The sequence below is a fragment of the Hymenobacter miniatus genome, assembly GCF_016427455.1.
GTDB classification, from domain to species: Bacteria; Bacteroidota; Bacteroidia; order Cytophagales; family Hymenobacteraceae; genus Hymenobacter; species Hymenobacter armeniacus.
On sequence record NZ_JAELXR010000006.1, the window covers coordinates 1 to 57,398 of the forward strand.

General features: G+C 61.5%; 49 protein-coding genes and 1 pseudogene. 30 read left to right on the forward strand and 20 right to left on the reverse strand.

Annotation, left to right across the window (positions count from 1 at the left end):
- Both JAO73_RS10770 and JAO73_RS10775 read left to right on the forward strand, forming a co-directional pair.
- Positions 1 to 1,321, forward strand: a 1,321-nt coding sequence (locus tag JAO73_RS10770; RefSeq protein WP_198977064.1) for an outer membrane beta-barrel family protein, incomplete at its 5' end; no start/stop codon positions are given.
- Positions 1,322 to 1,381: 60 nt separating this feature from the next.
- On the forward strand, positions 1,382 to 2,638 hold the full coding sequence (locus tag JAO73_RS10775; RefSeq protein ID WP_233169146.1) for a pyridoxal phosphate-dependent aminotransferase: 1,257 nt from the start codon (positions 1,382 to 1,384) through the stop codon (positions 2,636 to 2,638).
- Between the two features lie 76 nt (positions 2,639 to 2,714).
- Here JAO73_RS10775 and porX read toward each other — a convergent pair whose 3' ends face one another.
- Complete coding sequence (gene porX, locus JAO73_RS10780; protein ID WP_198977065.1) at positions 2,715 to 4,283, reverse strand: T9SS response regulator signal transducer PorX; 1,569 nt, start codon at positions 4,281 to 4,283, stop codon at positions 2,715 to 2,717.
- A gap of 278 nt (positions 4,284 to 4,561) precedes the next feature.
- Between porX and JAO73_RS10785 the strand changes: the two genes are divergently transcribed.
- The 5 genes and pseudogenes from JAO73_RS10785 to JAO73_RS10805 all read left to right on the forward strand — a co-directional run.
- Entirely contained in the window at positions 4,562 to 5,791 is a 1,230-nt protein-coding gene (locus JAO73_RS10785) for an HD domain-containing protein (RefSeq protein WP_198977066.1), read from the forward strand.
- A 110-nt stretch (positions 5,792 to 5,901) separates the two neighbouring features.
- Positions 5,902 to 6,942 (forward strand): UDP-3-O-(3-hydroxymyristoyl)glucosamine N-acyltransferase, encoded by a 1,041-nt coding sequence (gene lpxD / locus JAO73_RS10790; RefSeq protein WP_198977067.1) that lies wholly within the window; start codon positions 5,902 to 5,904, stop codon positions 6,940 to 6,942.
- A 99-nt stretch (positions 6,943 to 7,041) separates the two neighbouring features.
- The gene (locus JAO73_RS10795) at positions 7,042 to 8,436 is read left to right on the forward strand and encodes a bifunctional UDP-3-O-[3-hydroxymyristoyl] N-acetylglucosamine deacetylase/3-hydroxyacyl-ACP dehydratase (protein ID WP_190922589.1); all 1,395 of its coding nucleotides are present in this window, start codon (positions 7,042 to 7,044) and stop codon (positions 8,434 to 8,436) included.
- A 96-nt stretch (positions 8,437 to 8,532) separates the two neighbouring features.
- Positions 8,533 to 9,339, forward strand: coding sequence for an acyl-ACP--UDP-N-acetylglucosamine O-acyltransferase (lpxA, locus tag JAO73_RS10800; RefSeq protein WP_190922590.1), 807 nt, complete (start codon positions 8,533 to 8,535; stop codon positions 9,337 to 9,339).
- 83 nt (positions 9,340 to 9,422) lie between these two features.
- Positions 9,423 to 9,977: pseudogene (locus JAO73_RS10805) on the forward strand (ABC transporter ATP-binding protein); the annotation flags it as partial.
- Here the strand turns inward: JAO73_RS10805 and JAO73_RS10810 are convergent.
- The 5 genes from JAO73_RS10810 to JAO73_RS10830 form a co-directional block, all read right to left on the reverse strand.
- A complete protein-coding gene (locus JAO73_RS10810; protein ID WP_198977069.1) occupies positions 9,974 to 10,975 on the reverse strand; it encodes an ADP-ribosylglycohydrolase family protein in 1,002 nt (333 codons plus the stop codon). The pseudogene JAO73_RS10805 and the gene JAO73_RS10810 overlap by 4 nt on opposite strands.
- A gap of 36 nt (positions 10,976 to 11,011) precedes the next feature.
- Positions 11,012 to 11,788, reverse strand: coding sequence for a class I SAM-dependent methyltransferase (locus JAO73_RS10815; protein WP_198977070.1), 777 nt, complete (start codon positions 11,786 to 11,788; stop codon positions 11,012 to 11,014).
- Complete coding sequence (locus JAO73_RS10820; protein ID WP_198977071.1) at positions 11,781 to 12,920, reverse strand: SRPBCC family protein; 1,140 nt, start codon at positions 12,918 to 12,920, stop codon at positions 11,781 to 11,783. Before JAO73_RS10820 ends, JAO73_RS10815 begins: the two co-directional genes overlap by 8 nt.
- Positions 12,921 to 13,496: 576 nt before the next feature.
- Positions 13,497 to 14,030 carry a GbsR/MarR family transcriptional regulator gene (locus tag JAO73_RS10825; RefSeq protein WP_233169147.1) on the reverse strand — a complete coding sequence of 178 codons (534 nt, stop codon included), beginning with the start codon at positions 14,028 to 14,030 and terminating at the stop codon, positions 13,497 to 13,499.
- 17 nt (positions 14,031 to 14,047) lie between these two features.
- Positions 14,048 to 14,968, reverse strand: coding sequence for a TIGR01777 family oxidoreductase (locus tag JAO73_RS10830; RefSeq protein ID WP_198977072.1), 921 nt, complete (start codon positions 14,966 to 14,968; stop codon positions 14,048 to 14,050).
- Between the two features lie 218 nt (positions 14,969 to 15,186).
- On the opposite strand from JAO73_RS10830, the gene JAO73_RS10835 reads away from it, so the two are divergent.
- Both JAO73_RS10835 and JAO73_RS10840 read left to right on the forward strand, forming a co-directional pair.
- Complete coding sequence (locus tag JAO73_RS10835) at positions 15,187 to 15,786, forward strand: TMEM175 family protein (protein WP_198977073.1); 600 nt, start codon at positions 15,187 to 15,189, stop codon at positions 15,784 to 15,786.
- Between the two features lie 82 nt (positions 15,787 to 15,868).
- Positions 15,869 to 17,473, forward strand: a complete 1,605-nt coding sequence (locus JAO73_RS10840; RefSeq protein WP_198977074.1) for an RNA-directed DNA polymerase — start codon at positions 15,869 to 15,871, stop codon at positions 17,471 to 17,473.
- Positions 17,474 to 17,481: 8 nt separating this feature from the next.
- On the opposite strand, the gene JAO73_RS10845 is transcribed toward JAO73_RS10840, so the two are convergent.
- Entirely contained in the window at positions 17,482 to 20,262 is a 2,781-nt protein-coding gene (locus tag JAO73_RS10845; protein ID WP_198977075.1) for a polynucleotide kinase-phosphatase, read from the reverse strand.
- A gap of 76 nt (positions 20,263 to 20,338) precedes the next feature.
- Between JAO73_RS10845 and JAO73_RS10850 the strand changes: the two genes are divergently transcribed.
- Entirely contained in the window at positions 20,339 to 21,013 is a 675-nt protein-coding gene (locus JAO73_RS10850) for a tetratricopeptide repeat protein (protein ID WP_198977076.1), read from the forward strand.
- 11 nt (positions 21,014 to 21,024) lie between these two features.
- Here the strand turns inward: JAO73_RS10850 and JAO73_RS10855 are convergent, their stop codons facing one another.
- A complete protein-coding gene (locus JAO73_RS10855) occupies positions 21,025 to 22,536 on the reverse strand; it encodes a 3' terminal RNA ribose 2'-O-methyltransferase Hen1 (RefSeq protein WP_198977077.1) in 1,512 nt (503 codons plus the stop codon).
- Between the two features lie 137 nt (positions 22,537 to 22,673).
- Between JAO73_RS10855 and JAO73_RS10860 the strand changes: the two genes are divergently transcribed.
- Complete coding sequence (locus tag JAO73_RS10860) at positions 22,674 to 23,312, forward strand: hypothetical protein (protein WP_198977078.1); 639 nt, start codon at positions 22,674 to 22,676, stop codon at positions 23,310 to 23,312.
- Between the two features lie 33 nt (positions 23,313 to 23,345).
- On the opposite strand, the gene JAO73_RS10865 is transcribed toward JAO73_RS10860, so the two are convergent.
- From JAO73_RS10865 to JAO73_RS10880, 4 genes are all read right to left on the reverse strand, one after another.
- Entirely contained in the window at positions 23,346 to 24,806 is a 1,461-nt protein-coding gene (locus JAO73_RS10865) for a GH1 family beta-glucosidase (protein WP_233169148.1), read from the reverse strand.
- Between the two features lie 34 nt (positions 24,807 to 24,840).
- Positions 24,841 to 25,884, reverse strand: coding sequence for a glycosyltransferase family protein (locus JAO73_RS10870; RefSeq protein WP_198977079.1), 1,044 nt, complete (start codon positions 25,882 to 25,884; stop codon positions 24,841 to 24,843).
- A 135-nt stretch (positions 25,885 to 26,019) separates the two neighbouring features.
- Positions 26,020 to 26,925 (reverse strand): UDP-2,3-diacylglucosamine diphosphatase, encoded by a 906-nt coding sequence (locus JAO73_RS10875; protein WP_317191218.1) that lies wholly within the window; start codon positions 26,923 to 26,925, stop codon positions 26,020 to 26,022.
- Positions 26,926 to 26,948: 23 nt separating this feature from the next.
- The gene (locus JAO73_RS10880; protein WP_198977081.1) at positions 26,949 to 27,185 is read right to left on the reverse strand and encodes a hypothetical protein; all 237 of its coding nucleotides are present in this window, start codon (positions 27,183 to 27,185) and stop codon (positions 26,949 to 26,951) included.
- A gap of 237 nt (positions 27,186 to 27,422) precedes the next feature.
- Here JAO73_RS10880 and JAO73_RS10885 point away from each other — a divergent pair, with 237 nt between their 5' ends.
- On the forward strand, positions 27,423 to 28,016 hold the full coding sequence (locus tag JAO73_RS10885; protein ID WP_198977082.1) for a hypothetical protein: 594 nt from the start codon (positions 27,423 to 27,425) through the stop codon (positions 28,014 to 28,016).
- Between the two features lie 109 nt (positions 28,017 to 28,125).
- Here JAO73_RS10885 and JAO73_RS10890 read toward each other — a convergent pair whose 3' ends face one another.
- On the reverse strand, positions 28,126 to 28,644 hold the full coding sequence (locus JAO73_RS10890) for an NUDIX domain-containing protein (RefSeq protein WP_198977083.1): 519 nt from the start codon (positions 28,642 to 28,644) through the stop codon (positions 28,126 to 28,128).
- 320 nt (positions 28,645 to 28,964) lie between these two features.
- Between JAO73_RS10890 and JAO73_RS10895 the strand changes: the two genes are divergently transcribed.
- Positions 28,965 to 30,473 (forward strand): DEAD/DEAH box helicase, encoded by a 1,509-nt coding sequence (locus tag JAO73_RS10895; protein WP_198977084.1) that lies wholly within the window; start codon positions 28,965 to 28,967, stop codon positions 30,471 to 30,473.
- A 154-nt stretch (positions 30,474 to 30,627) separates the two neighbouring features.
- A complete protein-coding gene (locus JAO73_RS10900) occupies positions 30,628 to 31,116 on the forward strand; it encodes a hypothetical protein (RefSeq protein ID WP_198977085.1) in 489 nt (162 codons plus the stop codon).
- A 127-nt stretch (positions 31,117 to 31,243) separates the two neighbouring features.
- Here JAO73_RS10900 and JAO73_RS10905 read toward each other — a convergent pair whose 3' ends face one another.
- The 3 genes from JAO73_RS10905 to JAO73_RS10915 form a co-directional block, all read right to left on the reverse strand.
- Positions 31,244 to 31,420: a hypothetical protein gene (locus JAO73_RS10905; protein WP_190924648.1), complete on the reverse strand. Its 177-nt coding sequence runs from the start codon at positions 31,418 to 31,420 to the stop codon at positions 31,244 to 31,246.
- A gap of 962 nt (positions 31,421 to 32,382) precedes the next feature.
- Complete coding sequence (locus JAO73_RS23495; protein WP_198977086.1) at positions 32,383 to 33,018, reverse strand: helix-turn-helix domain-containing protein; 636 nt, start codon at positions 33,016 to 33,018, stop codon at positions 32,383 to 32,385.
- Between the two features lie 301 nt (positions 33,019 to 33,319).
- The gene (locus JAO73_RS10915) at positions 33,320 to 35,053 is read right to left on the reverse strand and encodes a L,D-transpeptidase family protein (protein ID WP_198977087.1); all 1,734 of its coding nucleotides are present in this window, start codon (positions 35,051 to 35,053) and stop codon (positions 33,320 to 33,322) included.
- A gap of 401 nt (positions 35,054 to 35,454) precedes the next feature.
- On the opposite strand from JAO73_RS10915, the gene JAO73_RS10920 reads away from it, so the two are divergent.
- From JAO73_RS10920 to JAO73_RS10930, 3 genes are all read left to right on the forward strand, one after another.
- Complete coding sequence (locus tag JAO73_RS10920) at positions 35,455 to 37,272, forward strand: M1 family metallopeptidase (RefSeq protein ID WP_198977088.1); 1,818 nt, start codon at positions 35,455 to 35,457, stop codon at positions 37,270 to 37,272.
- A gap of 98 nt (positions 37,273 to 37,370) precedes the next feature.
- Entirely contained in the window at positions 37,371 to 38,294 is a 924-nt protein-coding gene (locus tag JAO73_RS10925; RefSeq protein ID WP_198977089.1) for a cyanophycinase, read from the forward strand.
- Positions 38,295 to 38,457: 163 nt separating this feature from the next.
- A complete protein-coding gene (locus tag JAO73_RS10930; RefSeq protein ID WP_198977090.1) occupies positions 38,458 to 39,441 on the forward strand; it encodes an aldo/keto reductase in 984 nt (327 codons plus the stop codon).
- 86 nt (positions 39,442 to 39,527) lie between these two features.
- Here JAO73_RS10930 and JAO73_RS10935 read toward each other — a convergent pair whose 3' ends face one another.
- Positions 39,528 to 40,508: an isoaspartyl peptidase/L-asparaginase family protein gene (locus tag JAO73_RS10935; RefSeq protein ID WP_198977091.1), complete on the reverse strand. Its 981-nt coding sequence runs from the start codon at positions 40,506 to 40,508 to the stop codon at positions 39,528 to 39,530.
- A gap of 128 nt (positions 40,509 to 40,636) precedes the next feature.
- Here JAO73_RS10935 and JAO73_RS10940 point away from each other — a divergent pair, with 128 nt between their 5' ends.
- Together JAO73_RS10940 and JAO73_RS10945 are read left to right on the forward strand one after the other, a co-directional pair.
- Positions 40,637 to 41,056: a DUF3127 domain-containing protein gene (locus JAO73_RS10940; RefSeq protein WP_190924634.1), complete on the forward strand. Its 420-nt coding sequence runs from the start codon at positions 40,637 to 40,639 to the stop codon at positions 41,054 to 41,056.
- Positions 41,057 to 41,170: 114 nt separating this feature from the next.
- On the forward strand, positions 41,171 to 41,797 hold the full coding sequence (locus JAO73_RS10945; protein WP_198977092.1) for an AlbA family DNA-binding domain-containing protein: 627 nt from the start codon (positions 41,171 to 41,173) through the stop codon (positions 41,795 to 41,797).
- A 331-nt stretch (positions 41,798 to 42,128) separates the two neighbouring features.
- On the opposite strand, the gene JAO73_RS23010 is transcribed toward JAO73_RS10945, so the two are convergent.
- The gene (locus JAO73_RS23010) at positions 42,129 to 43,628 is read right to left on the reverse strand and encodes an alpha/beta hydrolase-fold protein (protein ID WP_317191219.1); all 1,500 of its coding nucleotides are present in this window, start codon (positions 43,626 to 43,628) and stop codon (positions 42,129 to 42,131) included.
- Between the two features lie 204 nt (positions 43,629 to 43,832).
- Between JAO73_RS23010 and JAO73_RS10960 the strand changes: the two genes are divergently transcribed.
- From JAO73_RS10960 to JAO73_RS10995, 8 genes are all read left to right on the forward strand, one after another.
- On the forward strand, positions 43,833 to 44,540 hold the full coding sequence (locus JAO73_RS10960; RefSeq protein WP_198977093.1) for an alpha/beta fold hydrolase: 708 nt from the start codon (positions 43,833 to 43,835) through the stop codon (positions 44,538 to 44,540).
- Between the two features lie 72 nt (positions 44,541 to 44,612).
- Positions 44,613 to 45,833: an ATP-grasp domain-containing protein gene (locus JAO73_RS10965; protein ID WP_233169149.1), complete on the forward strand. Its 1,221-nt coding sequence runs from the start codon at positions 44,613 to 44,615 to the stop codon at positions 45,831 to 45,833.
- Between the two features lie 99 nt (positions 45,834 to 45,932).
- Positions 45,933 to 47,033 carry a carboxylate-amine ligase gene (locus JAO73_RS10970; RefSeq protein WP_190924628.1) on the forward strand — a complete coding sequence of 367 codons (1,101 nt, stop codon included), beginning with the start codon at positions 45,933 to 45,935 and terminating at the stop codon, positions 47,031 to 47,033.
- 112 nt (positions 47,034 to 47,145) lie between these two features.
- Positions 47,146 to 47,970, forward strand: a complete 825-nt coding sequence (locus JAO73_RS10975) for a type 1 glutamine amidotransferase (RefSeq protein ID WP_198977094.1) — start codon at positions 47,146 to 47,148, stop codon at positions 47,968 to 47,970.
- Between the two features lie 27 nt (positions 47,971 to 47,997).
- Positions 47,998 to 49,188: an ATP-grasp domain-containing protein gene (locus tag JAO73_RS10980; protein WP_198977095.1), complete on the forward strand. Its 1,191-nt coding sequence runs from the start codon at positions 47,998 to 48,000 to the stop codon at positions 49,186 to 49,188.
- 91 nt (positions 49,189 to 49,279) lie between these two features.
- Positions 49,280 to 49,807: a YkvA family protein gene (locus JAO73_RS23500; RefSeq protein WP_190924622.1), complete on the forward strand. Its 528-nt coding sequence runs from the start codon at positions 49,280 to 49,282 to the stop codon at positions 49,805 to 49,807.
- A 113-nt stretch (positions 49,808 to 49,920) separates the two neighbouring features.
- A complete protein-coding gene (locus JAO73_RS10990) occupies positions 49,921 to 50,220 on the forward strand; it encodes a hypothetical protein (protein WP_190924620.1) in 300 nt (99 codons plus the stop codon).
- A gap of 45 nt (positions 50,221 to 50,265) precedes the next feature.
- The gene (locus JAO73_RS10995) at positions 50,266 to 51,138 is read left to right on the forward strand and encodes a DUF1571 domain-containing protein (RefSeq protein WP_198977096.1); all 873 of its coding nucleotides are present in this window, start codon (positions 50,266 to 50,268) and stop codon (positions 51,136 to 51,138) included.
- 155 nt (positions 51,139 to 51,293) lie between these two features.
- Here the strand turns inward: JAO73_RS10995 and JAO73_RS11000 are convergent, their stop codons facing one another.
- Positions 51,294 to 52,166, reverse strand: a complete 873-nt coding sequence (locus tag JAO73_RS11000) for an SDR family oxidoreductase (RefSeq protein ID WP_233169150.1) — start codon at positions 52,164 to 52,166, stop codon at positions 51,294 to 51,296.
- A 174-nt stretch (positions 52,167 to 52,340) separates the two neighbouring features.
- Here JAO73_RS11000 and JAO73_RS11005 point away from each other — a divergent pair, with 174 nt between their 5' ends.
- From JAO73_RS11005 to JAO73_RS11015, 3 genes are all read left to right on the forward strand, one after another.
- Entirely contained in the window at positions 52,341 to 53,219 is an 879-nt protein-coding gene (locus tag JAO73_RS11005) for a Rossmann-fold NAD(P)-binding domain-containing protein (protein ID WP_198977097.1), read from the forward strand.
- 63 nt (positions 53,220 to 53,282) lie between these two features.
- Positions 53,283 to 54,554, forward strand: a complete 1,272-nt coding sequence (locus JAO73_RS11010; RefSeq protein WP_198977307.1) for a BaiN/RdsA family NAD(P)/FAD-dependent oxidoreductase — start codon at positions 53,283 to 53,285, stop codon at positions 54,552 to 54,554.
- Between the two features lie 98 nt (positions 54,555 to 54,652).
- Positions 54,653 to 55,099, forward strand: coding sequence for a PA2169 family four-helix-bundle protein (locus JAO73_RS11015; RefSeq protein WP_198977098.1), 447 nt, complete (start codon positions 54,653 to 54,655; stop codon positions 55,097 to 55,099).
- 136 nt (positions 55,100 to 55,235) lie between these two features.
- Here the strand turns inward: JAO73_RS11015 and JAO73_RS11020 are convergent, their stop codons facing one another.
- A complete protein-coding gene (locus JAO73_RS11020; protein WP_198977099.1) occupies positions 55,236 to 57,239 on the reverse strand; it encodes a DEAD/DEAH box helicase in 2,004 nt (667 codons plus the stop codon).
- Between the last annotated feature and the right edge of the window lie 159 nt (positions 57,240 to 57,398).

The following is a 57,398-nucleotide window of genomic DNA, read 5'->3' on the forward strand; positions in this document are numbered from 1 at the left end:
GGAAATAAAGCGGCCCAACGGCAGCGCCAACCTGAACCTGCGGCACGCTTTTGCCGACTCGGCATCGGCCGCCAGCCTGACGGCCGATGCCGACTACGCGCAGTACCGCACCACCCGCGCCCTCGACCTGCGCACCAGCTTTCTGGAGCCAACGCTTGCGCCGGCCCTGCTCACGGGCGAACAGCGCAGCGACCTGACCATTGCGGCCCTGAAGCTGGATTACAGCCGCCCCCTGCCCCGCCGCAGCCGGCTCGACCTGGGCGGCAAGAGCACGCGGGTGACCTCCGCCAGCGCGGTGGCCTTTCTCGAAAACGGCGTCTTTGCGCCCTCGATATCGAGCGCCTTCGACTACTATGAAAACGTGAACGCTGCCTACGCCAGCGTGCGCGGCGGCCGCGGCAAGGCCGGCCTGCAGGCCGGCCTGCGCGCCGAGCAAACCACCATTCGCACCACCCTCGCGGGCGAGGGCATGCACGAGCGCCGGTACCTGCAGTTGTTTCCCACGGCCTCGTTGCAGGTGCAGCTGGCCGCGCAGCACGCGCTGGCCCTGGCCGCCGGCCGGCGCATCGACCGACCCAACTACGCCCAGCTAAACCCGTTACGGGCCTACGTCGACGCGGTTTCGTACCGGTCGGGCAACCCCTACCTGGTGGCCCAGACCAGCTATAACGTGGACCTGACGCACACCTACCGCCAGAAATTCAGCACGGCCCTCACCTACGCCCACACCCGCCAGCCCATCGTGACGGTGGTACAGCCCGCCCCCGACGGCGGCCGCCAGGTGGTGAGCCGCGAAGTGAACCTGACCAGCCAGGACTACCTCGCCCTGACCCTGACCGCGCCCGTGGAGCCCACCAAATGGTGGACGCTCTACGCCAACGGCATTTTCTACGTGTCGCGCTTTCGCGGCGAGCTGGCCGGCACCCTGCTCGACCGCCAACAGCCGGCCTGCCAGCTCACCGCCAACAATACGTTCAGCCTGCCGCACGGCTGGTCGGGGGAGCTGAACGGGTCCTTTCAATCGGGCGAAATCTGGGGCTTTGAGCGCGCCCGGTCCCGCGGGCAGCTGCTGCTGGGCCTGCAGCGCAGCTTCTGGGGCAAGCAAGCCACCCTGCGGCTGAACGTTTCGGACGTGCTCTACACGTCCGTTTTGCGCTCTACGTCGGTATACACATCTTTTTCCGAAAGCTTTGTGACGCGGCAGGACACCCGCGTGGCCACGGCCGCCTTCACCTACCGCTTCGGCAACGGCAAAGTGGCCGCCGCCCGCAAGCGCGCCGCCGGCGCCGAAGACGAGCTGCGGCGGGCGGCCGGGCAATGATGCCGCAGGCGTCATTTACCTTCGCGGCCAATGTAGCTTGTATCCGGCTGCTTCCCTTCTATGCAAGTATCCAAGATGGCCGCCGGCCTGAGCGGCTCCGAAATCATTCGCATTGGCAACCAGGTAAGCGAGCAGGTGCGCCAGGGCGCCAACATCTGCAACCTGACCATCGGCGACTTCGACCCGAAGATTTTCCCCATTCCAACTGCGCTTAACGAGGGCATCACCCGGGCCTACCAGGCCGGGCTGACCAACTACCCGCCCGCCGCCGGCATCAACGAGCTGCGCCAGTCGGTGTCGGATTTTCTGAAAACCCGCCAGGGCCTGGAGTACGGCCCCAACGACATTCTGATTGCCGGGGGCTCGCGCCCGCTCATCTACGCTACTTACCGCTCCCTCGTCGACCCCGGCGACCGGGTCATTTTCCCGCTGCCCAGCTGGAACAACAACCACTACTGCCACCTCACCGGCGCCACGCCCGTGGCCGTGCCCACCCGCGCCGAAAACAACTTCATGCCCACGGCCGCCGACCTGGCTCCGCACCTGCCCGGCGCCACGCTGCTGGCCCTGTGCTCGCCGCTGAACCCCACCGGCACGGTGTTCACCAAAGCCGGCTTGGAAGAAATCTGCGACCTGGTGATTGCCGAAAACAAGCTCCGCGGCGCCGATGAAAAGCCGCTCTACATTCTCTACGACCAGATTTACTGGCTGCTCACCTTCGGCAGCACCGAGCACCACGACCCGGTGAGCCTGCGCCCCGAGCTGCGCGACTACGTCATCTACATCGATGGTATTTCCAAGTGCTTTGCCGCCACCGGCGTGCGCGTGGGCTACAGCTTCGGCCCCCCGGCCATCATCGAGAAAATGAAGTCCATTCTGGGCCACGTCGGGGCCTGGGCTCCCAAAGCCGAGCAGGTCGCCACGGCCCATTTCATGCCTGAAACCGAAGCCGTAGATGCCTTTCTGGGTGAGATGAAAACCAACCTGCAAGGTTCGCTGCAAGCCTTATTTGACGGCTTGAAGGAGTTGCAGGCCGCCGGCTACCCCGTCGACGCCGTAGCCCCGGCCGGCGCCATCTACCTCACCATCAAAATCGACGTGCTGGGCAAAACCGCGCCCGATGGCACCGTGCTGGCCACCACCGCCGAACTCACGTCCTATTTGATTTCGGAAGCCAAGCTGGCGCTGGTGCCCTTCTCCGCGTTTGGTTCGCCGGCGTCGGAGCCGTGGTTCCGCGCTTCGGTGGGCGCCGAAACGGTGGTATCCATTCAGTCGGCGCTGCCGCGGCTGCGGGCAGCGCTGGACAAACTCAAATAGTTAACTCAACCACGCCAAAGCAAAGAAGGCCGCCTGGTAAAAGGCGGCCTTCTTTGTTCTTGAAAACTATTTCAAATTAGCCTTTCGGCGTGAGCGTGATATACGGAATGATGCACTCTTCGAGCGAGATGCCGCCGTGCTGGAACGTGTCCTTGTAGTAGTTCACGTAGTAGTTGTAGTTGTTCGGGTAGGCGAAGAAGTAGTCGCCGATGGTGAACACATACGCGGTGCTCACGTTTTCACGCGGCAGGAAAATGCTTTCCGGCTTGCGCACCACATACACGTCGCGCGAGTCGTCGAAGCCCAGGTTTTTGCCGTGCTTGTAGCGCAGGTTGGTGTTGGTGTTGCGGTCGCCCACAATCTTGTAGGGACGCTTGCAGCGAATGGTGCCGTGGTCGGTGGTGATGATGAGCTTGCCTTTTTTCTCGGCAATCTGCTGCATCATCTCATACAGCGGCGAGTGCAGGAACCACGAGCGAGTGATGCTGCGGTAGGCCGACTCGTCGGCGGCCAGCTCCCGAATCATGGCCATGTCGGTGCGGGCGTGCGAGAGCATGTCCACGAAGTTGTACACGATGACGTTGCACTTGTAGTTGTTGTGCAGGTTGCTCATCTTGCCCAGCAAGTCCTTGCCGGCCTGCAGGTTGGTCACCTTGTTGTAGCTGTACTTGGCCTTCTGGTTGTTCTTCTGGAAATTGATTTCCATGAACTCGGCCTCGTGCAGGTTCTTGCCCTCGTCGTCGTCGTCAGTCACCCACAGGTTGGGGTACTTCTTCTGAATCTCGCCCGGCATCATGCCCGAGAAAATGGCGTTGCGTGCATAGGCCGTGGTAGTCGGCAGAATGGCGTAGTACATCTCCTCGCTGTCCACCGTAAAAAACTCGGTGATGATGGGTTCCAGCACTTTCCACTGGTCGTAGCGCAGGTTGTCGATGAGCACGAAGTACACGGGCGTGTCGCCGGTAGCCTTCAGCGTGGGGAACACCCGCTCCTTGAACAGCTGGTGCGACATGAGCGGGGCGTCCTTGTCGTCGCCGTTCACCCAGTCCTCGTAGCTCTCCGTGATGAAGCGGCCGAAGTAGGTGTTGGCCTCGTCCTTCTGCATGTTGAAGACTTCGGCCATGCTCTTGCCTTCGGTCTCGTTGATTTCGAGCTCCCAGTACACCAGCTTCTTGTACACTTCGGCCCACTCCGAGGGCGAAAGCCGGTCGGAGAGTTGCATGCCGAGCTGGCGGAAGTCGCGCTGGTAGCCCGAGTTGGTGGCTTCGCTGATGAGGCGCTTGTTGTCGAGCACCTTTTTCACCGACAGCAGAATCTGGCTGGGGTTCACCGGCTTAATCAGATAATCGGCGATTTTGGCGCCGATGGCCGACTCCATGATGTGCTCTTCCTCGCTCTTGGTAATCATCACCACGGGCACGGTGGGCCGAATGGCCTTGATTTCGCTCAGCGTTTCGAGACCGGTGAGGCCGGGCATGTTCTCGTCGAGAAACACGAGGTCGTAGCTCTTTTCCTGAATTTCCTCGATGGCGTCGGCGCCGCTGTTGACGGGCGTCACGTCGTAGCCTTTTTCCTTGAGAAACAGCAAGTGCGGCTTGAGCAAGTCGATTTCATCGTCGGCCCAGAGAATGGTGGTTTGTTGCATAGTAGGGACTTGGGGTCTTGGGGACTTGGCTTACGCTGACCTTCGGTGGGGGTGTTGATTTCAGTAGGTAACGTAAGCCGGCCCGAATAGATATAGCGAAACGACGCTACGGGTTGCAACCGCGTTTGGGGCGGAGTGTTGAGCTTGCCCAAACGACGGGGCGTAGTTTCGCGTTCAGTCATGGACGGACCGCGGCTGCAAATGTTGCCGGTTTATCGGCAGCAGCGCCGCAACTTCGCTTTCCGGTTTCGGCCCGTCATCCTGCCCCCGCCCCCACTGTGAACAAAAAGAAAATCTTCAACGACCCCGTCTACGGCTTCGTCACCATCCCCACGGAGTTCCTGTTCGACCTGATTGAGCACCGCTACTTTCAACGGCTGCGGCGCATTCAGCAGCTCGGGCTCACGGGGTTTGTGTACCCCGGGGCGCTGCACACGCGCTTTCACCACGCGCTGGGCGCCATGCACCTGATGAGCCTGGCCCTGCGCACGCTCAAGGACAAGGGCGTGAAGATTTCGGCGGCCGAGGGCGAGGCGGCCATGGCCGCCATTCTGCTGCACGACGTGGGCCACGGCCCCCTTTCCCACGCTCTGGAAACGGCCATTTTCCAAAATGTGCCGCACGAGCAGGTGTCGGTTTTCCTCATGCAACGGCTGAACGCGGAGTTTCACGGCAAGCTGGGGCTAGCCATTTCGATGTTTGACGGCACGTACGGCCGGCCGTTTTTTCACCAGTTGGTGAGCAGCCAGCTCGACATGGACCGCCTCGACTACCTCAACCGCGACTCTTTCTACACCGGCGTGGAAGAAGGCCGCCCCGGCGCCGACCGCCTCATCAAGATGCTGCGCGTGCACGACGAGCGCCTGGTGCTGGAAGAAAAAGCCGTGTACTCGGTCGAGAACTTTCTGGTGAGCCGCCGCCTGATGTACTGGCAGGTGTACCTGCACAAAACCGTGACCTCGGCCGAGCAGATGGTCATTCGGGTGGTGCAGCGGGCCCGCGACCTGGCCCGCCAGGGCGTGGAGGTGCCCGCCAACAGCTGCCTGGGCTACTTCCTGGGCCGCGCCGTGAGCCTGGCCGAGTTTGAGAAGGACGACAAAATCCTCAACCACTTCGTGGAGCTCGACGATTACGACATCTGGTCGGCCATCAAGACCTGGGCCGGCCACCCCGACACCGTGCTCAGCTACCTCGCCAAGAGCATCCTGCACCGCAACCTGCTCAAAATCGTGCTGGCCCCCGAGCCCTTCGACGAGGAGTTTCGGCTCGGCATCCGGGAGCTGATTGAGGAAAAATTCAACCTCTCGCCCGAGGAAGCGGCCCTGCTGATGATATCGGGCCGCCTCAGCAACAGCGCCTACAACGCCGAAAGCCAGGAGCCCATCGAAATACTGACCAAAAAAGGCGACGTGGTGAACGTGATGGAAGCCTCCGACCTGCCCAACATCCGCGCGCTCAGCCAACGAGTCGAGAAGTTCTACATCTGCTACCCGAAGGAAATAGTTTAGTTGTCAGTTGTTGGGTGTCAGTTGTCAGGCATCTAGGCCGGGCACTCCCCCGTGCATTAACCGGAACCTGACAACTGACAACCAACAACTGACACCTAATTTTGCCGCCTATGGAATTTACCGTTCAGCAAATCGCCGAAGTGCTCGGCGGCACCGTGGAAGGCGACGCCTCCCAGCGCATTTCCAGCCTGGCCAAGATTGAAGAAGCCCAAGCCGGCTCCCTTACTTTCCTCTCCAACGCCAAATACGAGCCCTTTTTATACGAAACCGGGGCCTCGGCCGTCATCGTCGGCCAGAACCAGGAATTGCGGCAAGCCGTGAAACCCACGCTGATACGGGTTGAAAACCCCTACACGGCCTTCAGCCAGCTGCTGGAATTCTACGCCCAGGCCACCCGCACCGGCAAGCGCGGCGTGGAAGAGCCAGCTTTTATCGGCAAGTCGTCGGAAATTGGCGCCGGGCACTACCGAGGGGCGTTTTCCTACATCGGCGAGCAGTGCAAGCTGGGCGACAACGTGCTGGTATTCCCGCACGCCTACATCGGCGACCGGGTGACTATTGGCGAAGGCAGCGTCATCCACGCGGGGGCCAAAATCTACCCCGATACCGTCATTGGCAAGTTCTGCGTCATCAAAGCCGGCGCCGTGGTGGGCTCCGATGGTTTTGGCTTCGCGCCGCAGCCCGACGGCTCTTACAAGGCCATTCCGCAAATCGGCAACGTGGTGCTGGAAGACTACGTGAGCATCGGCGCCAACGCCACCGTCGACTGCGCCACGCTGGGCTCGACGCGGGTGGGCCGGGGCAGCAAAATCGACAACCTCGTGCAGCTGGCCCACAACGTGGAAATTGGCCGCAACACCGTCATTGCGGCCCAAACCGGCATCGCCGGTTCGGCCAAAATCGGCGACCAGTGCGTGCTGGCGGGGCAGGTGGGCATGGCCGGCCACGTCACGCTGGCCAACAAAACCACCGTCACGGCCCAATCCGGCATCGGCAAAAACGTGAAGCAGGAAGGCACCATCCTGCAGGGCTCCACGGCCTTCGACTTCAAGCAAAACCAGCGCGCCCAAATCGTATTCCGCCGCCTGCCCGAGCTCGAGCAGCGCGTGACCGAGCTGGAGAAGGCGAAAAACGCGACGGAAAAGCCCTAGCTTTGCAGCTTCTTAGTTGTTCGTTGCTAGTTGTCAGTTGTTAGGCCACCAGGCTTTAAACGACTAACAACTAATAACAAACAACTGACAACCAATGAAATGAACGACAAGCAACACACCATTCAGGCGCCCGTGACGGTGCGCGGCATCGGACTGCACACCGGCGTGGAAGCCACCATGACGTTTTGCCCCGCGCCGGTGGGCCACGGCTACAAATTTCAGCGGGTCGACATGCCCGGGCAGCCCATCGTGGACGCCGACGTGGACAACGTGGTGGACCTGAGCCGCGGCACCACCATTGAACAAAACGGCGCCCGCGTGAACACCGTGGAACACACGCTGGCCGCGCTGGTGGGCCTGCAACTGGACAACGTGCTCATTCAGCTTTCCGGCCCCGAGCCGCCCATCATGGACGGGTCGTCGGCCGAGTTCATCAAGGCCATTGAAACCGTGGGCCTGCAGGAGCAGAACGCCCTGCGCAACTACTACGAAATTCCGGAAAGCATCCGCTACGTCGACAATGCCCGCGGCGTGGAAATTGCGGCCCTGCCGCTGTCCGACTACCGCCTCACGGTGATGGTGGACTACAACTCGCCGGTGCTGGGCTCGCAACACGCCACGCTGGCCGACATCAACCAATTTGGCGACGAAATTGCCTCGTCGCGCACGTTCTGCTTTTTGCACGAGCTGGAAATGCTCTACAAAAACAACCTCATTCGCGGCGGCGACCTCTCGAACGCCATCGTGGTGGTCGACCGCGTGGTGAGCGACGACGAGTTGACCGACCTGGCCAAAATGCTGGGCAAGCCCCGCGTGTCGGTGAAGAAAGAAGGCATTCTGAACAACGTGGACCTGCGCCACAAAAACGAGCCCGCCCGCCACAAGCTGCTCGACCTCGTGGGCGACCTCGCCCTGGTGGGCCGCCCGCTGAAAGGCCAGATTCTGGCCGCTCGCCCCGGCCACGCGGCCAACGTGGCCTTTGCCAAACGCATCAAAAAGAAGATGCTGGAGGCCCGCAGCAACCCCGTGCCGGTGTACGACCTGAACCGCGAGCCGGTGATGGACATCAACCGCATCATGCAGGTGCTGCCCCACCGCTACCCGTTCATGATGATTGACAAGGTCATTCACCTTGACGACCAGGTGGTAACGGCCGTGAAAAACGTGTCCATCAACGAGCCTTTTTTCCAGGGGCACTTCCCCGGCAACCCGGTGATGCCCGGCGTGCTGCAGATTGAGGGCCTGGCCCAAACCGGCGGCATTCTGGTGATGAACACCGTGCCCGACCCCGAAAACTACTGGCAATACTTCCTGGGCATTGAAAATGCCCGCTTCCGGAAGAAGGTGCTGCCCGGCGATACCATCATTTACCACTGCCAGTTGCTGGCGCCCATCAAGCGCGGCATTGCCAAAATGCGCGGCCAGGCTTTCGTGAATGGCAAAGTGGTGTGCGAAGCCGAAATGAGCGCCGCCATCGTCCGCAAAGACGCCTAGTTTCAGTGAACAGTTATCCGTGAACAGTGCACAGCTTTTTGCTTCGCCTTCATTCTTTAACTGTCTGCTGTTAACTGTTAACTGTTAACTGTTTATATGCTTTCTCCCCTCGCTCACATTCACCCCGATGCTCGCCTCGCGCCCGGCGTAACCGTTGAACCGTTTACGACCATTGCGGCCGATGTGGAGATTGGCGAGGGCACCTGGATTGGGCCCAATGTGACCATCATGAGCGGGGCCCGCATCGGGGCGCACTGCCAGGTGTTTCCGGGCGCCGTGATTGGGGCCGTGCCGCAGGACTTGAAGTTTGCGGGCGAGCAAACCACCGCCGTGATTGGCGACCACACCGTTATTCGGGAGTGCGTGACCGTGAACCGCGGCACTGTGGACCGCGGCGAAACCCGCGTGGGCAGCCACTGCCTGCTGATGGCCTACGTGCACATTGCCCACGACTGCGTCATCGGCCACCACTGCATCCTGGCCAACACCGTGCAGGTGGCCGGCCACGTCGAAATCGGCGACTACGCCATTGTGGGCGGCTCGTCGGCCGTGCACCAATTCGTGAAAATCGGCGCCCACGCCATGATTTCGGGCGGCTCGCTGGTGCGCAAAGACGTGCCGCCGTACGTGAAGGCTGGCCGCGAGCCTTTGTCCTACGCCGGCGCCAACTCGGTGGGCCTGCGCCGCCGCGGGTTTTCGGAAGAGGCCATCAACCAGGTGCAGCAGCTGTACCGCACGCTGTTTTTGGGCGGCCTGAACAACCACGACGCGCTGGCCCAGATTGAGCGCGAGCTGCCCGCCACGCCGGAGCGCGAAACGGCGGTAGGCTTTGTGCGGGCGGCCACGCGCGGTATCATCAAAGGCCCCAAGCGCGGCCGAACCGACGGCAGCGAGGCCGAATAATCTTTCTTGTTCAGTTGCTACTCACTGCCACCGGCCTGGGCAAGCGCTTTCAGCGCGACTGGATATTCCGGGGCCTGACGCGCACGTTTCGGCCGGGCAGTGCCACGGCCGTGCTCGGGCCTAACGGCGCTGGCAAAAGCACGCTGCTGAACACCCTTTCGGGCCAGCTGCTGCCCACCCAGGGCGAGCTGACCTATGAGCTGGCCGGCCGGGCGGTGCCCGTGGAAGACGTGCCCCAGCACCTCGCCTACGCCGCCCCCTATCTGGAGCTGCTGGAAGAGCTGACGCTGCTGGAGCTGCTGCAGTTTCACACAAGTTTCAAGCCTCTGCGGCCGGGCATCACGCTGGACAAGCTCATCGACGTGATGTACCTCGAAAACGCGCGCCAGCAGTTGGTGCGCGAGTTTTCATCGGGCATGAAGCAGCGCCTGAAACTGGGCCTGGCGCTCTATGCCGCCGCCCCCCTGCTCCTGCTCGACGAGCCCACAACCAATCTGGACGCAACGGGGGTGGCCTGGTACCAGGAGCACGTGCAGGCCACGCGCGCCGGTCGTACGCTCCTGCTCAGCTCCAACGTGCCGGCCGAATACGCTTTCTGCGACGAGCAATTGCTGGTGACAGATTTCCAGAAGCGCTAAGGCCGGGTGTCTGATGCTATGCTAGCTCCAGCCAGCCGCACGGCTAGTTGCTCAATGTCAGCCCGCCGAGCCAACACGGCCAGCCACTCGTCTGGAATCGCAGCTTCACCGTAGGCCAGGCCCGCGAGGCCACCAGCTACAGCGCCGGTGGTGTCGGTGTCGTCGCCGAGGTTCACGGCGGCCAGCACCGTGGCGGCGTAGGTATCGTGCCGCAACAGGCACCAAAGGGCTGCTTCGAGGGTGTGGACGACGTAGCCGGAAGAAGCAATTTTGCTTTCCGGTTGGTCAGGCAATGCCCCTGAAAGCACCCAGCGGTAATACTTGTCCTCCACCACGGCCGGTATACTGCCGTGTTCGAGCCACGGGTTCGCTAGCTCGCGCATGGCGGCATAAGCATCGGCGGGAGCTAAACCGGCCAGCAGCCCCCGCGCCACCAGCAGATAGATGAAGCAGCCCAACGTAGAGCGCGGGTGCCCGTGTGTGACGCTGGCCGCGTTTTCGGTCAGAACCCAAGCGGCATCTAAATCGAGGGTTTCGGCCCGCCAAGTTTCATGGAAGGCCAGCGGAAGAATGCGCATGAGTGCGCCGTTGCCGTTGTCCTCCTCGGAGCGGGGGCCGGCGGCCGTGGGGGTAGTGCCGCGCCGCAGCCGGTTGATGGCCGTGCGGGAGGTATTGCCCACGTCGAAAGTCTTGCCGTGAGCAGTCCAGTAGGCGCTATCGAGCCAGTTGATGCTGCGCCGGGCGAAGTCGGCCAGGTCGGGCGCGGCCGTGCGGCCAGCGGGCAAGGCCAAGGTTTCGGCCAGGCAGAAGGTGAGCGAGGAGTCGTCGGACCAGGTACCGGCGGGCTGGTGGTGGGTTCCAAAAGCGCGCATCCCGGTCACGGGGTCTTTCTGACGGGCGGCGCGGGACAAAAACTCCACCGGAACGCCAAGGGCGTCGCCCACGGCCAGGCCCAGCAAGGCGGCACGGGCTTGGGTGGAAAGGGTTGCAGTTGACATGGTCGGCATGGAAGGGACGAAGAATGCGCGAAGCTACTACTGCGCCCTGGTCAGCTCAGCCGTGAGCAGCACCGCGCAGCCGGGCCACAGGCGCCGCTGCCGCAGCCCGCCAAAACCGGCCTGCCGCAGGGCGTGGCGCAGCTGCCCCAGGTCGGAGCCGCGCCGGAGGTAGCCGGCCAGCGCGGCGTGCACCGCGGCGGCCGGGCACAGCCACCGCACCACCGGCATCAGCGCGGCCAGATACGCGGGCAACAGCCGCCGCAGCCAGCCCCGCGCGGGCAGCACCACTTCGAGCAGGGCCAACTGGCCGCCCGGCCGCAGCAGCCGGGCCGCCTCGCGGGCCAGCGCGGGGTAGGCGGCCGGGTCCAGGGTTTTCAGCCCGAAAGTGCTGGTAACAACGTGTGCCCGGCCCGCGGGCAAGCCGGTGGCCAGCGCATCGGCCGGGTGCAGCGTCAGCCCGGGGCCGGCCGCGTGCCGGCTGGCCCGGGCGAGCATGGCGGCCGAAAAATCGACGGCCGTGAGGTGCAGGCTGGGCCCAAGGTGGCGGCTGAGGGCCGGCCACAGGTCGGCGCCCCCGGCCATCAGGTCGACCACCCGCACCCGATGGCCGGGGGCCGGCGCGTGCAGGCCGTGCACCAGTTGCTGACGCCAGCGGCCCAGCATCCCTCCCGACAGCCAGGGCGCAAAACCGTAGGTGGGCGCCATGGCATCGAACAGAGCCCGCACCCGGGCGGGGGCATAGGCCGAGCTGCCGGTTGTGCGCGGCGCGACGCGGATGCCGGGAGAGCAAGGCTTTTCCAACGTCTTATTCATGAGTGCGGCTAGCTTCAGCCTGTTCTTTCAGGGTAGCCAGCACCTGGCCGTGCATGGTATCGAGCAGGTAGTCGCTCCAAAGCTGCCAGTAAAACTGCGGGCCAATGGAGTGGCGGTACACCGTGCGGGCTTCGAGCAGCGTGCGCCCGCCCGGCAGGGGCTGCAGCCGGAACGTGCCGCTGTCGACCCGAAAAAACCCGTGTAGGTGCGGCGCGTGCACGCTGGGGTACGGGCTAAGCTCGCGCATGGGCGCGGGCATGCTGGGCGGCGGCACGGCAAACGTGAGGCTGCGGCCGGGCTCCCACCCCACCACCGGCAAGTGGGCCAGGCCCTGCGAATACCGGCACACCAGCGTGCGGCGGCCGGTGGCCGAATCGAGCGCGAAAGCCGTGCGCGTGGGGTACACCACGCCCGCCCGAAACCAGGAGTTGGCGGCCGGGTACGTCACGGGGCGCATCAGCACGGCCCACACGGCGGCCGGCGGCGCGTTCACCACCCGGTGCGTCGTCACGCGCCGGGGCAGCACCGGGGCTGGGCGGCGCACTTCGTACTCCTGCGCGGCCGGGTACAGCAGCACCACGGCGGCCAGCACGGGCAGGGGCCGGCGCGGGCCGCGCATTTCCACCACCGCCTGCCCCAGCAGCCCGCCAACCAGTGCCAGCACCAGGGCAAAAGGCAGCGCCATCAATACGCAAATGATGCCTTCGCCCCCCGAAGAGATGAGCAGCAGCATCGAAGCCAGCACCGCCATAATGGCCACCACCGCCCACGAAACCGACCACACGCCACCCGCTTGCTCGGGCTGCTTCCGCCGGTACAGCAGCACCGCCACGAAGCTGCAGATAGTGGGCGACAGGCAAAACAGCGTGGCCCCATACGACTCGTACCGCCGCAGCGACAGCCACATCAACAGCGTGCCCACCACGCCGGCCACCAGCGCCGTGCCCACAATGGCCAGCAACGCCGAGCCCCAGGCACTGCCAGGCATTTCCTCTTCGGCCTGATGCGCGAAGTCGGCACCGGCCGGCAGTTCCGGCGGGGTTTGGAACGGCGCAAAGGCCGGGGCCGCAGCCGGGTCATTCTCGGTGCGGTTAGGTTCGGTCGGCTCGGATTGATTCTCGGACGGCAGCATATGATTAACCTGAAAGAGTGAACAAAACGGCCAAGCCGACCGCCGGGCGGGTACTAATGACTTCTATTCTGCGACCAGATGTAGCGGGCTATACAGGCGCCCAACATAGCCAAGCTCAATACCAGCAATTGCAGTAAGAGACCATAGGTAAAAAGCACGACTACAGTAATTAATGGTGTCATCCCATTGCCAAAGCAGTAAACCAGTGCTGCAAACAGTAGCCAACCCCACACTGCAAACCCAGCCTGCATCAAATTTGGCTTCGGGGAGATTTTGCTTCGCTGAATCAACTTTTCTAGTGCAATTCCACTTAAAAATGGGGCTACCAAAACTGCGCAAAGCGCTACTACCCAATGCGAGATAGTGGAGGATAAATGCATAAACTGGTCACACAACACTCCGCCAGTAGTGCTCACAGAAACTGCCCCTACCACTGCAATAGCACTTGCTTTAAAAAGAGAAAATGTAGGTATTGTGCCTACCACATGCTGTTGTATCGGCCTCCGTAGCACAAACATTGTTCTAGCCAGTCTATCACGCTCATGCATAAACAGGATTCTGGTTAGGCGCTTTTCGCTACATAAACAGCTTCAGAAACGTGTTCCAGAACCAGCTTTTTTCGGCCTGCATCAGGCGTGTGAGCAGCTTATCCGACACGGTGGCCAGTTGCTGGATTTCGGTGAGCGTGGCGTGGAAGGCTCTGTATTCAGCATCGGCAGGGTCGCCGGGCAGGGCCGCGAGCTGGTCGAGGCTGCGCTTCATCTGGTCGAGTTCGCGGCGCTTGCGGGCTCGGATGATGCAGCGCGTCACCTGCAGCATGTCCTTTTCGGCCACGAAGTATTCGCGGCGCTCGCCGGGGCGCAGTTCCTTGTATATCAGGCCCCAGTCGAGCAGGTCGCGCACCGTCATGCTGGCGTTGCCGCGCGAGATGGTGAGCTGCTCCATAATGTCTTCGGTGCTAAGAGCTACCGGGCTCACGAGTAGCAGGGCGTGTACCTGGGCCAGGGTTTTGCTCACGCCCCAGCTGCTGCCTGACACGCCCCAAAGGTGAATAAACTGGGCTTTGGCATCGGCCAGCGAAAGCGGCGGCTGGTCATTCAATGGTTCCATGGTGGATGGTTGGGAAGCTAAGCAGGTCGCAGCAGGTCGTGCAGCGCGGCATCGCAGGTGGAAAAATCAAACTGGAAGCCCAACTCCAGCAGTCGCTGCGGGTACACTTTGCGGCTTTTCAGAATCAGCTCGGTTTCGGTGCGCAGCATGAAGGCCCCGATTTCGAGCAGCCAGCGCGGCTGGGGCAGGCGCAGCCAGGGCCGCAGCTCCCGGCACAGCAGGGCCATAAAGTCGCGGTTGGGCAGCGGCTGCGGGGCGCACAGGTTGAAGGCTCCGGCCGCCGTTGGCGCGTTGATGAGAAACTCCACGGCCCGGCAGAAGTCGACGATGTGCAGCCAGCTCATCCACTGCCGGCCATCGCCCTGCGGCGAACCCAGCCCGCGCCGGGCCAGCCGCGCCATCACCGGGAAGGCGCCGCCCTCGCGGCCCAACACAATGGCCGTGCGCAGCGCCACCTTGCGGGTGGCCGGCGCCGGGCAGGCGGCAAAAGCCGCCTCCCAGGCCCGCGCCACTCCCACCGAAAATCCCTCGCCGATGACGCCAGCTGCTTCGGTATTGGCCGGCTCCCCGCCTGCTGTGTCGGCGTAAATGGTGGCGGTGGAGGAGTTGAGCCACACCCGCGGCGGCACGGCACAGGCGGCCACGGCTGCGCCCAGCACACGGGTGCTCTCAACGCGGCTGGCAATGATTTCACGTTGGTTGGCCGCCGTGTAGCGGCAGTCGACAGTGCGGCCCGCGAGGTTTATCAGCGCGTCGGCCCCCTCCAGCTCGGCAGCCCAGGGGCCCAGGGTGCGACCATCCCAGCGCACGTAGTCGGGGCCGGAGGCCGCTCCCCTGCCCAGCAATACCACCCGGCAGCCCCGCTCCCGGAAATAGCCGGCCAGATGATGGCCCAAAAACCCGTTTCCTCCGGCAATTACCATTTTCAGCTGTGGCATACACGGGGGCCCGGCAAATGGCGCAGTCCCGGGACATTCCGGCCGCGCTTGCATCGGACTAGCAAATGTATCACAAGTTTCAATAATTATTGAAACTTGTGATACAATATTTTTATGCATCCACTTTTTCTCAAGCGTTGCTGTATGGCACTCCTGAAACACTCTGTGCGCTAATGCTACTTTAGCTACCGCGTTTATATAGCCTTATTTCCTAACTAATGCACAAAGGACGACTCGAAGCGTTCAGCGACGGCGTGCTCGCCATTATCCTCACCATCATGGTGCTGGAAATCAAGGTGCCGCATGGCGCCGATTTCGCCGCCCTGCGCCCGCTGCTGCCTGTGGCCCTTAGCTACTTGTTGAGCTTCGTTTACATCGGCATCTACTGGAACAATCACCACATGATGCTGGCCTGCACGAGTAGAATTTCCGGTGGCATCCTGTGGGCCAATCTGCACCTGTTGTTCTGGCTGTCGCTGGTGCCCTTCGCCACAGGCTGGATGGGCGAAAACCACTTCGCCAAGCCCGCCATGGTGCTCTACGGGGTGATACTGCTAATGGCCGGCGTGGCCTACTGGATTTTGCAGAGCCGCATTATTGCCCTCGAAGGCCCAAATTCGACGCTGGCCCGCGCCATCGGGCGCGACTTCAAGGGCCTGTCGTCGCCCCCGCTCTACTGCGCGGGCATCGCGGCCAGCTTCTGGAACCCGTGGGTGGCGGGCGGCATCTACGTGGCCGTGGCGCTGATGTGGCTCATCCCCGACCGTCGCATTGAGCGCACGCTGGTGGAGAAAGGTGATGGGAGACACGTTGGGTAACGGCGGCAGCTTCGCGGACTTTACGGGAGATAAGAGGGTTTAATAGCTTACATTCGCTCATCACAAACGTTTGCTTTCAAGCATGACTACTAAAGACGCTATCAACTACTCTATCAACAACGTCATTTCAGAAGGACTTACTGATATTTTCGATAAGCCATTTGAAATAGGCTTACTGGAAAAAGAGGCCTTTAGAGACAAGGTTTATCGCGAAGCAAAGTCAACTATTGATTCCTCAACATCTGATGATTCCGTCAGCGCTAATACCTCGTTACAGGAATTAAAGGTCCACCCTATTAATTACGTCCTATACCCCAAAAAGGAAGCGTTTGATTTTCGCAAATGTGCCCTCATTGACCCGCTAGACACAATTAAATACTCAGCACTTGTATTAATACTTGCATCAGAAATTGAAAAGGCACGAATCAACAAAACAGCAAAGCGTGTCTTCTCATATAGATTCAAAGTAGAAGAGGAAGGAAAGTACGTGTTCGACAAATCTTACACGTTTACTTCTTTCAACGATTATGTTGCTGAAAATATAAAGAAGCCCGAAATATCTGTACTGGCAAAGTGCGATGTATCCAACTTTTATGACCGACTTAACATACACAGATTAGAATCAATTCTACTATCCATAACTAAGAAAAATCAAAACACGGTTAAAGCAATAAATGAGCTATTGCTATTCTGGGCAAATAGAGACTCTTACGGCTTACCGGTCGGTTCAAATCCAAGCAGGATACTTGCAGAAGCAGCTTTAATAGACGTAGACAAGTTTCTATTGTCTCACAACATAGACTATTGTCGCTATGTCGATGATTTCAGGATTTTTGCTCCAAACGCCAAAACTGCCCACTATTGGCTATCTCTACTAGTTGAGAGACTTTCAATTGAGGGACTATTTATCAATCAAAGCAAGACGCTCATAGAGGATGTCTCTGATAAAGAAAAGTTTGTAATAACGCTTGCGGAGAGAACTGTTCAAAAAGCTGAAAAGAAAAAGGAAAGGCGAATTATTAGAAGCGGATACTCAGGAACCATTCCTACCAAATTCAGGAATCCATCCGAACATGAAATCCAGAGAATCAAAGAATCCACTATTGATATCACTAACGAAATTGAGAATGCAAAAATAATTAAGCCCGATGATTTCAAAGAATATTGCAAGCAAATCCTATACAAAGAGATGTTTGAAAAATTTAGAAATTTATCAAACATATTAGAAAAGTTTCCGCAATTCACTCCATATGTAGTTGATTTACTTATCAAACACAGCGATGCAATTCCTAAAGAAATAAAAACGTACTTAAAGAATCAGCTGTGCAAATGGCTAACAGATGACAAGTATCTTCCCGAATACATAGGAACTCATCTGGTTAAATTGTTAGCAGTTGATGGTTATAAAGACACGGAAGTTCTTTTCAATTACTTTAGGTCCCTAAGAAGAAATGCTGGCTCATATATAGGCAGAGCTACTTTGGAGTCTTTAGAGAAATCAATTCAACGAAATCAAGCATTGGAAATACGTCAGTATTATAACAGAGCAGACGTATGGGAAAAACGGCAAATAGCTAGAATCATTGACATACATTTACATAAGGAAGAAAAAAATGCGTGGTTTAAGAATCTAAAGATGAACGAAAGCAGCGATATTTTCCTAATGGGAATAATCGGAAATAAGTAGCTCAATGTCTATAACCGCGGGTCAACCGCCTCGCTTTCCAGCGCTAGCACACCGAAGACGCACTGATGCACCCGGCGCAGGGGCTGCTGGGCCACGAAGCGCTCCAGGCCCTCCACGCCGAGGGCGAACTCGCGCAGGGCGAGGTTGCGCTTGGCTTTCACATTGCGCTGGCGGAGGCGGTCAAGGTGGCCGGGCAGCAGGTAGTCGGGGCCGTAGATGATGCGCAGGTACTCGCGGCCCCGGCACTTGAGGGCGGGCTGGAGCAGGCCGCCTTTACCCTGGGAGATGAATTCGTAGGGCTTCATCACCATGCCTTCGCCCCCGGCGGCGGTGAGGTCGGTCCACCACTGGATGGCGGCTTCGACTTCGGCGGGGTCGTGTAGGGGGACGACGCGGTAGGGCGTGGCGCGGAGCAGACCGGGGTCGGCCTGGGCTAGGGTGCGCAGGGTTTCCATGTGCCAGGCGTGGTCGCGGTCGAAGTAGGTCTTGCCTTCGGTGGCCAATAGATGGAAGGGGGCCAGCTTGAGGTCGTCGAGGGAGTGCACGGGCCAGCAGTAGCGGCGGTAGGCGTCGGCATAGTGGGCGGCGGCCTGATGGCGGGCGGTGGTGCGGGCCAGCAGGGCTTCGGCGCCGTCGAGCTGGCGGGCGGCGGCTGCGGTAAGGGCGGCTTCGACCTGGGGCAGGGCGGCGAGGGCGGCGGCGGCCACGGCGGCGTACTGGGTTTTGACCAGTTCCTGGGCTTTGGCCGACCAGGGCAACAGCTCGGCATCGAGGCAGACCCAGTCGGTGTCGAATTTCTCCCAGAAGCCAGCGGTGCTCAGGGCGTCGCGCAGGCGGGCGAGGAAAACGGTTTCGAGGGCGGCGTCGGTGAAAAAGTTGCGGCCGGTGCGGGTGTAGACCTTGCCGATGCCTTCGCCCACGAGGCCGAGGCGGCGCTGGATGGCGGCTTCGTCGCGGCCCAGCACCACCACCACGCGGCTGCCCATGTGCTTTTCTTCGCACACCACGCGCTCCACGCCGAGGCGCTTGTAGTAGTCGAAGGCTTCGGCGGGGTGTTCGAGCAGGTCGGGCAGGGCCGACGTTTCGGTGGGCGACATGGTGGGCGGCAGGTACAGCAGCCACTTGGGGTGCAGGGCGAAGCGCGACATCACCTCCAGGGCGGCCACGGAGTTTTCCTCGCGGATGGTGACGCCGCGCATCAGCCGGGTTTCAATGAACTGCTTGCCGGTAACGTCGCGGATATCGAGCAGGTCGTCGTTTTCGTGCTGCGCATTGGTTGTCAGTTGTTCGTTGTCAGTTGTTAGGCTGTTCTGATTTTGAGCCTGCGCTTGGATGGCGCGGTAGTTGAGCGGACGTACAGGCTCGGAGTAAACCTGCGCGGCGGGCACATCCACAATTTCGCGCTCGGGGTAGCGCAGGGCGGTGAGGCGGCCACCGAACACGCAGCCGGTGTCGAGGTCGATGGTGTTGTTGAGCCATTCGGCATCGGGCACGGGCGTGTGACCGAAGGCGACCATGGCGCGGCCCCGGTATTCGCGGGCCCATTCGTAGCGCACGGGCAGGCCGAATTCGTCAATCTCGCCGGTGCTTTCGCCAAACAGCGCGAAGGCCCGCACGGCGCCCGAGCCGCGCCCCTGCATCTCCTCGGTGAGGCCGGCGTGGGCGACGACCAGCTTGCCGCCGTCGAGCACGTAGTGGCTCACCAGGCCGTCGAGGAAGCGCCGGACCTCGCTTTTGAAGGCTTCGGGCTCGGGTTCGAGCTGGGCCAGGGTTTCGGCCAAGCCGTGGTTGACGGTGACTTTCTTGCCGTTGAGGTGGCGCAGGAGCTTGATGTCGTGGTTGCCGGGCACGCAGAGGGCGCTGCCGTCGCGCACCATGCTCATCACGAGGCGCAGGACCTGCGGGGAGGCGGGGCCGCGGTCCACGAGGTCGCCGAGGAAGACGGCTTTGCGGGTCGTTCGGGCGGGCGCCTCACCCCCCGGCCCCCTCTCCGATAGAGGAGAGGGGGTGCGTTCAACGGGTGCATAACTGTGCATGTCCGGTGTCCCCTCTCCTTTTTCGGAGAGGGGGTCAGGGGGTGAGGCGCCCGCCTGAACAGCCAACGGTGCCACCACCCGCACGCCCAAATCCCGCACGTCATTGATTGGCTCTTCCAACACCTGATACCCCAGCTGCTCCAGCAGCGCGCGCAGTTCCTCGTAGCAGCCGTGCACGTCGCCGATGATGTCGAAGGGGCCGGTTTCCTCCTGGCGGTTGTTGTAGAGGCGGTCGCGGGTGATGGACTGGATGGCGTCGATTTCGCCTACGTTGCGCAGGTGGTGGATGTGCCGGAAGCCCTCCTGCTTGAGGTTGCGCAGGCTGCGGCGCAACTGCTGGCGGTGGCTGGCAATGACGTGCCGGCCCAGGTGGCGGCGGTCGGGGCGCTGGGCGTTGCGCTCCTGGGCCACGGCGTCGGGCACGTCGAGCACTATCGCCACGGGCAGTACGTGGTATTGCCGGGCCAGGGCCACCAGGGGCTTGCGGCCTTCCTCCTGCACGTTGGTGGCATCGACCACGGTGAGCAGCCCGCGCTTCAGGCGCTTGGCCACCAGGTAGTGTAGCAGCTCAAAGGCGTCTTTGCTGGCCGATTGGTCGTTTTCATCGTCGGCCACCAGGCCCCGGCAGGCATCCGACGACACGATTTCCGTGGGCTTGAACAAGCGCCGCGCAAACGTGGACTTGCCCGCGCCCGTGCTGCCAATGAGGATGATAAGGGAAAGTTCGGGGAGCTTGAGGGTATCTTGGGGCATTGGAATTTACAAGGCAGTAAGGGACGGCTTTTAAGCACTGTTCCTTTCTGCATATTGCTACTGTTTTACTAATCTGATGAAAACTTCTTTCACAACTTTCTTCACCACTTTCACTCTACTGTTCAGTATGCTTGGTTGCCAGAAAAAGAAAGAGGACAAAGCATTTTTAGTCTTTAACGAAGGGGTTTCCTTATCCTTAGATGCCCTAAGATTCTATGAGCGTGGAGACTACAAAAATTCAGAGGATGCCAATAAAAAGGCTATCTTGAAATTCGAGCAGACTTTGCAAATAGACTCAACTCATAAGGGAGCAAGAAGCGCTTTAGGACATAGCTTCTATCTTATAGGAGAATTCAGAAAGGCAATAATCTGGTTTGAGAAAGCAAACCAGATTGATGAACAAACGGCGCCTAACTTGAGAGAGCTTGGCCTTAGTAAGATTAATCTAGGGCAAGTGCCAGAAGGTCGTCAAGACTTGGAGAAGGCTTTCAAGCTCGATACTTCTCAGGAAATACGCAAGATTACCGCTGACGACCTGTATGACATTGGCAAGTTGGCCTTTGAATATGGCGAAGACTATATTGGGCAAGGGGAATCCGAGAAAGGAAAAACCTATAAGCTGTTTTCAATCGACGTTTTGAGATTAGGCTTTGAAATTGACAACGACCGAAAAGACATAGCCCGCACTATTGTAGTCTTGGCTAACAAAATCGGGGATAAAACCACGGCCGCCAAGTACAATGCCTACTAGGTCGCAGCTACCTATACCTTCAACTGTTCAAATACTGCCATCTGCGAAGGCGCGCCCACGCCTTCCACCTCCTCCCCCATGCTCTCCAGCCGCAGCTGATACCCGTGCCGCTCGGCCACGCCGGCGGCCCAGGCGGCAAACTCGGCGCGAGACCATTCGAAGCGGTGGTCGTCGTGGCGGAATTCCCCGGCGTTTAGCTTTTCGAAGAGATGATTGTAATCGGCGTTGGGGGTGGTGACGAAGACGTGCGCCGGGCGGGCCTGGCCAAACACCACGGCTTCAAGGGCGGCGAGGCGGTTGGGGTCAAGGTGCTCGATGACTTCGACCAGGGCCGCCGCGTCGAAGCCGGCGAGGCGGTCGTCGCGGTAGAGCAGCGAGCCCTGGATGAGGTCGATACGGGTGCGCTGGCGCGGGGGCATCTCGTCGAGGTGCAGGCGCTGGGCGGCGCGGGCCAGCGCCTGATGCGACACGTCCATACCGAGGATGTACTCGATTTTGGGCTGGCGCAGGAGCAGGCGCAGCAACTTGCCTTCGCCGCAACCCAGGTCGAGCACGCGCTTGGGGGCCAGCTGGTAGATTTCGTGGGCGACTTGCTGCAGGCGCTGGTCGTGGAGAGAGAGCTTGGGCTCCGTGCTAACGGGCGCCTCACCCCCCGGCCCCCTCTCCGAAGAGAGAGGGGAAGCTAGACGATTTTCATCCGTAGAATGACTAGCATCATCCAAGGCAGAACCGGTGTCCCCTCTCCCTTCGGAGAGGGGGTCAGGGGGTGAGGCGACCTCCTGAACTTCCCCTTCCATCAACCGCTCCAGCGTCGGATTCACATACGCCGCCAGGTACCGCAGGTAGCGCCGCGTGATAAAGCCGCGCTCCGGGTGCTGGGGCAGCCAGTCGCCGCCGCGGTGCAGCAGTTTCTCGGCCTCGTGCTCGCCGATATAGTAGTGCTTGTCGTTGTCGAGTACCGGGAGCAGCACGTAGAGGTGCGTGAGCACGTCTTGCAGGCGCAGGCCGGCGTGGCGCAGGTGCAGGGTGTAGTAGCGGCTATCGCCCCACTCGGGCATGGTGGGGTCGAGTGGCGTGGTTTCGATTTCCACTTCGTAGCCCAGCGGCTCGAAGAGACGGCGCGGCCAGTCGGGTCCGGGCGCCGATACTACGGCCACTTTGATGGCTAGCGGCAGGGCTTGGGCAGGTAGGTCGGGCTTGTCTTTGCAGGTGCCGTTCATGGCCGTGCCGAAAGCTTTGCTCAGGGCCGCGCTCAGGAAGGACGAGGCCACATAGGGCCGGTCGTTCACGTATTGCTCCAGGGCGAAGCCTTCGCCGGATGCGCCGGCCCGGCCGCGTACCAGGCCGATGGGGTCGAGGTCGAGGAGCAGGGCGGCGGTACAGCGCTCGGCGGTGGCTTCGGAGTAGAAGACGTGGGCCTGGCCGCCGGCTACTTCGATGCTCTGCAGGCGCGCCGGGTTCTTGTGCAGCAGGTAGCCTAGGTCGGTGGCGGGCTGGTAGGTGGTGGAGATGGTGAGCAGCATGGCGGTGCAGGAAGTGCGAAGAGTCGAAAGTAGCACCGAGGCGCACGAAGCAAGGATTTTTCAGCCATCCCGAAATAGGTTTGCGTACTCAATAGCCGTTTCCCTGTTGATGTCCTCTGTCTTTTAAGCAGCCGCACGTGTCCGATTCCGTTTCTCCTGCCGGCCCCACCGGGCCCACCCTCAACGATTTTGCCAGCTTCTATCTCTACGGCCTCACCAACAACCCGTACCAGCAATCCACTGATTTTGATAAGTTTGGGGAGCTGTACAACCTCGTCATCGGGGCGCATGGGGGCTTTAGTATCGCCAGCTCATTTCATCCCTACCAGCTGGTGAGCCCGGCCGGCGTGTCGGTATGGTACGCGGCCTACGCGCAGTTCTACTCGCAGCCCAACCGCGTCGAGATGTTTGGGGAAATGACGCTGGAACAGGCCAAGTTTGTGGTGACGCCCCCGGATTCTTTTGCGGCCTACCACGTGTGGCCCGACAGCCGGCTCATTCACGCCGAAAACCCCATTTTCAGCCAATACATCCCCTTTGTGCTGCCCTTTCTGGTGCGAAAAGACCCCGCCGCGCTGCGGTGGGACGCCGAAATATCGGCCGCGCAAGGCGACAAGGAGCGCCTCGGCTGGTACCACGACGCGGTGAACGAGGCCATCAAATTCATACAGCCCTCCCCTTCTTTTGTGCTCGGCTTCGAGGAATTCGACGAGCAGCACCCCGAGCGAGTGATTGAGAAATTCATGGGCTGCCGCGACATGCTGCGGGCGCTTTAAGCAGCTGAGCCGGACGCGCGCCTTGCGCTGGCCTTACTGCTGGCGCAAGGCGGCGCTCTGGCCCAGTTTCGCGCCAACCGGTGCGCCGCTCAGAAAATCCCGGTACCAGCGCCCGGAGTCTTTCACGATGCGCTCCTGGGTTTCATAGTCGACGTGGATTAGGCCGAACCGGGGCCCGTAGCCTTCGGCCCATTCAAAGTTATCGGTCAGGCTCCAGGCAAAATACCCGCCCACGTTCACGCCTTCCCGTTGGGCCCGCAGCACCTGGCCGATGGCGGCCTGGAGGTAGGCGCGGCGGGCTTCGTCGTGCACCCGCCCGCCCGTTGCCACATCCGGGAAGGCTGAGCCGCTTTCCGTGACGAGCAGTTTTGGGGCATTGGGGTAGGCGCTGAACTGTTTCAACATGTGGTAAACCGACTCTGGGTAAACTTCCCAGCCCATGTCGGTGTGGGGCACGCCGCGCTGCTTGGCGGGCACCAGGGCGGCCCATTGCAGCGGGAGCCAGGGCGAGAATTTCACCACCTCGCGGGTGTAGTTCTGCACGCCCCAGAAGTCGAAAGCGAAGGCCATGCGCTGCTCGTCGCCGGGCTTCTGGTAGCGCTCCAGCAGCCAGCGCAGGGCGGGCAGCTCGGCCACGGGGTAGCCCAGGCCCAGGGCGGGCTCCACAAAAAAGCGGTTCAGCACGGCATCGGCGCGGCGGGTGGCGGCTTCGTCGTAGCTGTTGCCGGGGCGGTGCGGCGTGAGGAAGGAGCAGGAAAACGTGGTGCCGATTTGGGCTGCTTCGGGCAACACGGCCCGCAGGGCGCGGCCGCCTTCGGCCTGGGCCAGCGTGGCGTGGTGGGCCGCCGCCAGAAAAGCCCCCAAATGCCGTCGCCCGGGGGCGTGAATGCCCAGCAGGTGGCCGGCGCCCACAAACACCATGGGCTCGTTCAGCACGGCCCACTGCGCCACCCGGTCGCCCAGGCAGCGCCCCATGAGCTGGGCATAATCGGCAAACCAGCCCACCACGTCGCGGTTGGCCCAGCCGCCCCGGGCCTGCAGGGCGCTGGGCAGGTCCCAGTGGTAGAGCGTGAGCCAGGGCCGCAGGTCGCGCGCCAGGCAGGCATCCACCAGGCGGTCGTAGAAGTCGAGCCCGCGGCGGCTCACGGCGCCGGTGCCCGCCGGCAGCACCCGCGACCACGCCGCGGAAAAGCGAAAATCGCTGAGCCCGAGCCCGCGGGCCAGGTCGAGGTCGGTTTCGTAGCGGTGGTAAAAGTCCGTGGCCACGCGGCCGTGCTCGTTGCGGCGGATGACGCCCTTGCGGCGCGTGAAATCGTCCCAGATGCTGGGCCCCTTGCCTTGGTGCTGCCACGCGCCTTCCGTCTGGTACGCGGCGGCGGAAGCTCCCCACGAAAAATCGGGGCCGAAATCGGCACGGGAAAACGGCAGCGGGGCCGACGGCGGGTAAAAAGCCGGCGGCAGCGGCTCAGCGTAGCGAGGCGGAAGGTGCATCATGCACAACGTGCGAAAAAATCAACTGAACGAATACTTACTCCGCGAAAAGACGCGCGCGCGGGTGGGCCCGGCCGTTGGCGGCCGGCAGCTGCTCGCGCAGCAACCGGTCTAATACGGCGGCGGTGCCGTCGGGGTAGTCAACGGCGATGGTGCGGTCTTCGTGCAGCCACTGGTCTACTGCGTCGAGGTGTTTGTCTTTCAGGCTTTTGATGACGGGCACGCCCATATGGGCCAGCGCGGCGGCGTTGCACTGCTGCTCATATTGCTGCTTCATGGGCATCACCAGCAGCTTTTTGCCCAGGTACAAGGCTTCGGCGGGGGTTTCGAAGCCGGCGCCGCACAGCACCCCGGCCGAGCGGGCCAAGCTGTCGAGAAATGCCGGGCCGCTCACCGGCCACACCCGCACGTTGCCGTGGGTGGCGGCCGTCGTGCTGTGCTTGCTAAATACCTCCCAGCGGGTGCGGCGGCTCAGGTACTGCAGGCGCTCCACCAGCAGCTTCTCTTCGTAAGCCGGCAAGTACACCGTGTAGTGGCCGTCGTTTGCGGCGCTGAGCCCGCGCACTTGCTGCCGAATGACGGGCGTGGCAATTTCGGGCGCATACGCCTGAAAATGAAAGCCGTACTGGGCCGTGCTCGGCGCGTAGTGCCGCAGCACGGCCCGGCCCGCTGGGTCTTCGGACCGGGGCCGCGGGGCCAGGGGGTGCAGCACCACGCTCTGGTGGCTCAGGGCCACGCAGGGCACCCCGCGCACTTTGCAGGCCCAACTGCTCACCGGCTCGAAGTCGCTGATGACCAAGTCGTACTGTTCTACCGGCAGCTGGCGCACTTCCCGCAGAAACGTGGCCGAATTGAACTGCCAGAAGGTTCTCACGAAGTTGATGCCGCCCTTTTTGCCGAACAAAAACCCCATGCCCTGGGCCCGGTACCTGACGGCAAAAGGCAGCGGCAGGTCGGCCGGCGGGCCGCTCACCAGCACGTCGACCTGCTCGCAACGGGCCTGAAGCAGGGGCACCACATCAAGGGCGCGGGCCAGGTGCCCATTGCCGGTGCCTTGGATGGCGTAGAGGATTCGGCCCATTTAATAGCTGCTTGTTCTTTTAGTTGGCGCGTCCTGCAAAGCACAGTGAAGCATCCTGCCCGTTACCACTAAGTGGTTGCAGCATGCGTACTGCTTTGCTGCGCTCTGCATGATGTTCTTCCTAATTAATTTAAGTTAAGCCTTCAGCTTGAACTCGGCCAGCAGGCCTTCCAGCAGCTGCGCGGGGTTGGCGTCGGTTAGCTCCTCGGCGGCATCGGGGGCTTCTGGGTCGGGGGCCTGCTGCATGCGGGGGTCGTCGTTGAAATAATACAGCTGCCAGCCGGCTTCGGACGTGTACTCCAGGGCCGTGAGGTTTTCCACCCAGTCGCCAGAATTCAGGTACACTACTTCCCCGTTGTGAGTGGGCAGGGCTTTAATCTCGGGCTGATGAATGTGGCCACAGGCCACGTAGCGGTACCCGTTGTCGGCAGCAATTTCGGCGGCGGTTGCCTCAAAGTTGCTCACAGCGGCCACGGCAGTTTTCACCCGCTCCTTCACCCGCTTGCTCAGGGCCACGCGGGGCCGGCCCAGCCGGGCCAGACCGTAGTTCACGAAGCGGTTCAGCAAAATCAGCAAATCGTAGCCGTGGCCACCCAGCCGGGCCAGCCAGCGCGAGTGGCGCATGGTCAGGTCGAACACGTCGCCGTGAAACAGCCAGGTGCGGCCGTGGGGCAGGTCGAGCACCAGCTTGTTGTCGAGCCGGAACTGGCCCAGGCGGAGGCCCGCAAACTTGCGCAGCAGCTCGTCGTGGTTGCCGGTGAGGTAGTGAATGGCGGTGCCTTTGGCGGCCAGGCCGGCCAGGTAGCGCACCACCCGCATGTGGGCCGGCGGCCAGTAGTTTTTGCTGAACTGCCAGATGTCCACGATGTCGCCGTTGAGCACCAGCACCTGCGGCCGAATGCTTTTGAGGTAGCGCAGCAGCTCGGTGGCGTGGCAGCCGTAGGTGCCCAGGTGCACGTCGCTAATCACGGCCACGTGCACGCGGCGCTTGCGCCGGGGCCGGGCGCGGGCGTCGCCCGGGCCAGCCGGAGCGCCGGGCACAAGCAAGGGGGAAGCAGCCGTGCTCATGCGGCGGCGGGCTGGGCCAGACGCCCCGGGCGAGTGGGGCCGCCCCCCGTGCGGCGGGGCCGTATGGCGGGGCCGCGGCGGGCGGTGCCCCACTCGCCTCCCCCGCCCAGCGCCGAGCGCAGGCTTGCCAGCGTGCGCAAGCCAAACGCCAGCCACAGCGCCACCTGAAACAATTCGTACACGAGCCAGCGCCCCAAGCGGCGCAGCCCCAGAACCAAAGCCGGAAAGTTCATGGCAGGAAGTCGGTGATGATGGTCAAATCCTGCGTTCAAAGTTCCGCCCCCGTTGTGAAGGCTTGATTACGCCGGGGTTACACTTCCGTCATCACCGCCCCTGGATGGAGGCCCGGGCGGCAGCAGTGGGCGGCGCCAGAAGCGGGATTCGCGCCGCACCGTGTTAATTTGGTCGGTAATTCCTACAGCGCCGCCATTAGTTTTCATTTGTTGCTTTCCAATTGCATTCCCCCAATTATGCCCACCGTTTCCCACTTCTGCCGCCACCTGCTGGCCCTGCTGGTCGTTAGTCTTTTTGCAGCTGGCGCGGCTCATGCCCAGCCCACCGGCAAAGCCGCCAAAGGCCGCAAGCGCTACACCTTCGCGCAGAAAGATGCCGTGTCGCCCTACGTGCAGAACGTAACCAAAAACACCGACGAGGAGCAGGACGTCGACGGCTCCTTCACCCGCCTGGGCTACCGCTCCTACACCGACCTGCTCACCGAAGTGGAGGCCCTGCGCAAGCTCAAGGACTGGGCCGACACCACCTACCAGCGCCGCGTGGCGGCCATCCCGCCCGGCGGCGTGCTGCTGGTCACCGTGCACCGCCAGGGCCCCAAAGGCGTGGAGCTGTCAAACCTCACGCTCACCGTCACCGACAAAGACGGCAAGGAAGTGCTGGCCCAGACCCTGGCGCCCGGCGGGGGCCGCTTCATGGGCCGCGACCTCTACCAGGGCCAGCGCCTCATCCCCTTCCCCAAAATGGAGCCCCAGGAGCTCACCGTGAGCATCCGCGACGCCAAGCTTTACCAGACCTTCGACTACATTCTGACCTTGCCCAAGGCCCAGTAGACGCGCAAGCACCTCAGTAGCTGCACCCCGGACACGGGGCGGACTCCGCGAGAGCGGGGCCGCCCCGTGTTCTTTTGGAGGGTCAGTGTTTTCGCCTTTTGAAATGTGCTCAGGACTGCTGCCGCAGGCGCACCCATTGCACGGCAATCACCGTTTTGGCGTCGCGCAGCGGCTCGGCCACCAGCGCTTCAAAGGAAAGCTCCACCAGCTCAATGTTTTCGTGTTCTTCGGCCAGCCCACCGCCTTCGCCGGATTTGTGGCTCACCTCGGCATAGTACACGGTTATTTCTTCCGAGCTCATGCCCGGCGAGGGCCAGATGCACACGATTTCCTCCAGCTTGTCGATTTCGTAGCCCAGCTCCTCGTGTATCTCGCGGCGCACGGCGGTTTCGGGCGTTTCGCCGCGGTCCATCATGCCGGCAGCAATTTCCAACAGCTCAGATTCGGGCCCGATGCGGTACTGGCGCGTGAGCACATACACCTGGCGGGCCGTGTCGTATACGAGCGCCGCCACGGCCTTGCCGGGCACAAATTGCTCGCGCTTCAGCTCGTGGCCGTCGTGCTGCACGATGAGTTGGTCGATTTTATAATGGCCGTTGAAAACGCGGGTGCGGTCGATAATCTGCATGTTCGGATTTAAGTGTTGTACCTTTGCTGTCACCAGGGCCGCCGTCGGAGCAGCCCGCTGCCCGGCTGCGTCGGGCAAAGCCCCGCGCCTCGGCTGTCTCCGCGAAGTAAGCGCACCTCACTACAATTCCTCTTCATCTCGGGAATCGGTCGGCCTCCGACGAGCCGCCCACCCTCCCCACGCCTGGCCCTTGCCGGCGTGGCCATGCCCGCCTATGCTACGGCGCAGGCTGAACCACTCATTGCGCAGGCCATTGCCTGCCACCATTTTACCGCGGCAGCTTCCTAGTAGCGCCCGGTATTCCCTACTTACCCCTCCACATGACGTTTGACGAGTTAAATCTGATTGACCCCATCCTTAAAGCCCTCAAAGAAGAAGGCTACACCACCCCCACGCCCATTCAGGAGCAAGCCATCCCGCACGTGCTCGAAGGCAAAGACCTGCTCGGCGTGGCCCAAACCGGCACCGGCAAAACGGCCGCCTTCACCGTGCCCATTCTGCAGGTGCTGCACCGCACGGCCCAGCTCGAGCGCCACGCCCCGCGCGCCATTCGCTGCCTGGTGCTCACGCCCACCCGCGAGCTGGCCATCCAAATCAACGAAAGCTTTGGCGCCTACGGCCGCCACCTGAGCCAGATTCGCCACACCGTCATTTTTGGCGGCGTGGGCCAAAACCCGCAGGTGCAGGCCCTTAAGCGCGGCGTAGAAGTGCTTATTGCCACGCCCGGCCGCCTGCTCGACCTCATGAACCAGGGCTTTGTGGACCTGCGCCAGATTGAGGTGTTTGTGCTCGACGAAGCCGACCGCATGCTCGACATGGGCTTCATCAACGACATCAAGCGCATCCTGCCCAAGCTGCCCACCCGGCGCCAGACCCTGTTTTTCTCGGCCACCATGCCCGGCCAGATTCAGGAGCTCGCCGCCACCATCTTGCGCCCCAACCCCGTGCGCGTGGCCGTGACGCCCGTGAGCAGCACCGCCGACACGGTGACGCAGTCGGTGTACTTGGTGGAAAACAACGACAAGCCGGCCCTGCTCCGTCACATCCTGCAAGACAAGGACATCAAGCGCGTGCTGGTGTTCACGCGCACCAAGCACGGCGCCGACAAAGTGGTGAAAGCCCTGGCCGCCAACCAGATTCCGGCCGAAGCCATTCACGGCAACAAAAGCCAGAACCACCGCCAGCGCGCGCTGTCGAACTTTAAAGCAGGCAGCACCCGCGTGCTCGTGGCCACCGACATCGCCGCCCGCGGCATCGACGTGGACGAGCTGACCCACGTCATCAACTACGAAATCCCCAACGAGCCCGAAACCTACGTGCACCGCATCGGCCGCACGGGCCGCGCCGGGGCCTTTGGCACCGCGTTTTCGTTTGTGGAAGACGAGGAGCGCGCCTACCTGCAGGACATCCAGAAGCTCATCAACCGCCAGATTGACGTGGAGGCCGAGCACCCGTTTGTGTCCGGCCGCATCAAGCCCGTGCTGCTGCACGGCAACGAGCGCATCATCCGGCCCAAAGGCCCGGCCGGGCGTCCGGCCCGCTCCGGTCCGCGCGAGGGCGGCAACGGCCGCTCGGGTGGCCAGGGCGGCGGCCGCCCCAGCGGCGGCCAGGGCACTGCCCGGCCCAGCGGCGACCGCAACGCCAGCGGCCGCTCGGGCGGTGGCGAGCGTAGCCGGCCGGCCGCACCGGCCCGGGAAGGCCAGTCGGACACCGCTCGCCGCTTTGGCAGCGGCGGCGCCCGCGTGAACGTGGGCGGCAACCGCGAAGGCGGCGACCTCGGCGGCCGTCGGCGCGGCGATGCCGGCGGCACGCGCCGCGGCTCGTTCTAGCCACGTTAGTTGCCGTCGGTGCGCCGCCATCAGGCGGGCCAACGGCTTAAGCTCATTACCTCTTCAAGTGCAACAGGCCCCGGAAAACCTTTTCCGGGGCCTGTTGCTTTTTAGCCTGATTACTTGCTTCGTTGGTAACTAATTTCTGCTCGATATGGCTCAGCCCACGCTCCCTGTTATCCAAGCCCTGCGCGACACCGCCCAACGCCTCGCCACCCAGGCGCCCTACCAATGGGGCCACATGGGCAGCTGCAACTGCGGGCACCTTGCCCAAACCGTCACGCGCCTGACCAAAGCCGAAATTCACGCCCGCGCCATGCAGCGCTACGGCGACTGGGAGCGCCAGCTCATCGACTATTGCCCCACCAGCGGCCTGCCCATCGACCAAACCATCGACGAAATGCTGGCCCTCGGCTTTTCGCGCCAAGACCTCACCCACCTCGAACGCATATCCGACCCCACCATTCGGGCCGCTATCCCGTTTGAGCGCCGCAACGCCCTGCGCCACAACCAGCGCGACGACGTGGTGCTGTACCTTCGCACCTGGGCCGACTTGCTGGAGCGCGACCTGCTGGCCGGCATCAGCCTGCCCGATTTCAATGCTGCGCCCGTTCCCACGCCGGCGCTGGCAGTGGCCCACTAATAACGGAGCTTGCCAGCCTTTCAGCCGCCGCTTACCCACGCAAAAAGCCCCCGTCAATTTCTTGACGGGGGCTTTACTTTTTCGCTGCCAACTCAACCATCCGAGCGCGCGGACAGTTGCCTGGGACTTATTGACGGGTGACGTTGGAACGCTGGGCCTCGCGATATCCTTCGGCACGGTGCGCGCGCTTGTAGGCGGCATCGGCCATGGGGTCTTTTTCAGCATCGGGGGCCTGAGAGCAAGAGGCCGTCAGGGACAAAGCCGCCACTGCGGCCAACCAAAGATTCGTGCGGGTCAGTTTCATGCTGCGAAGGTAGCCCAGCGCCGCCAAATGGCCAACCCCAGCTCACTCACGTCCTCCTGAGTTATGAGTCCACGGGGCTTTCTTTTTCTCCCAATTCAAACGCACGCTGAAGGCGCTACCCTACGAATCACAGATTAACATTTGACAACAGGCTGCATGTTGGTTCTATCGCAGCACTTCCCACAAAGGCGGTTTGGAAGGTTGAATTTGCTGCCTTTGTAGGCAGTCATTCCCAACGAAACAATCTCTTTGCACACTGCTCTCGCGGCGCAAACACCGCTCAAGCAATTAGCACCATACCCTTTGAATTCATGCTTTACTATTGCACTCAATCCCGGGCCTTGCCTGTCAACGCAGTTAGCAAGCAGCGAATGGGCCTTGCCGTGCATAAGGCTCCACTTCGCTGTGGGCACTGTTAGCAATATGTCAAACTTGTCAATGCAGCGACAAGAAAAAACTTAACACAATAAGGTTTATTCTGTGGTTTGATTAGTATTACAAATATCGTTGAAAACAAGCTACTTATGACTTAAAATATCCTTAGCTATCCGATACACAAAAATCACCTATTTTATTTAGCAAGACAAGGACTTTAATATTCTAATTAGAGAGTGTTTTAGCCATCTCATCTGTTTGTTGAATTACATGTTCTACTTGATAATTTTCTTTACTGCCAAATTGAATTAAACCTGCATTGCTACAAGCATACTGCTTGGCGCCATTTAGCGGAACTGGCAACGCACAACCAGCTTGTGGCTAAAGTTTGAAAACGTTTGACGGGCTGTTGCGAGCGGGCTGGCAGTAAGCTTAAGCGGGAATTCGGGCTACTACTTACCAAGGCGGCAGTTGCCGCCTGTGCGTTGCATATACAGAAGCCCGCCCTGACGCCCGTTGCTTACACAACGGGCGTCAGGGCGGGCAGCAGTAGCAGGGCAATAGACTACCGAACGGGCAGCGACAGACTATTCGGGTTGGTAGTCCGCGAACGAACCGTCCCGATAAAAAATCACTATCCGGCGAATGGGTTTTTCGGAGTTGGCCAGCAGTTGGGCGGCCATGTCGGGACCGGTAGCCTGCGGTGGTTTGGTAAGCCCCGCGGGGGAGGCGACTGGGGCTGGCTCATTAGGCGCAGATGCTACGGGAGCGGGAGTCGCTTTGAGTTTTGGTGCAAAACGTTTGGGTAGCGGTGCACTCGTTGCTGGCTTAGGCGCCTGACGCGGCCGTGAGGGCTGAGTTTCGGGCTTTGGCAAGCTGGCGGCTTCAGTAACAGGCTCTTGCTGTACTGCTTTTCGCGGCTCTGGAGGTGTGGCAGGCGCTGGTGCCAGCACGGGAGGGCTACTGGGCTGAGCCAGGGCCGCTGCCGGCGGCGAGGCGGCTTCTGAAGCCCCCACGGCAAGCATGGGCCCGGTGCCATTAAGCAGCCAGGGCATGGACAGGTCCGGCATGGCAGCCAAAATACGCTGCACCACTTCCAGACTGGGCTTGTTGCGGCCCGACAGAATGTGGCTGACAATGGGACGGGCTACGCCGATGGCATCAGCAAACTGGGTGGGAGTTAGTTGCCGAGCTTCCAGCAACGTCCTGATACGTTCAACCATTCTTCAGACAAAGCAATTAATAACAAATGTAAGTCTAAAAGAATAATGGTTCACCAGGAGACCCTAGCACAATAGTTCACATATCTACATGAACATCTGTGTAATTTACTTTTGTATTCGCATAGAAACTGATTGATTTTCTATCGAACTTCAATCATAATTAACATTTGCACTAATATAAAAGGCCCATCAGCACGAATGCTGATGGGCCTTTTTAGTGACGGCTGCTTTGGCCATCCGTTGTCATATCATGCCAGGTTGGTTGCACTGGGCTTGGCCACCTAGCAGGTGGCTTTTCACCCTAGTCGAAGAACTCCTTGGCGAGGGTCTTGTCGTGGCCGTAGATATCATCCCGGAAGTGGGGATGCCCGGCGGCGTCGGCCCAGGCCGTGAAGTAGACCAGGTAGACGGGTAGTTTTTCCTTGAGCGGCACGTATTTCTCGCGGCGCACGGCAATGGTATCGAGGATGGTTTGCTGGTCCCAGCCGGGCTTGTTGCGGAGCAGATAGGTGGCCAATTTGATGGGCTCCTTCACCCGTACGCAGCCGTGGCTGAAGCTACGGGCCGACTGCGAAAACAGGGCATCGTGCGGGGTATCGTGCAGGTAAATGTCGTTCGAGTTGGGGAAGATGAACTTGACATCGCCCAGGTCGTTGTCGGGTCCGGGGCGGCGGCGCAGCGTGTACTTAAAGGTTTGCTGCGTCACGTTGGCCCAGTCCACAGAGGTCGGGTCAATCACTTTAGCCTTGCGGCCAAAACCTTTCACCACCTCCATATCGAGGCGGTTGAGGGTGCCTACTGGGTCGGCTACGAGCTTGTCGCGCATCTCATTTTCGATGATGCTGAAGGGCACGTTCCAATACGGTGCGAGCACTACGTACTCCATTTTGTCGCTAAAAATGGGGGTTTCGTGCAGCACTTTTCCCACGATGACGGGCATCGAAAAAGCTTCCTTGTCGTTCTCCACCACGTGCAGCGTGTACTCCGGAATGTTCACCAAAAGGTAGTTTGGCTCGAAGCGTTTGGGCAGCCAACGCCAGCGTTCCATGTTCAGGATGAGTTGGTCGATGCGCGCGCCGATGGGCACGTTGAGTTGGCGCAGGGTTTCGCCGCCCACCACGCCGTCGGGCTTCAGGCCGGCATCCTGCTGAAACTGCTTCACGGCGGCCACCAGTTCGGGGTCGTAGGTGTAGGCGGCCGGCGCCGTCCCTACCCGCGTCGAGTCGGCCGGCGGCGTGCTGGCAGCTTCGCCGCCAGCGCTATTGAGCAGCCGCTTGCGCAGGGCCGCCACGGCCGGCGACGCCTGCCCTGGCTTAAGCTTGAGGCCGGCTGGCAGCGCGGGCCAGCCGCCGGCACGCTCCTGAGCACGGTAAATGGCCAGAGCCTTTTTCAACTGGTCGTACTCGGGGTGCAGCGGGGCAAACTCGTAGTACTTGTAGCGGCTTTTCCGCTCGCCCAGAAAGGTAAGCAGGGCCTTATTGAGTTTGATTTTGTTGGGCTTTACCTGCCAGGTCGTGCTCTTCAGGTCGCGCGGATTGGCCACGCCGCGGTAGTAGTCCGACGCCCACTTCATGTAAGTGCCGGTCAGCGCCACGTCAATTTCGCGCTCCAGCGCCGTACGCTTCGCCGAATCGGCCCGCACTTGCTCCAGCTTTGTAAAAAGCGCCTTAAAGTCCTTAAATTTATAATCTTTAGGGTCGAGTCCCTCATCCGATGCTTTAGCAATTATGTTCTGCAGGGTTTGCACCTGCGGAACGGGCTGGTGGTCTTTGAACCAAGCCAGCCGGAATTGTCGCTCCCGGTAGAAACGTCGGGCCGGCAGGAGTTGGGCCTTGAATTGCGGCTCGGCCCGAAACGTGCTGATGACGTAGGTACTGTCGACGAGGGGTTGGGGGCCCAGTTCGCGCGCAGCCGCGCTAGTGCCACCGCCGGCCGACTGGTTGCCGTCGGAGCCGCAGGCCTGTAAGGTGAAGCTGCCAATGACTGCTGCGAAAAGCACCCAGAGCAGCGAAGAAAATCGAAGAAGAAAAGACATTGAAAAAAATGAAGCAAGCGAAACAACTACCCCGGGCAACGGCCCGAAGCCGGCGGTTGTACTGCCAAGCTGAAGGGTAAGTTGCGTTGGGAATGGCCGCTGGCCGTTCGGCTGCAAATTACACTCTGGGCGGGCAAGGACTACAGTCGCCATGCCCGTAATCGTGCCAACTTCGTACCACCAAGGCCTGCTTTGAATGGCCAGCCACTCCCCCTTCTCGGTTAAACGCCTTACAAGCAGCACACTGATGACGCCCAGCCCCCGTCTGCTAAATGGCCAGGCGATGCTTTTAATTTGCCAACGGCCGCTGTGTTGAATGATGCATACCGGTGTTGGCATAATTTGACCTGGCTTGCCGTCGTGGCTTTACTGGTATCCATTGTTTTTTTGACTCGCTACCCATGCCTCCTTCGTATTCCCAGCCTCTTCCCCAGGACCCGCACAGCTACGCTGGCACCAGCCCGGCTCGAGTGAGCCATCTCGATTTAGAGTTGACCGTGGACTTTGCCACCCGCAGCCTCACGGGCCGCGCCACTTGGCGCCTACTGGCCGACCAGCTAGCTACTGAACTGGTACTCGACACGCGGGACCTGTCCATTGAACAAGTAGAACTGTTCGATGGCGGTGGAAATTCGACGCCGGCGGCCTTCTCGCTGGGCCCGGCTGATGCTGTGCTCGGCCAAGCGCTGCACGTGCCGCTGGCGCCCAATACGACGGCAGTGCGCGTGAGCTACCACACGTCGCCGACGGCGGCCGCCCTGCAGTGGCTCGAACCCGCGCAGACGGCCGGCACCGAGTCCTTCCTGTTCACGCAGTCGCAGGCCATCTTAGCACGTACCTGGCTGCCGTGCCAAGACTCGCCCGGCATCCGCTTCACCTACGATGCGACGGTGCGGGTGCCGCCGCATCTGCTGGCGCTGATGAGCGCCGAGAACCCCCAGACTCTGGACGCCCGTGGCGAGTACCGGTTCCGCATGGCCCAGCCCATACCGGCCTACTTGATGGCCCTGGCCGTGGGCGACCTGCGGTTCGCTCCGCTCAGCGGCCGCACGGGCATTTACGCCGAGCATGCCACCCTGCCCACAGCAAGCCACGAGTTTGCTGACCTCGAAAAGATGGTGGCCGCTGCCGAAGAGCTGTACGGGCCTTACCGCTGGGAGCGGTACGATTTGCTGGTGCTCCCGCCCAGCTTCCCCTTTGGTGGCATGGAAAACCCTAGATTAACATTTGTAACACCGACCATTCTTGCTGGCGACCGCAGCCTTACCAGTTTGGTGGCGCACGAGCTGGCTCACTCTTGGTCTGGCAACCTGGTTACAAATGCAACCTGGGATGACTTCTGGCTCAATGAGGGCTTCACGGTGTATTTCGAGCGCCGCATCATGGAACATTTGTATGGGGCTGAGTACGCCGACATGCTGCAGGTGCTGGGCCGGGCCGCGCTGCAGGAGACCATTGCCGAAATAGGCGTGGCCAGCCCCGATACCCATTTGCACCTGGCCCTGACGGGCCGCGACCCCGACGAGGGCCTCACCGAAATTGCCTACGAAAAAGGCTGCGCGTTATTGCTCACGCTGGAGTCGCTGGTGGGCCGGCCCCGGCTCGATGCTTTTATTAAAGAGTACTTCGCCCGCTTTAGCTTCCAGGCGATGGACACCGCCACCTTCCTGCATTATCTCCGCGCCGAGTTGCTCGACCAGGAGCAGGGCCTTGAAGCGCGCCTGAATCTGGCGGCCTGGGTGGAAGGCCCCGGGCTGCCGCCCAACGCACCGCCCGTTGCGTCGCGGCGCTTCGAGGCCGTCGACCAGGAACTGGGCCGACTGGCGGCGGGCGAGGCGCCGGCTTCCCTCCTGCCGGCCACTGCCGGCTGGAGCAGCCACGAGTGGGTCCATTTTCTGCACGGGCTTTCCGACTCGCTTCCGGCCGAACGGGTGGCGGAGCTCGACGCAGCCTTTCAGTTCACCAATTCCGGCAACGCCGAGATTCTGGCGGCTTGGTTTCCGCGGGCTTTGCGGGCCGGCTACGCGCCGGCCGACGCGGCGCTGGAAAATTTTCTGCGGCACGTGGGCAGGCGCAAGTTTCTGGTGCCGCTATACCGGGCCCTGCTGGCCACGCCCGACGGCCTTGCCCGGGCCCGCGCCGTTTATGCGCAGTCCCGGCCCAATTACCATTCCGTGGCCACCGGCACGCTCGATGCGCTGCTGGATGCGCGCACATAAGCGCGCCCGGCCCGAACTTTGCCGGGCGGTGGCCGCCGGCCCTTGCGCCGCGCCCGTTTGTTCAGCTCTTTTAGTACTACATATAACGAAGGCATCCATTGAAATCCATCATTCCGCTCGGCAAGCTCATCGCCGTGGGGGGCAACGAGGACAAGGGCACGTACCCCAACCCCCGGACCCGCCGCAAGTACTACCTCAACTTTTTTGAGTTGGGCATCCTAAAGCGCATCGTCCTCGAAACGGGCAAGGCCGACCCGCGCATCGAAGTCATCACCACGGCGTCGATGATTCCGGAGGAAGTTGGCCCGATTTATACGGGCTCCTTCGCCATGCTCAACTGCCTGAACGTGGGCATCATGGACATTCGCACGCCCGAAGACGCGCGCCAACCCGAATACCTGGAGCGCCTGCTGGCCGCCGACGTGGTCATGTTTTCGGGCGGCAACCAGTCGCGGCTGCGCGAGATGTTTGGCGAGACGGACTTTCTCGACCGCATGATTCAGCGGTACTACGCCGAGCCCAATTTTGTGATTGCCGGCACCAGCGCCGGCGCCATGGCCATGTCGCAGCACATGATTCGGGGCGGCTCGGTGCCCGACGCGCTGCTGAAAGGCGCCGTGAAGATGGGCAGCGGCCTGGGCCTGCTGCCGGCGGCCATCGTCGACTCGCACTTTGTGAAGCGAGGCCGCTTCGGGCGCCTGATTGAGTCGGTGGCGCTGCACCCCAAGCTCATCGGCATCGGGCTGGGCGAAGACACCGGCGTGCTCATCACCCAGGGCAACTGGGTCGAAACCATTGGCTCTAACCTGGTTATCATTCTCGATGGCCACGACATTCAGCACAACAACGCCGCCGCGGCCAAGAAAGGCACGGTGCTGTCCATCGAAAACGTGACCATGCACGTGCTGGCCAAAGGCAACGTGTACGACATGCGCGAACGGAAATTCTACGCGAGCAAGGACGCCCTGCCAGTGCAGGCCACCGCACCATTGGCCACGGAAGCGACGGCCGCAGCCCGCTAGGTTTAGCGACGACCTGCCAACAAAAAGCCCGCTCCTCTTTCCGAAGAGCGGGCTTTTTGTTGCGCACGTTGCCCGAAAGCGGCCGCTTACGTAAGCTCGTTGTGCCTTGCTTTGCACCTCAAGTCGCCACCTCCCACATCGTCTTCCATCAAGCAACCAACCTATGAACCACCGCAAGCTGGGCAAAACCGGCATCTCCGTTTCTGAAATCAGCCTCGGCACCTGGCAGGTGGGCGGCAAGTGGGGCGAACCCTTCAGCCACGCCAACGCCGACCAGATTCTGAACGCCGCCGTGGACGCCGGCCTCAATTTCATCGACACCGCCGACGTGTACGGCGACGGCGAAAGCGAAAAGGCCGTGGGCCGGCTGGTGCGCGCCCGCTCCGAGCGCATTGTTGTGGCCACCAAATGCGGGCGCCGCCTGCAGCCCCACGTGGCCGACGCCTACCAACCCGCCGCCCTGCGCCGCTTCGTGGAAGACAGCCTGCGCAACATGCAGCTCGACACCCTCGACCTCATTCAGCTGCACTGCCCGCCCACGGAGGTGTATTACCGCCCCGAAATATTTGAGCTGTTTGACCGGCTGCGCGAGGAAGGCAAAATTCAGCACCTCGGCGTGAGCATCGAAAAAATTGAGGAAGGCCTGAAGGCCATTGAATTCCCCAACGTCGCCACCGTGCAGCTCATCTTCAACATGTTTCGGCAGCGCCCGGCGGAGCTGCTGTTCAAGGAAGCTGCCCGGCGCGACATCGGCCTGATTGTGCGCGTGCCCCTGGCCAGCGGCCTGCTCACCGGCAAGTTCTCGGCCCAAACGGCTTTCGCGCCCGACGACCACCGCAACTTCAACCGCAACGGCGAGGCCTTCGACAAAGGCGAAACCTTTTCCGGCGTGGACTACGCCACCGGCCTGGCCGCCGTGGAAGAGCTCAAGCAAGCCTTCCCCCACCAGCCCCTGGCCGACGTTGCCCTGCGCTGGATTCTGATGTTTGACGAAGTGAGCTGCGTGATACCCGGCGCCTCACGCCCCGAGCAGTTGCTGCAAAACCTGCAAGCCACCGAAATGCCGCCCCTCACCGAAGCGCAAATGCTGAAGGTGCGGGAGATTTATGACCGCCGCATCAGGCCGCTGGTGCATTCCACCTGGTAGCCACCCAAGCAGCCACTTAAACCCCATGCCGCGCTGCGCGCGGCATGGCGTTCTTTTTTCACCGCCGCATTTCACCGACGCAAAAGTCACTCCTTATATATAGCCACCTGGGCGGCGCCTCCCTCCACGCGGCTGGCGCGATACATGCCGTCGGAATTGAAGGGCAACGTCACGTTGCCGGCCGCGTCCACGGCGATGAGGCCGCCTTCGCCGCCGGCCGGGGCCAGCTTGTCGTGCACCACCACGCGGCAGGCTTCCTCGAGGCTCAGGCCCTTGTATTCCATCAGGCAGGCAATGTCGAAGGCCGCCACGGCCCGAATGAAATACTCGCCGTGCCCGGTGCAGCTGATGGCGCACCGCTCGTCGGCCCAGGTGCCGGCCCCGATGAGGGGCGTGTCGCCGATGCGGGCGTAGCGCTTGTTGGTCATGCCGCCGGTGCTGGTGGCGGCCGCCAGGTGGCCGTATTGGTCGCGGGCCACGGCGCCCACGGTGCCTTTTTTCCAGTTGGGGTCGGCGTTGTCCACAAACTTTTCGGGCTCTTCAAGCGGCGCGGGGGCTGCGGCCCGGGCCTGGCTGTGGTCGAGGCGCATGCGGCCTTCCTGCAGGGCTTCCTGCAGTTGGTTGAAGCGGTGCTGGGTAAAAAAATATTCCGGCGGCTGCAGCGGCAGGCCGTGCTCGCGGGCCAGCTCGTCGGCACCGGGGTAGGCCAGCAGCACGTGCTCGGTGTGCTCCAGCACGAGGCGGGCCGCGCGGATGGGGTTTTGCACCTGGCGCACCCCGGCCACGGCCCCGGCCAAGCGGGTGTGGCCCTGCATGATGGCGGCGTCCATTTCGTGGTGGCCCTCGTGGGTGAACACGGCCCCGCGCCCGGCATTGAACAGCGGGCAGTCTTCGAGGCTGCGCACGGTGGCTTCCACGGCATCGAAGGCGGCACCGCCCTGGGCCAGAAGCGAATACCCCACGTGCAGAGCCGCGTCGAGGGCCGCGCGGTACTCGCGTTCGGCATCAGGAGAAAGGGAGGCGCGGGCAATGGTGCCGGCCCCGCCGTGAAGGGCGAGTGCAAACATTTTTTGTCGAAAATTTACGGCGAAAAGCGGCTGCAAAGGTAGCCGCGGGGAACGGCTAGCGGGCTGCTAGTGTTTTTTTTCGTAGGTTTGATGTTCAAGTTTATTACTACCAAAACACTCCCAATTTTATGGCATACGACGTAACCGGCCGGCTGCACGAAATCTTTGACGAACAGCAGGTAAGCGAAAAGTTTCGCAAGCGTGAGTTCGTGCTGGAAGTCCAGGACGGCCAGTATCCCGAGCATATTAAGTTTCAGATGGTTCAGGACAAAACCAGCCTCATCGACCCCTTCAAAATGGGCGACGAAGTGAAGGTGACCTTCAACCTCCGGGGCCGTGGTTTCAACAAGAACGGCCAGATGCTGTACTTCACCAACCTCGAAGCCTGGAAGATTGAGCCCGCCTCGGGTGGCAACGCCGGCAACAGCTACGGCGGTGGGCAGCAAGCCGCTCCCCGCCCCGCCGCGCAAAACCAGAACCCCACGCTGCGCGCCCAGCCCTCGGCGGCCCCCATCGCCAGCGACGACGACAACGACCTGCCTTTCTAAGGCACGCCAGCCGCGTAATCAGCCCGTTGCTTTCAGCAGCGCGGTCTGCTAAAAATGCCGCTTCCGACTAACGGGAGCGGCATTTTTTATTCCGGTTTTGCGTTTGACTAAGGTATGGATTTACACGAACTGATTAGGCGCGGCGAGGGCGAAGAGTTGGAATTCAAGCAAAAAACCACGCACCCGCACCGCATTTCGCGCACGCTGGCGTCGTTGGCCAACACCCGCGGCGGGCAGGTGCTGGTGGGCATCGACGACGCCGGCCGCGTGCTGGGCGTGCGCGACGCCGAGGAGGAGGTGTTTATGCTGCTGGATGCGGCCACCAACTACGTGGAGCCGCCCCTGACGGGGCTGCAGTTTCGCGAAATCGAAACCGAGGGACGGACCGTGCTGGTGGTGACCGTGCCCGAAAGCCTGAACAAGCCCCACCGCGCCCAGGTGGCCCCCGACGACTGGCGCGGCTACGTACGCGTGCGTGATTCCAGCGTGCAAACCAGCGGCCTCACCGAGAAGCTCCTCAACCGCCAGCAGCCCGATGCCCGCTTCGAGCACCTACCGCTCAACAAGCAGGAGCTGGCCGTCATCGACTACCTGAAAAACCATCCCCGCATCACCTTGGCCCAGTTCATGAAACTGGTCAATTTTGGCAAGCGCCGCGCTTTCCAGACGCTGATAAAGCTCGTGCTCCACGGCTACATCCGCCACCACGATAAAGAAAAGGAGCCGTACTACACGCTCTGACCCTCCCCCTGACCAACGCGAAAAGGCCGCTCGGATGAGCGGCCTTTTGTTTTCTGATTCCATGATATCGTGCACCAAATCCGAGGCTTCCAAAAAACAGCCTGAATTTGGAGTTCAGCAGCTATTCCTGCTTGCGGGCGCGGGCTACTTTCTTTTCCTCTTTCTCTGCTTTTTTCTCCTTCATGGATTTGGTGGGCTCTTTCTTTTTCTCTTTGCGGGCGTCTTGGGCTTTGGCCATGATTGAAAAGAAGTTTGGTGAGGGGTTCGTTCCGGGTATTTCAACGCACGGTCTGACCGGTGTGTTGTGGCGGGCGAAGGTATAAACTTTGCCTCATCCGTGCAGAATGGGCAGGTACCGCTCGCGAATGATGTTGAGGTGGTGCAGCTCGTGCCCGGCCGTGATGAAGAGCAGGGCGCGCACCGTGGCCGGGCCGTTGTTGGCGGTGCCGCGCCGGTTCAGCTGCTCTTCGGTGAAGCTCTCGGCCAGGGCCACGGTGGCGGCGCGCACGGCGTCGTACTCGGCCAGCAGGCTGGCCAGGGTGCGGGCGTTGGCGCCGCTGTGGGCCACGTAGTCGTCCTGCTCGAAGCCCAGCAGATTCTGGCTGTCGGCGCGGGCAAAGCGCAGCGCCCGGTAGGCGAAAATGCGCTCAGTGTCAATCTGGTGCAGCAGCATTTCCTTGAGCGTCCATTTGCCGGGCGCGTAAGCCTGCTCGGTCTGGGTTTCGCTCAGGCCGGCAAAAACGGCGTGAATTTGCTGCGGCTGGGTGCGCAGGGCTTCCACCGGGTCGGTGCCGTCGGGCACCAGGTTGATGTAATTGCCGGCATAGGGCAGAAAATCACCCTCAACGGGGCGCGTGGTGGACATAGGGAGTGGGCTTGATGAAGTAAAAAGGTCGGCGATACGGGTGCCGGGCTGTACCTCGGGTGCTGATTCGGTGGGCAGCACGAGGGGAACGGGCACGACAATCGGCGGCGCGTCGGCCGGCACAATAGTCGGGACCAGGGCGGGGTCGAGCTGCAGGCGCACCACGGGCAAAGGCGCCGGCAACGCCGCCGCGGCTTCCGGCCGCCCAAAAGCCCAGAGCAGAAAATCGGGCATGATGTGGCCCCAGGTACGCTGGTGGTGATGGCCGCCTTCCAGCTGCACATAGCGCAGGGCCCGTTGGGCATCAAGGCCTTTGTCAAGCAGCGCTTCGATGAGGTCGAGGCAGTCTTCGACGGAATCGATGACGCCGTTTTCGTTGCGGTCGTTGCGCTCGTCGAGGGTGCCGGTTTGCAGCCAGAAGCGGTGCGACGGATGCAGCTGCCCGGCCCGCACCAGCCCGTGCATGATGCGGTCGGCGGGCGTGTAGCCGGCGCCCACGGCCTTTTGCCGCCACCAGAACGAGCCCGAGAACACGCCGGCCCGCGTCAGCGCCTCGGGGTGGTGCCACGCAATATCAAAAGCCGACAGCCCGCCGAGCGAAAAGCCGGCCATGACGGCCTCCTCCGGGTTGGCCGAGGCCTGAAAATGGGCTTGGGCAAACGGCAGCAACTCTTCCAGCATAAAGCGGGTGTAAGCCCCGGCCAGACTGCCGCGGCCGTTGAAATCGGCGTGCGCGGCCGTGCCGTATTCCTGGGTGCGCAGCTCGTTGGCGTGGGGCGCCACCAGTACAAAAGGCCAAATGGCCTGACGGGCATAGAGGGCGTTCAGGGTTGCTTCCAGGTGCAGGCGTTCGAAATCCTGGCCGTCATTTAAATATAATACCGGGAAGATTTCGGCGACGGCAGCGGCCGGCGGCAGCGCAATGGTCAGTTTCACGTCGCGCCCCAAGCAATTGGAAACCAGCACTTCGCGTAAGATGCGGACACCAGTTGCGGATAAATGAGACGAGGTGGCATGAGGAAGCATGAAACAAAGTAACGCAGCCCGCCGGAGTTGAAACCAAAAACTGAAAAATCCAATGGGCTATGGCAGGCCGGTTATTTATGACTAGTTTGCCGTACAGCTTACCCCAAGCCGTGCCCTCCACCCCACCCTTTTTACGCCCCCGCCGTGCAGGAACAACACCGCCGCTTTTACTCGCACCACCTCGGCCAAGACATCGACATGCTGGTTTTTGGCACCTGGGGCTACCCGGTGGTCATTTTTCCCACCTCCGGCGGCCACACCAACGAAGCCCGCGACTTCAAGCTCATTGAAGCGGCCCGCCCGCTGGTGGAAGCCGGCCGGGTGAAGCTGTTTTGCATCGACAGCATCGACGCGCATTCCTGGTACGCCAAGCACCTGGAGCCGCGCATCCGGGTGCAAAACCACGTGTTCTACGACCAGTTTCTGAGCGAAGAGCTGGTGCCCATGCTGCAGCGCGAATGCCACGTCGACAAGATTGGCGTGGCCGGCTGCAGCTTCGGGGGCTTTCACGCCCTCAACTTCGCCTTCCGGCATCCCCACCAGGTGGCCCACCTGTTCACGATGGGCGCGGCCTTCGACATCCGGCAGTTTGTGGACGGCTACCACGACGACAACGTGTATTACAACAATCCGCCCGAGTACATACCTGGCGCGCAAAACGAGCATTTTCAGTGGATGAACATCATCCTGGGCACGGCCGAACACGACTTCTGCAAAGAGTCGAACTTTCAAATGGCCCGTCTTCTCAGCGACAAGGGCATTCACTACACTCTGGATGTGAAGCCCTTCGGCAACCACGACTGGCCGGTGTGGCGCGAAATGTTTCCGCAGTACCTGAACACCATTGGCTAACTCCTTCCCGCACTTCTTCTTATTACCAACTCTCTTTCACCCCCTGCCTACCGGCAAGCCAACACCCCAGCCATGAAAAAAATCGGCATCCTTTTCGGACAAGAAAACACCTTCCCCCAGGCCTTCGTCGACCGCGTGAACCAAAAGGCCGTGAACGGCATCACGGCCGAGTTCGTGAACATTGAGCAGGTGGAACAAGCCGTGCCCTGCGGCTACGACGTCATCATTGACCGCATTTCGCAAGACGTGCCCTTTTACCGCGCCTATTTGAAGAACGCGGCGCTTACGGGTACGGCCATCATCAACAATTCCTTCTGGTGGAGCGCCGACGAGAAGTTTTTCAACAACGCGCTGGCCGTGCAGTTGGGCGTGCCCGTACCCAAAACGCTCCTGCTCCCCAGCAAACACCGCCCCGACGACACCACCGAAAACTCCTTCCGCAACCTGGCCCTGTTCGACTGGCAGAAAGCCTTCGACCACATTGGTTTCCCGGCCTTTATGAAACCCCACGCGGGCGGCGGCTGGAAGAGCGTGTACAAGGTGGACAACCCCGAACAGGCCTGGCGCGCCTACGACGAAACCGGCCAACTGGTGATGCTGTACCAGGAAGCCATTGAGTTTGAAGACTATTTCCGCTGCTACTGCCTGGGCGGCAAGCACGTGCTCATCATGCCCTACGAGCCCCGCAATGCCCCCCACGAGCGGTACCAGACCACGATGAAAACAGAAGGCGAAGCCGGCCAGCGCCTGCTCGACACCATCAAGAACTACACCCTGCGCCTGTGCCAGGGCCTGGGCTACGACTTCAATACGGTGGAATTTGCCGTGCGCGACGGCATTCCCATTGCCATCGATTTCGGCAACCCCGCCCCCGATGCCGACATCAACTCCGTTGGCCCCGAGAACTTTGAGTGGGTGGTGGAGCACGCCGCGCAGCTGGCCATTGAGCGCGCCCAGTCCCACCGCGCCGGCCGCACCAACCTCACCTGGGGCACGTTCGTGCAGGATTCGGTGCGTGCCGCGCCCAAAGGTTCGCCCACCATTGGGGCCAACGTGCAGATGGGCCAGGCCGTGCGCGAAACCAACGACCTGGGTGCTACCGGCGCCCCCAAGCCCGCCGCCAAGAAAGCCGGGCCCAAGAAAGCTGCCGGCGCCCCCAAGCCCGAGCCGCCCACCGGGGAAGTCTCGGCCAGCGAGCAGTCGGCGGCCAAAAAAGGCGCCGCTCCGGCCAAAAAGGCCGCGGCGCCCAAGGCCGCTGTCGCCAAAAAAGCCGCTCCTAAAAAGACCGAGTAGCCCCTACCCCAACGCAGGCACTGCCCGGCGTGCGGCCTTCGCGCGCCGGGCAGTACTGCGTCTGTCCTCCTTTCCTTCGCATTCGTTCTCCGTATGTCCATGCCCACGTTTACCCTCGGCATCGAGGAAGAATTTCAGACCATTGACCCCGAAACCCGGGAGCTGCGCTCCCACCTCTCGCAAATAGTAGAAGGCGGCCGGGTGACGCTGCAAGAGCAGGTGAAAGCCGAGATGCACCAAGCCGTGGTGGAAGTGGGCACCAACATCTGCCACAACATTGCCGAGGCCCGCACCGAAGTGCTGCACCTGCGCCGCCAGGTGATTGAGCTGGCCGACCGCCAAAATCTGAAGATTGGCGCGGCCGGCACGCACCCGTTTTCGCGCTGGCAAGAGCAGCCCATCACGCCCGACGCCCGCTACGACAAGATTGTGGAAGAGCTGCAGGAAGCCGCTCGCTCCAACCTTGTGTTTGGCATGCACGTGCACGTGGGCATCGAAAACCGCGAAATCGGCGTGTACATGATGAACACGCTGCGGTATTTCCTGCCGCACCTGTTTGCGCTCAGCACCAACTCGCCGTTTTGGGAGGGCCGCGAAACCGGCTACAAGTCCTTCCGGACCAAGGTGTTTGAGCGGTTTCCGCGCACGGGCATTCCGGGCTACTTCCACAGCGCAAGCGACTACGACGAGTTTGTGCAGCTCCTGATAAAGACGGGCTGCATCGACAACGGCAAGAAAATCTGGTGGGACGTGCGCCTGCATCCCTTCTTCGACACCATCGAATACCGCATTTGCGACATGATGATGCGGGCCGACGAAACCATTGCCGTGGCCGCCATCATGCAGGCGCTGGTAGCCAAAATCTACAAGCTGAAAGCCCAGAACCTGAACTTCCGCATCTACCGCAGCGCCCTCATCAAGGAAAACAAGTGGCGGGCGGCGCGCTACGGGCTCGACGGCCAGATGATAGACTTTGGCAAGCAGGAAGAGGTGCCCACCCGCAAGCTCATCCTCGAGCTGCTCGACTTCATCGACGACGTGGTGGACGAGCTCGGCAGCCGCCACGAGGTGGAGTACGTGCTGAAAATGATGGAGATGGGCACCGGCGCCGACCGCCAGCTGGCCGTGTTCCGCGAAACCAACGACCTGAGCAAAGTGGTCGACTACATCCTGTCGGAAACCACGCAGGGCCTCTACTAATTGTATCTTTGCCCGTGCAACGCCCGCCTTCCGGCGGGCGTTGCTTCTTTTTTTCACCGGGTTTGTTGCACAGGCTGGCTTCGGCCGGCCCTTTTTCTGATACTTATTTTATATGGAGACTATTCGCATTGCTATTCTCGACATGTACGACAATGCCCGCAACGAGGGCATGCGCTGCATTCGGCAGCTGCTGGCCCGCGGGGCGGCCGAAAACGGCGTGGCGTTCGACATTGATACCTATAATGTGAGGGCCGAAAACGTGGTGCCGGGCCTCGATTACGACATCTACATTTCAAGCGGCGGCCCCGGCAGCCCCCTGCCGTCGGACGAGCCCTGGGAGCGCCACTATTTCAATTTCATCGACGCGCTGCTGGCCCACAACCAAACCCAGGAAGCCAAAAAGCACCTGCTGCTGATTTGCCATTCCTTCCAGCTGGTGAGCCGGCACCTGGGCCTGGGCACCGTGAGCCGGCGCAAGTCGACCTCGTTTGGCGTGCTGCCGGTGCACCTCACGCCCGCTGGCCTGGCGGAGCCCGTGCTGCAGGGCCTGCCCGAGCCGTTCTACATCGTCGACTCGCGCGACTACCAGCTGACCAATCTCGACCTCGCCCGCCTCAATGCCTACGGCGCCCAGGTGCTGTGCCTGGAAAAAGAACGGCCCCACGTGCCCCTGGAGCGCGCCGTGATGGCCATTCGCTTCACGCCCGAGGTGGTGGGTACCCAGTTCCACCCCGAGGCCGACGGCGAAGGCATGCTCCGCTACATGCTCACCGACGAGCGCAAGCAGCAGGTCATCGAAACCTACGGCGAGGCCAAGTACCACGAGATGGTGCGCCTGCTGGCCGACCCCACCACCATTGAGCACACCGAAGCAGTGGTGGTGCCCACCTTCCTGCGCCGTGCGCTGGCCGGGCTGGGCCAATTTGCCAACGCCTAACCCCATTCATTGTCGCTGCCTCCGCTCATGATTCCGGAACCCCGCCACGCCTTCAATGCCGCTTTCAGCCCGGCCCGCTACCAGGAAATGCTTGCCGACATCGAGCAGCAATTGCCCGGCCAACTGGATTTCCGCGTGGCCGAAACGCCGGTTTTTGTGCCGGCTGGCTTGCGCGACAAGCTGATTGCGGCCGGCGAAAGCATCATCCAGGTCATTGAGCGGCCCGACTTTAAGGGCCTAACCGAGGCGGCCATCCCGCCGCACCAGCGCGTGCCCAATGAGGATGCGCGGCCCGAATTTCTGACATTTGACTTCGCGGTGTGCCGCGACGCCAACGGTGAGTTGGAGCCGCAGCTGATTGAGATGCAGGGATTTCCGTCGTTGTACGCGTTTCAGTCGTGGCTGCCCGGCGTGTTTGCGCGCCACTTCCCCATTCCAGATTCGGTGACGCCGTTTTTGGGCGTGGCCGATTTTGAGGCGTACCAGCAGCGCATGCGGGACTTCATTCTGGCCGACCAGCCCGCCGAAAACGTGATTTTGCTGGAGCTGTTTCCCGAAAAGCAAAAAACCCGCGTCGACTTTGCGCTCACCCACAAGCTGTGGGGCATCGAGGCGGTGTGCCTCACCCGCCTACGCCGGCGCGGGCGGCAGCTGTTTTATGAGAAAGACGGGCGGGAAATTCGGATTACGCGCATTTACAACCGCGTCATTTTCGATGAATTGGCGCGCTACCCGGAAGTAAACCCGGAGTTTCACCTCACTGAAGACGTGGACGTAGCCTGGGTGGGGCACCCCAACTGGTTTTTCCGCATCAGCAAGTTTACGCTGCCGCTGCTGCAGGGCCCCTTTGTGCCGCCAAGCTACTTTTTGCACGAGCTGCAGGAATACCCGGCCGACCTCGAAAATTATGTGCTGAAGCCCTTGTTTTCATTTGCCGGAGCCGGGGTGCGTCTGCATTTCACCGCGGCCGAGTTGGATGCGCTGCCCGACAAGCAGCACTATTTGCTGCAGCGCAAGGTGACGTACGAGCCCGTGGTGCAATCGCCCGACGGCCTAGTGAAGTGCGAAATCCGCCTGCTCTACATCTGGCCCGTGGGCGAACCCCGCCCCCAGCTGCTCACCGGCCTGAGCCGCCTGAGCCGGGGTGAGATGATTGGCGTCGATTTCAACAAAGACAAGGACTGGGTGGGCGGCACCACGCCGCTGTTTGCCCGCTAGCGCCCGCGGCCGGGCACGGAGTTTGACTACGGCCAAACAACGCCGGCTGAACCTTGCGCGTAAAGTCAGCCTCACCCCCACCACTTTACTCATGTCATCACTTTCCGAAAAAGGGCTGAAGCTTTCCAAAAACGTCATCTTCAACGTCTTCATTGCGCGGGCCACCAAGCTGCTGGGCCGTCCGTTCAAAGTTGTCACGGTGCTCAACGAAGCCGCCGACAAGCTGGCGGACCAAAAAAGCCACACCAACAAGTTTCGCCAGCTTTTCGACGTCGCCCTCACGCTGGTGCGCCTCGTGCGCAGCTACATCAGCGGCGAATACCGCGAGATTTCCACCAGCACCATCATTTCGGGCCTGGCCGTGCTGCTGTACGTGTTGTCGCCCATCGACCTGGTTCCCGACTTTATTCCCGTGGTCGGCTTCCTCGACGACCTGAGCCTCGTGAGCTGGTTCGTGGGCAAGTTCCAGGTCGAAATCACCAAGTACCGCGAGTGGGAAGCCACCGCCCGGGGCCAAGCCGAGGGCACCGAACCGACCCTGGCCCAGCCCGACGCTGCAGCCGAACCGGCCAAAGGCGACGCCGCGCTGCCCAGCGTAGCCGAGTTGGGTCATTCGTAGGGTCCGGCAGGCTTACCGAGCGCTCCCGGCTACCGGGCTACCATATTTTCCTGCGCGCGTAGCGTCTCTTAGCCGGATGCGCTACCTTTCCGGCCTTCCAGCTTCTTTTCTTTATGCCCACGTTTGTCGTTTCCCTTCGGTTGCCGGAAACTTTCGATGAGGAATTTATCTCACTCATTCCGAGCCACCGGGCCTTCATCAACCAGCTACTGAGCGAGAAGATTGTGGAAGTATACGCCATCAGCAGCGACCGCAGCCGGGGCTGGGTAACCATGCACGGCGACGATGCCGCCGCAGTGCGCGCCGTGGTGGAACAATTTCCGCTGTTTCATTTTCTGGAAGGCGTGGAAATCGACGAGCTGTTTATTTTCGACAGCACCGCTTCGCGCTTCCCGCATATCAGCCTAAACTAAGCCATTGGCTCATCCTAGAGCTGCATTTATCTGTTTTTATACCCTATGAGGCCCTTTTTGACTGGTTCGGTTTTTACTTTTCGCCTGGCCGGTGTGGCCGGCGCGCTGGCTGCCGTGACGGTGGCCGCCACCAGCCCGCCGCCCGCCATCACCACCGAGCAGCTGACCACCCGCATGAGCGCGGCCATCGAAGGCCTGAAATACTTGCGTTGCACGGTGAAAGCCCAGGAGCGCATTGGGGGCAACATCAACCAGGCGCGCAGCATCATGAAGCTGACCTACAAGCCGCTGCGCATCTACATCAAAAACCAGAAAGGCGTGGAAGTGCTGTGGCTGCAGGGCCAGAACGACGGCGATGCCTGGGTGTACCCCGCCAGCTTTCCCTACGTGACCCTCAGCCTGGACCCCAACGGCAAGCTGATGCGCAGCAACCAGCACCACACGGCCCTGCAAGCCGGTTTCGGCACTATTTCGGACCTGCTGCGCACCACCGGGCTGCGGCAGGACAACTCCTATAGTCGTTCGTTCCGCTACGTGGGCGACACCACTCTGCAGGGCCGCACCGGCTACGTGCTGCGCTCCGACTATCCCCAATTCCGGTACGTGAGCTACAAAGCCGGCAAAAACGAAACCATCGAGACGGTGGCCGAACGGTTTGGCTGCGGCGCCTACCGCGTGGTGGAGCGCAACAACCTGAGCATTGGCGAGAAAATACCCGAAGGCAAAGTGCTGCAAGTGCCCAATGCCTACGGCCGCCGCACGGTGCTCTGCGTCGACCCCAAGACTTATCTGCCCATGCTCGTGCAGGTCAACGACGACAAAGGCCTATTCGAACGGTTCGAGTTTCAGGACGTGGTGCCCAACCAGCCCATCCCGCTCGAAGAATTTTCGAAGGAGTATAAAGGGTATAAATTCTGAACCGCGGATTCGGACGGATTTTTCGGATTGCCCGGATTTTGTGCACGTTTATTATCTGACGTAAACCAAAAAGGCTTGCCAAACGGCAAGCCTTTTTGATGATTATCCGTTAGCTGGGGTCGCCAAAATCCGGGCATTTCATCTCAATTCATGGTTTAGCGGCGCATGGTCTTTTCGATTTGGTCCCACATGGCGGGCGTCAGCATTTCCAGCTTGTTGAATTCACCGGCGCCGTTGAGCCACTCGCCCCCATCGATGGTCACCACTTCCCCGTTCACATAGGCTGAGAAATCCGACACCAGGTAAGCGGCCAGGTTGGCCAGCTCCTGGTACTGGCCCACGCGTTTGAGCGGCACGCTGGCCGCCGGGTCGAGTTTGCTGGCCAGGGGCTCGGGGAACAGGCGGCTCCAGGCGCCTTCCGTCGGGAACGGGCCGGGTGCAATGGCATTGGAGCGAATGCCGTACTTGGCCCACTCCACCGCCAGCGAGCGGGTGATGGCGAGCACGCCCGCCTTGGCCGCTGCCGAGGGCACCACAAAGGCCGAGCCCACCGAGGCATACGTCGTCACGATGTTGAGAATGGTACCGGGCTTCTGGTCGGCAATCCAGCGCTTGCCCACGGCCAGCGTGCAATTGTAGGTGCCGCGTAGCACAATGTCCACAATCACGTCGAAGGCTTTGTGCGACAGGCGCTCCGTGGGGCTGATGAAGTTGCCGGCCGCATTGTTCAGCAGCACGTCGACGCCGCCAAACTCCTGCACGGTGCGCTCCAGCATGGCTTCCACCTCGTCGTACTTGCGCACGTCGCAGGCCACGGCCAGCACCTTGCCGCCGGTTTGCTGGCGCAGCTCCTCGGCGGTTTTTTCCAGCACCTCAAGCTTGCGGCTGCTGATGGTGACGTTGGCCCCCAGCTGCAGGAAATAGGTGGTCATGGCCCGGCCCAGGCCAGTGCCGCCGCCGGTCACGATGATGGTTTTGCCGGCCAGCGCGTTGTCGCGCAGCATGGGTTGCGTGTAGGGAGTGTTCATGCAAGTGAATAAAAATGGGTGGGAAGCGCGGGCGTGTCCGCCACCCGAAGGTACTAGGCCCCGACCATCTACCCGCAACCGGAAGACGCCGTCCCATTTCACCTGTTAAATATAGTATTACGTATTTTTTTTCGCAACTTCGGGCCATCAGGCCAAATTAATTGTTGAGGTTACATGACAAGTTCCAATTCCGGGGGCTCCGCGAGCACGACATCTGGAGCGGAACACCCCACCGTATTAGTGCTGGGCTGCGGCTGGCTGGGCCTGTCCCTGGCCCGCGCCCTGGCCGCCGCCGGCCACGTGGTGCTGGGCACCACCACCACCCCCGAAAACCTGGCCGGCATGGAGGCCGCTGGCATACAGTCGCATCTGCTTCGCCTGGGCGCTGATTTTAATGCTCCGGCCGAAGCCCTGCTCCTGCGCCTGCTGGGCGCGGCCGATGTGCTGGTGCTGAACGTACCACCCCGGGCCGCCCCCGCCGGCGCCTATCCCTCGCTGCTGCGGCCGGTGCACCGGGCCGTGGCCGCCGCCGGCACGCGCCACGTGCTGTTTGTGAGCTCCACCAGCGTGTATCCGAACGAGCCGCGCCTGATGCGCGAAGCCGACGCCCTCAGCACCCGCGACGCGGCTTCCGATGTGCTGCGCGCCGAGGGCCACTTCGTGCCCCGCTATGGGCAATGGAAAAGCACGGTGGTGCGTCTGGGGGGCCTCATGGGCCCCGACCGCGCCCCCGGCCGCTTTCTGGCGGGCCGCCGCGAGCTCGAACAAGGCAACGCGCCCGTTAACCTGGTGCACCTTACCGACGTGGTGGGGGTGCTCTCGGCCATCATCCGGCACGGCGTGTGGGGTCACACCTTCAATGTGTGCGCCGAACAACACCCAACCCGTCGTGATTTTTACCCGGCCGCGGCGCGCTACCTCAAGCTGGAAGCCCCCACCTTCAAAGACGAAAAGGGCGTGAGCGGCAAAACCATCGACAGCAGCCTGGTGCGCTCGTTGGTGCCTTATACGTTTCAGCACGACGACGTGCTGGCCGCCTTGGAGCACTGCTAACCGGTGGCCCAAGCAGGCCCGCTGTACCTTTGCGCGGTGAAAACCGATGCTACCCCTCCCCTGATGGCCGTGCTGGGCGGCGGCGCGGCCGGCTTCTTTGGTGCCATTGCCTGTGCCGAAGCCAACCCGCACGCGCGGGTGCTGCTGCTGGAAAAAACCGGCAAGCTGCTGAGCAAAGTGCGCGTGTCGGGCGGTGGGCGCTGCAACGTCACGCACGCCTGCGAAACCGCGGCCCAGCTCGTAGCGCACTATCCGCGCGGCAGCAAGCAGCTCAAAAGCGCTTTTCAGCGCTTTGGTGTGGCCGACACCATTGCCTGGTTTGCCCGGCGCGGGGTGGCGCTGAAGACCGAGGCCGACGGCCGCATGTTCCCCACCACCGATTCGAGTGAAACCATTGCCCGCGCCCTGGAAGAAGCTGCCCGCCGGGCCGGCGTACAGATACTGACCAATACCAGCGCCGACGACATTCAGCCCCTGCCCACGGGCGGCTTACGCCTGCGGCTGAGTGGCACCGGCGCGGCCGGGCTAGGCCCCACGCTGCACGCCCATCAGGTGCTCATTGCCACCGGCGGCAACCCCAAAAGCGCCAATTATGACTGGCTGCGTCACCTGGGCCACCGCATTGCCGAACCGGTGCCGTCGCTCTTCACCTTCAACGTGCCGGAGTCGCCGCTGCAGGAGCTTATGGGCGTGAGTGTGCCGCAGGCCCGCGTGGTGCTGGCCGGCGAAAAGCTGCAATACGAAGGCCCGCTGCTGGTGACGCACTGGGGCGTGAGCGGGCCGGCGGTGCTCAAGCTCTCGGCCTGGGGCGCCCGCCGGCTCAGCGAGTTGGGCTACGTGGGCACGGCCCTGATTAACTGGATTCCCGCGCACACCGAAGAAACGCTGCGGCCCTGGCTGCAGCAGTTCCGGCAGGAAAACGGGAGGAAAACCGTGGCATCCAACCCCCAGTTTGGCTTGCCCCAGCGCCTCTGGCGCAACCTTACCGAGCAAGCCGGCATTGCGCCCGACACCCGGTGGAGCGACCTCCCGGCCAAAGCCCAAAACCGCCTGCTGGAGCTGCTGCTGCGCTCGCCCCTAGCCGTGCGGGGCAAAACCACTTATAAAGAAGAGTTTGTGACCTGTGGCGGCGTGGTGCTCGACGAAGTCGACCTGAAAACCATGGAAAGTCGCCGCGTGCCCGGCCTGTATTTCGCGGGCGAAGTGCTCGACATCGACGGCATCACGGGCGGCTTCAACTTTCAGGCGGCCTGGACAACCGGATTCCTGGCCGGCCAGGCCATGGCGGCACATGAGAAAGAGGACACGAAGAATTTCGATGCCAAGGTTCGGTAACCCGTTCGCTCCTTCTTCATTGCGCGCAGCGTCTGTAACCTTCCCGTAGGTGAGGCAGTAAACGGAGCATACTTTCCAACTTACTTTTCTCTTTCCCAATGGAAGCCAAAGCCACCACCGCCCTCCTCAACGAACTGGTTGAAACCCTTAAAGATGGCCAGAAAGGCTACGCCGACGCCATGACCGACGTGGAGGACAGCAGCCTGAAAGACACGTTCAAGAAATACGCCGCCCAGCGCGCCAGCTACATCACCGAAATCGAGGACCAGATGTTCAAGCTGGACCTCAAGCCCGATGAAAGCTCGTCGATAACCGGCACCGTGCACCGCGCCTGGATTGACCTGAAATCGGCCCTCACCAGCAAAGACAACAAAGCTGTGCTCAACGAGTGCGAGCGCGGCGAAGACTACGCCGTGAAGGCCTACCAAACCGCCCTTAAAGCCCAGGACCTGCCCAGCAACCTGAAATCGGTTATCGAAAAGCAGTACCAAGGTGTGCAGGAAGCTCACAACACCATCAAGGCCCTGCGCGATTCGTCCAAATAGGCTCTTTCTTCTTAACTGTTAAGGCAACAAAAAAGCCGCCCAATGGGCGGCTTTTTTGTCTTCTAACCTTCTTCTAATCTATTCACACACAATCGTCACCTAATCTGGTTAACCCAGGTAATCAGCCTATTAGCGGCTATTCGTCGAAGCTCTCGTTGCGGGGAGTACGGGGCGTGCGCGGGGTTTCGTACTCGCGCGGCGTGCCGTAGCTGGGCTTGTTGCCGTAGCTGGGACGGTCACCGTAGCTCGGGCGGTTGCCGTAGCCCGACTTACCGGTGCCGCCTTCGCGGCGGTCGCCGTAGCTGGGACGGTTGCCGTAGCTGCTGCCGCCGTCGCGGTTGCCTTTGTAGCCACCGCCGTAGCCGCCTTCGCGGCGCTCGCCGCCGCCGAAGCTGCCACCGCCGCGGTTGCCGCCTTTGTAGCCACCGCCGTAGCCGCCCTCACGGCGCTCACCGCCATTGAAGGGACGACGCTCCCGGTCGCCACCGAAACCGCCGGGACCGCCGCGGCTGAAACCTTCTTCCTTGGCGGCGCCTTCCTGCACGGGAGTAGCAACGCTAAAGCTCACCGGCGAACCCTGGATGCTAGTGCGGCCCAGCTTGCTCACGATTTCGTCGGCAAATTCCGACGGCACTTCCACAAAGCTGAACTTGTCGTAGAGGGCAATATCGCCCACTTTGGCACCGGTTAGGTTGGTCGATTCCGAAATCAGGTCCACGATATCGCGGGGGTGAATCCGGTCTTTCTTGCCCATGGTCACGAAGAGGCGGGTGTAGCCGGGACGAGCCGAGCCGGCGGCCTTGCTGGCGTCGAGGCTCTGCTGAGCGCTCTTGTCCTCCTTCATGGTCATCTTGAGGAGCGCCGCGGCGATGTCGAGCGAGGTGATTTCCTCGCCCTGGTCGAGCAGGCGCTGCACGCGGCCCACATACTTGTCGAGGTTGCCTTTCTCGATGATTTCCTTAATCTGGTTCAGGAACAGCGTGGTTTTCACCTCCGACACGTCGGCAAACGACGGTACCTGCGCCAATTTGATGTCGGCCTTAGTGAAGCGCATGATGTCGCGCAGCTTATAAATGTCGCGGCCGCTCACAAACGTGAAGGCTTTGCCCGACTTGCCGGCGCGGCCCGTGCGGCCGATGCGGTGCACGTAGTATTCCTCGTCGGCAGGCAGGTCGTAGTTCACTACGGCTTCCACGTTGTCCACGTCGATGCCACGGGCGGCCACGTCGGTGGCCACCAGCACTTCCAGCGTCGATTTACGGAATTTATCGAGCGTGTTCTGGCGCTGCTGCTGGCCCATGTCGCCGTGCAGGCCTTCGGCGAAGTAGCCTTTGGCTTGCAGGTCGGCCACGATTTCGTCCACCATGCGCTTGGTGTTGGCGAAAACGATGGTCGACTTCAGGTTGTACATGTCGAGCAAACGAGTCAGCACGTCCTTTTTCTGGGGGCCGCGCACCTCGTAGTAGCTCTGCTCGATGTTGGTCACCGTCATCGTCTTGTGGTTCACCTTCACAATCTGCGGCTCGCGCTGATATTTCTTGGTGAGCTCCATGATGGGCTTGCTCATCGTAGCCGAGAAGAACACCGTCTGGCGGTCTTCGGGCATCTTGGTCAAGATGAACTCGATGTCGTCGCGGAAGCCCATGTCGAGCATTTCGTCGGCTTCATCCAGAATAATCTTGGTGGTTTTGTCGAGGCGTAGGGTGCCGCGTTCGATGTGGTCCATCACCCGGCCGGGCGTGCCGATTACAATTTGCACGCCGCGCTCCAGGGCGCGAAGCTGACGGTCGTAGGGGCTGCCACCGTAAATGGGCACCACCATCAGGCCGCGCTTGTATTTGCCCAGCTTCTGGATTTCGCCCGACACCTGCACCGCGAGCTCGCGGGTGGGGCAGAGCACCAATACCTGCACGTCTTTGCTCTCGGTATCGATGTTGTCGATGGCGGGAATCGAGAAAGCGGCGGTTTTGCCAGTACCCGTCTGGGCTTGGCCGATAACGTCTTTGCCAGCGAGCAGCACGGGAATGGCAGCGGCCTGAATGGCCGAGGCTTCCTCGTAGCCCATCTCGGTGATGGCGCGTTGTACTTCCTCGGAGAGGTTCAGTTCGTCAAAGCGAACTACAATTTTTTCAGCTTCCATGAATGTGGAATTGGTAAGGGGTAAGAGACTCGCTCCGAAAACAGCCGTACTCAGCGACGTTTCCCCTCCTTCTACCTTTTCACAATCAGGCGGGAAAAAACAACCAAAAAACTACGCGACCAATGCGTTAGCGCCACTCTCGGGCTTGCGCGGACTTAG

Coding starts and splice junctions, on each gene's coding strand:
- JAO73_RS10775 (WP_233169146.1), top strand. CDS start 1,382: ATGCAAGTATCCAAGATGGCCGCCGGCCTGAGCGGCTCCGAAATCATT.
- porX (WP_198977065.1), bottom strand. CDS start 4,283: ATGCAACAAACCACCATTCTCTGGGCCGACGATGAAATCGACTTGCTC.
- lpxD (WP_198977067.1), top strand. CDS start 5,902: ATGGAATTTACCGTTCAGCAAATCGCCGAAGTGCTCGGCGGCACCGTG.
- JAO73_RS10795 (WP_190922589.1), top strand. CDS start 7,042: ATGAACGACAAGCAACACACCATTCAGGCGCCCGTGACGGTGCGCGGC.
- lpxA (WP_190922590.1), top strand. CDS start 8,533: ATGCTTTCTCCCCTCGCTCACATTCACCCCGATGCTCGCCTCGCGCCC.
- JAO73_RS10810 (WP_198977069.1), bottom strand. CDS start 10,975: ATGTCAACTGCAACCCTTTCCACCCAAGCCCGTGCCGCCTTGCTGGGC.
- JAO73_RS10815 (WP_198977070.1), bottom strand. CDS start 11,788: ATGAATAAGACGTTGGAAAAGCCTTGCTCTCCCGGCATCCGCGTCGCG.
- JAO73_RS10820 (WP_198977071.1), bottom strand. CDS start 12,920: ATGCTGCCGTCCGAGAATCAATCCGAGCCGACCGAACCTAACCGCACC.
- JAO73_RS10825 (WP_233169147.1), bottom strand. CDS start 14,030: ATGGAACCATTGAATGACCAGCCGCCGCTTTCGCTGGCCGATGCCAAA.
- JAO73_RS10830 (WP_198977072.1), bottom strand. CDS start 14,968: ATGCCACAGCTGAAAATGGTAATTGCCGGAGGAAACGGGTTTTTGGGC.
- JAO73_RS10835 (WP_198977073.1), top strand. CDS start 15,187: ATGCACAAAGGACGACTCGAAGCGTTCAGCGACGGCGTGCTCGCCATT.
- JAO73_RS10840 (WP_198977074.1), top strand. CDS start 15,869: ATGACTACTAAAGACGCTATCAACTACTCTATCAACAACGTCATTTCA.
- JAO73_RS10845 (WP_198977075.1), bottom strand. CDS start 20,262: ATGCCCCAAGATACCCTCAAGCTCCCCGAACTTTCCCTTATCATCCTC.
- JAO73_RS10850 (WP_198977076.1), top strand. CDS start 20,339: ATGAAAACTTCTTTCACAACTTTCTTCACCACTTTCACTCTACTGTTC.
- JAO73_RS10855 (WP_198977077.1), bottom strand. CDS start 22,536: ATGCTGCTCACCATCTCCACCACCTACCAGCCCGCCACCGACCTAGGC.
- JAO73_RS10865 (WP_233169148.1), bottom strand. CDS start 24,806: ATGATGCACCTTCCGCCTCGCTACGCTGAGCCGCTGCCGCCGGCTTTT.
- JAO73_RS10870 (WP_198977079.1), bottom strand. CDS start 25,884: ATGGGCCGAATCCTCTACGCCATCCAAGGCACCGGCAATGGGCACCTG.
- JAO73_RS10880 (WP_198977081.1), bottom strand. CDS start 27,185: ATGAACTTTCCGGCTTTGGTTCTGGGGCTGCGCCGCTTGGGGCGCTGG.
- JAO73_RS10885 (WP_198977082.1), top strand. CDS start 27,423: ATGCCCACCGTTTCCCACTTCTGCCGCCACCTGCTGGCCCTGCTGGTC.
- JAO73_RS10890 (WP_198977083.1), bottom strand. CDS start 28,644: ATGCAGATTATCGACCGCACCCGCGTTTTCAACGGCCATTATAAAATC.
- JAO73_RS10895 (WP_198977084.1), top strand. CDS start 28,965: ATGACGTTTGACGAGTTAAATCTGATTGACCCCATCCTTAAAGCCCTC.
- JAO73_RS10900 (WP_198977085.1), top strand. CDS start 30,628: ATGGCTCAGCCCACGCTCCCTGTTATCCAAGCCCTGCGCGACACCGCC.
- JAO73_RS10905 (WP_190924648.1), bottom strand. CDS start 31,420: ATGAAACTGACCCGCACGAATCTTTGGTTGGCCGCAGTGGCGGCTTTG.
- JAO73_RS23495 (WP_198977086.1), bottom strand. CDS start 33,018: ATGGTTGAACGTATCAGGACGTTGCTGGAAGCTCGGCAACTAACTCCC.
- JAO73_RS10915 (WP_198977087.1), bottom strand. CDS start 35,053: ATGTCTTTTCTTCTTCGATTTTCTTCGCTGCTCTGGGTGCTTTTCGCA.
- JAO73_RS10920 (WP_198977088.1), top strand. CDS start 35,455: ATGCCTCCTTCGTATTCCCAGCCTCTTCCCCAGGACCCGCACAGCTAC.
- JAO73_RS10930 (WP_198977090.1), top strand. CDS start 38,458: ATGAACCACCGCAAGCTGGGCAAAACCGGCATCTCCGTTTCTGAAATC.
- JAO73_RS10935 (WP_198977091.1), bottom strand. CDS start 40,508: ATGTTTGCACTCGCCCTTCACGGCGGGGCCGGCACCATTGCCCGCGCC.
- JAO73_RS10940 (WP_190924634.1), top strand. CDS start 40,637: ATGGCATACGACGTAACCGGCCGGCTGCACGAAATCTTTGACGAACAG.
- JAO73_RS10945 (WP_198977092.1), top strand. CDS start 41,171: ATGGATTTACACGAACTGATTAGGCGCGGCGAGGGCGAAGAGTTGGAA.
- JAO73_RS10965 (WP_233169149.1), top strand. CDS start 44,613: ATGAAAAAAATCGGCATCCTTTTCGGACAAGAAAACACCTTCCCCCAG.
- JAO73_RS10970 (WP_190924628.1), top strand. CDS start 45,933: ATGCCCACGTTTACCCTCGGCATCGAGGAAGAATTTCAGACCATTGAC.
- JAO73_RS10975 (WP_198977094.1), top strand. CDS start 47,146: ATGGAGACTATTCGCATTGCTATTCTCGACATGTACGACAATGCCCGC.
- JAO73_RS10980 (WP_198977095.1), top strand. CDS start 47,998: ATGATTCCGGAACCCCGCCACGCCTTCAATGCCGCTTTCAGCCCGGCC.
- JAO73_RS23500 (WP_190924622.1), top strand. CDS start 49,280: ATGTCATCACTTTCCGAAAAAGGGCTGAAGCTTTCCAAAAACGTCATC.
- JAO73_RS10990 (WP_190924620.1), top strand. CDS start 49,921: ATGCCCACGTTTGTCGTTTCCCTTCGGTTGCCGGAAACTTTCGATGAG.
- JAO73_RS10995 (WP_198977096.1), top strand. CDS start 50,266: ATGAGGCCCTTTTTGACTGGTTCGGTTTTTACTTTTCGCCTGGCCGGT.
- JAO73_RS11000 (WP_233169150.1), bottom strand. CDS start 52,166: ATGAACACTCCCTACACGCAACCCATGCTGCGCGACAACGCGCTGGCC.
- JAO73_RS11005 (WP_198977097.1), top strand. CDS start 52,341: ATGACAAGTTCCAATTCCGGGGGCTCCGCGAGCACGACATCTGGAGCG.
- JAO73_RS11010 (WP_198977307.1), top strand. CDS start 53,283: ATGGCCGTGCTGGGCGGCGGCGCGGCCGGCTTCTTTGGTGCCATTGCC.
- JAO73_RS11015 (WP_198977098.1), top strand. CDS start 54,653: ATGGAAGCCAAAGCCACCACCGCCCTCCTCAACGAACTGGTTGAAACC.
- JAO73_RS11020 (WP_198977099.1), bottom strand. CDS start 57,239: ATGGAAGCTGAAAAAATTGTAGTTCGCTTTGACGAACTGAACCTCTCC.